Raw genomic sequence first — 57671 nt, 5'->3', positions numbered from 1 at the left:
TAAGGACACTGTATTCTCCGTGAAGGTTAACTTTCTTTGCCGGGCATTGTAGCATTCAGCATCAATCGAATTACGCCAAAATAATGCCGGGACAATTATGTTTTCATCACACCGTCATATGCTGTCATCGCGCCGTCTGTTTTTTGCTCTTCCCCTCGCGCCATCCTTGCAACAAGAGGTGATCGCATGGCGTGCGACGGCATTTACGCCGGAGGCGGGCAAACCCGTCGCCGCAGCCAACCTTCACCTGACGCTGGCCTTTCTCGGCGACGTGACAGAACAAAAGGCCGCGGTTCTGGCCGAACTGGCTGGGCGTATTCGTCAGCAACCGTTTTCACTGCAACTCGATGATTTGGGCCATTGGCCCCGTCCCGCCGTGGTCTGGCTGGGTACTCGCCGCGCACCACGAGGATTATTGCAACTGGCCGATATGCTGCGTTCCCAGGCGGCGCGTAATGGTTGCCATCAGAGCACATTGCCTTTTCACCCGCATATCACCCTGCTGCGCGCTGCGGCCCAAACTGTGGCCATTCCGCCAACAACGCCAGGATGGACACTTGATGCCGACCGTTTCTGTCTTTATGAATCGCGCACAGAAAAGGGGCAAACTCGTTACCAGATGTTACAACAATGGCCGCTCAGCCAATAATTGGAGCTATATCCGGCTTCAGCCCAAGGACTTTCATGCTTTTTGATCCCCCTTTGCAACACGCGACACTGATTAAACGTTACAAACGTTTTCTCGCGGACATTGTCACTCCCGAGGGTGAAATGCTGACGATTCACTGCGCCAATACCGGTGCCATGACTGGCTGCGCGACACCCGGAGATACGGTGTGGTATTCCACCTCGGCAAATAGTAAACGAAAATATGCCCATAGCTGGGAGTTGACTCAGACGCAGCAAAACCATTGGATTTGCGTCAATACATTGCGGGCAAACATCTTGGTTCGTGAATCAATTGACCACAATTTCATCACGGAATTATCCGGTTACAGTAAAATTTCGCAGGAAGTAAAATACGGTGATGAGAACAGCCGTATCGATTTGTTATTACAGGCAGAAAACAGGCTTAACTGCTATATTGAGGTTAAGTCAGTTACCTTATTGCAACAGGCTCAAGGTTACTTCCCGGATGCCGTCACCCTAAGGGGTCAGAAGCACTTACGGGAGTTACAAACCATGGTAGCCAGCGGCCAGAGAGCTGTGCTTTTTTTCGCTATACTGCATTCAGGTATTGAACAGGTTGCCCCAGCCCGCCATATTGATGCGCACTATGCTGATTTGTTGGCACAAGCACAAAATACTGGGGTTGAGGTGTTATGCTATGCTGCCGAAATATCCCCGCTCGGCATGAGCCTGAAGAAGGCAATACCGCTCGTTGGCGGTTAGTCGGGGAATTGTGACAGTTGGAGATAAAAACACCAATGTCTGAGCAGAGGCTGGTTAAATACGTCTTCCCTCACAGCCTTGTCAAGCAGGTGAGAGGAATAATTGCCAACCTACCTCCCATCTGTTATTTATAGCGACCTGTTTTTTTCCCCCCGTTGGGGATCGATAGTGCGTGTGTATGTAGGAGAAGCAACATGCAAGAAGGGCAAACCCGTAAGACATCCTCCTTGAGCATTCTCTCCATCGCTGGGGTGGAGCCTTACCAAGAGAAGCCAGGCGAAGAGTACATGAACGACGCCCAGCTGGCACACTTCAAAAAGATTCTGGAGGCGTGGCGTAATCAGCTCAGGGACGAAGTTGATCGTACGGTCAGTCATATGCAGGATGAAGCGGCTAACTTCCCGGATCCGGTTGACCGTGCAGCTCAGGAAGAAGAATTCAGCCTTGAACTGCGTAACCGTGACCGTGAGCGCAAGCTGATTAAAAAGATCGAGAAAACGCTGAAGAAAGTGGAAGACGAAGATTTCGGTTTCTGCGAATCTTGTGGCGTTGAGATCGGTATACGTCGCCTTGAAGCACGTCCGACTGCTGATTTATGCATCGACTGCAAAACACTGGCCGAAATCCGCGAGAAGCAGATGGCTGGCTAAGTATTATGGCGTTTATCACGCGGTGCAGTCTCTGCACCGCGCTATTGTTTTGTTGGTAACGCAAGCATTTCCTCCCCTTATGCCACATTCTGAATACATCGGACGTTTTGCCCCCTCTCCTTCCGGCGATCTCCATTTCGGCTCGCTGATTGCTGCACTTGGCAGCTATTTGCAGGCACGATCCCAACAAGGTAAATGGTTGGTCCGCATCGAAGATATTGATCCACCGCGCGAAGTCCCTGGTTCAGCCTACCGTATCCTGTCTGCGTTGGAACGTTATGGACTTTTTTGGGATGATGACGTGCTTTATCAATCGCAGCGTCACGCTGCCTACGATGATGTACTGGCCTGGTTGGAATCGCAGTCCTTGAGTTACCACTGCACCTGTACCCGAAGTCGTATCCAACAGATCGGCGGCGTGTATGACGGACACTGCCGGGAACGGCATCTCGACGCCAAGGGTGCCGCTATCCGCCTGCGCCAGACTCAGCCGGTGTTCTCTTTTCAGGATCTGCTGCAAGGGGAAATTCAGGCCGACCGACAGTTGGCGGCAGAAGATTTTATTATTCGCCGCCGCGATGGCCTCTACGCGTATAATTTAGCGGTTGTCGTTGATGACCACTTTCAGGGGGTGACCGAGATTGTACGTGGTTCGGATTTAATCGAGCCGACGGTGAGACAAATTGCCCTTTTCCAGCAGCTGAATTACCCCGTACCGGGTTATCTGCATCTGCCACTGGCGCTGAATTCGCAGGGTGATAAACTCTCCAAACAGAATCATGCACCCGCATTGCCAGAAGGGGATCCACGCCCCATCCTGGTACAGGCGCTGGAATTTCTGCAACAACCTGTACCTGAAAGCTGGCAAGATCTTGATCTACAATTATTATTACGCTGGGCGGTAACACATTGGGATACGGTCAGTCTGCCAAAAAACAGATGAATACGTAACCAGTATCGACATCGCCATTCTCAAAGGCGTAAGGGTGAGCTATGATTAGCCGCTATTTTTCTTTTGCGCCATTTTTATCAGTCACTATCGAGGTGTACCATTTTTACCCGAGTAGCCAATTTTTGCCGCAAGGTACTTATTCGTGAAGAAAAACCAAGCGAGAATGCGCTTCACGAAGAGACCGTCCGCCATGAAGAGCAACCTCGCCGTCAAGACACGGTAAGCCGCGCACAAAATGCCGGTCAGGCGGACAAGAGTACCCGGAAGAATCCGGTGAAGCCTCAGGAGAAGACAGGTTCCATGACCGTCATCCCTCGGGATCAGCATAACATTTCCCGCAAAGACATCAGCGAAAATGCGCTGAAGGTGCTCTATCGCCTGAATAAATCAGGTTTTGAAGCCTATCTGGTTGGCGGGGGCGTTCGTGATCTGCTGCTGGGTAAAAAACCTAAAGATTTTGATATCACCACCAACGCTACGCCTGAACAGGTGCGCAAACTGTTCCGCAATTGCCGTCTGGTTGGCCGCCGTTTCCGTCTGGCTCACGTGATGTTTGGGCCGGAAATCATCGAAGTTGCTACCTTCCGCGGCCACCATGAGCAGCAACAGGAAAGCACCGATAAGAACTCTTCGCAGCAGGCACAGAATGGCATGCTGCTGCGCGATAATATTTTTGGCTCCATTGAAGACGATGCGCAGCGTCGCGATTTCACCATCAACAGCCTCTATTACGGCGTGTCGGATTTTGCGTTACGCGACTACACTGGTGGTCTGCGCGATCTACAGGAAGGCATTATCCGCCTGATTGGCGATCCGGAAACACGTTACCGTGAAGATCCGGTCAGAATGCTGCGCGCCGTCCGTTTCGCAGCGAAACTGAATATGGAAATCAGCCCGGAAACCGCCGAGCCGATTCCACGTTTGGCAAATCTGTTGCACGAAATCCCCCCGGCGCGTCTGTTTGAAGAGTCACTCAAGATGTTGCAGGCGGGTTATGGTTACCAAACCTATCTGCGACTTTGCCAGTATCAATTGTTCCAACCGCTGTTCCCGTTGATTGCCCGTGGCTTCACGGAAAATGGCGACAACCCGATGGAACGCATTTTGGTACAGGTCCTGAAAAATACCGATCATCGTCTGCAAAACGATATGCGGGTCAATCCGGCATTCCTGTTTGCGGTCATGTTGTGGTATCCGCTGATTGAACATGCGCAACAACTTGCGCAAGAGAGTGGCCTGGCCTATTACGACGCATTTGCGCTGGCCATGAACGATGTTCTGGATGAAGAGTGCCGCTCGCTGGCGATCCCCAAACGTATCACCACGCTGGTTCGGGACATCTGGTTGCTGCAACTCCGTTTGTCGCGTCGTCAGGGCAAACGTGCGCATAAACTGATGGAACATCCCAAGTTTCGCGCCGCCTACGATCTCCTGGCGTTGCGTGCTGAAGTAGAAGGTCACCGTGAGCTACAGCAACTCACTCAGTGGTGGGGCGAGTTCCAGGAAGCAACGCCGCTTCAGCAGAAAACCATGCTGACCACGTTGGGCGATGACACGGCGCCGCGACGCAATCGTCGCCCGCGTAAACGTGCGCCGCGCAAGGCTCCAATGCCATGATCCGTGTTTATCTCGCGCTGGGCAGTAATCTTGCCCAGCCGGAAGCCCAGATAAATGCGGCGCTCGACGCGCTTGCCCATATCCCGCAAACACACCTGATCCTATGTTCTCCGTTTTACCGCAGTAAACCCATGGGTCCACAGAATCAGCCTGATTATCTCAACGCGGTTGCGGCTCTTGATACCCATTTACCTGCTGAACAGTTACTGGATCATACCCAAACCATTGAACGTAATCAGGGACGCGTGCGAAAGGGTGAGCGGTGGGGACCGAGAACGCTCGATCTGGATATGCTGCTTTACGGTGATGCCATTATTAACACTCAACGCCTTACTGTTCCGCATTATGGCTTGAAACAGCGTGAATTCATGCTTTATCCCCTCGCGGATATTGCACCGGATCTGGTATTGCCTGACGGTGAATCCCTGGCGTCCATTCTGCATCATACGCCCCTCAATGGATTGAGCCGTTGGTAGCCATACATCAAATTATCTGCTCACCCTCATCAGCTTAAAAGAGTAAGTCCCTTAAATTGCACTCCCCGAATTAAACGGAAATTAAATCCTTTCAGATCATTCGTCTTGATATTTAATTGATATTAATTACGAAAAATTAATTTTTTTTAATTTCAACTTATCCGTATCTGACACTAGGATGTCGCCTCATAATTACGGTTTATTAACCGTTAATGTTAACGATTAAAATTAACATCAAGGAACGACGAGAATAAAATGTTTTCAAATACATCCTATTATTTCAGTGCATCACTTCTCATAACGGTGCTAAACATAACTTCAGCGTGTGCCAGCGATACTGGACTCATCACTTTCGATGGCGCGGTAACTGATGCCACCTGCACTCTCACCACCAGTAATGGGCTTGATTCCAGCAACATCACGTTATCTATGCCTGTTGTTAAAAAAGCCGAGGTGAGTTCAGCGACAATAGCCAGCGGTGGGGTAGGGAGCAAAGAGTTTGAGTTTTTACTTAATGATTGTCCCGAGGCGCTAACTGCTGCGGTTATTACGTTCTCATCCCAGCAATTTGCCGAGTTATCCAATGGTACATTAAAAGTCGATCCGACCCTGTCGGGTGCTGCGCAAAATGTCAGTATCGCCTTATTCAATAATACTGCCGACAATAAAAGCCAAGTGAAAATCGGCGATCCCAGCGATATTCCGCAAACAGTGGCCCTTGCTGCTGGCAGCGGTAGATTTGCCTATAAGGCCGCTTATGTCCCCAGCGCTGACTGGAGCGTAACGAACAACGTTATTTCAGGGAAAGTAAGCACCAACGCAACATTCACCCTGTCCTACGAATAAATCCCTGAAGTTAACGCGTGCCAATCTACAAATTGAATGCGTTCTCTGGTTGTCACAGGGCGCATTTGGTATTTCGTCCAAAAATCAGGCGCCATAATGATTTCAATGAAAACATTTCTCACTCTCACTGCGGCAATGGTTATTTCTTTGGGGATAGTCTCATTCAATACCCATGCAGATGTCGTCATTTCAGGAACGCGAATTGTTTATCCGCAACAGGCAAAAGATGTCTCGGTTCGGCTGGAAAACCGTGGGGAGCGGCCTTTGCTGGTACAGATATGGCTCGACGATGGGCGCGACAATACCAATCCTCAGGAGCTGAAGTTACCTTTCATCCTGACGCCGCCGGTATCCAGAATGGATGCCAAAAGAGGACAAACTATTCGCATAACCTATTTGGGCGACGCTCTTCCTCAGGATCGAGAAACCCTTTACTGGTTTAATATGCTGGAAATACCGCCTAAGAGCGCCAGTAATCAAAACCAGAATCTATTGCAACTGGCATTTCGCACACGGATAAAAATGTTCTATCGCCCTGCAGGTTTGAACGGTGATCCGGGCCTCGCTGCGCAAACGCTTCGTTGGAATCTGGTAGAGGAGTCTGGTGGCGTTAAAGTGAATGTCATTAATGAGAGCCCTTATTTTGTCTCATTGAGTTCTGCTGCGCTAAAGACCAATAACCAGTCTTATCGCATTATAACCGAAACACTGCCCCCCAAAAGTACCAACTCATTAGCCGTAAAAGATCTCACACAAGCGCCTGCCAATGCAAAAGTGCTCTATAACGCCATTAATGATTACGGTGGCACAATTAAGAGTGAATTTGAAATGGGCAGCCCATAAACTTCCCCTAAAGATCTTATATTGATCCCTTTACCCTGCCCTTGGAATTAAATGAATTTGCGAAAAAAGATTCATGAAACCTATAAAAAAACCTTCGCATTATATATTCATAATGTTTTTAATTTTTTGTTATTCATCCATAAGTACAGCATCAGTTCCTGATGAGGAACCCGCCCCTATGCCCCTGGATAAAAAAGCGAAACACTCTAAAAAGCCGATTGCCGAAAGCCAGCAAACCAAAAAGGACACGACTCCCTCTCCTGCTGTTAAAAATGAAAACGGGGAAATTGAGTTCAACGATCAGTTTCTGGTGGGAACGGGCAGTCAAATTGATGTAAGCCGCTTCGCTAAAGGCAATCCGACCCTGCCTGGTATTTATAAAGTGGCCATTTACGTTAATGCCAGCAGTAAGCTGACCACCAGCGTTGAGTTCACTAATAATGGAACCGATCATGCCGCCCCCTGTTTGACATCAAAATTACTGTTACAGCTCGGTATTGATATTTCAATCACCGCGACGGATGAGTTGCCGTCAGATCGGGATGGAGCGCAATCGGAGTGCATCGATCTCAGCCACGAGGTCGCACAATCAAGCGTAAGGTATGACGATGCAGAACAGCGGTTGGATATTACGATTGCGCAAATCTACTTGAGCAAGAAACCCCAAGGTTACCTAAACCCGGTAATGTGGGATGACGGCATCAATGCGGCGATATTTTCTTATGATATTAACGCTTACCGCTCAGATAACCGTGGACAAGTGTCTGAAAACGCCTATGTCGGCATGAATTATGGTTTCAATATTGGCGCGTGGCGATTTAGGGCAAGAGGTTCTCTCAATTGGGATCAGGATCGTGGAGCGGACTATTCTGGGCAAGATATTTATCTCCAGCGCGATGTCCTGCCGTTAAAAGCACAGATGCTGATTGGCGATAGCTATACGCGGGGCGATACGTTTGATTCCATCAGCTTGCGGGGCGTGCGTCTTTACAGCGACGATCGGATGCTGCCGGGTTCTATGTCGGGCTATGCACCGGTGGTGAGAGGTATCGCCAACAGCAATGCCAAAGTCACGGTTCGTCAGAGCGATCAGATTATTTATCAGACCACAGTTCCGCCAGGCGCTTTTGCAATCGACGATCTCAATCCAACGGGCTTTGGCAGTGATTTGGATGTCACGGTTGAAGAGGCTGATGGCAGTGAGAAGCATTTTTCCGTGCCCTTTTCCTCAGTCGCGCAGATGTTAAGGCCCGGCTATTCACGATGGGATATCGGCATTGGGCAGTTGAATGACAATACTCTGACAGATACCCCTTACATCGCCGTTGCCTCGGGTTATTACGGAATCAGCAATACGTTCACAGGCTACGCTGGCCTGGAATTTATGGATAACAGCTATATTTCAGCATTATTGGGGCTGGCAGTGAATACAAAAGTGGGCGCATTTGCTTTCGATATTACCCAGTCCCGGGCGGATATTCCCCAGCAAAAAACCTATAGCGGCCAGAGCTATCGGTTTTCCTATAGTAAACGGTTATCCGCGACCAATACTTCGTTGAATGTCGCCGCTTATCGTTATTCCACGAAAAACTATTTGAGTCTGCATGATGCGGCGACGTTAATTGATAAAAATAACCACAGCAGTGATGAAAATAGCGCTCAGGGAATGAATACTTTCAGCCGCATGCGCAATCAGATTCAGATTAATATCAGTCAGCCGCTCAGGGTCGCGGATCATGATTATGGATCGCTGTACACCACAGCCAGTTGGGCTAATTACTGGGGTGATGATGCGAAAAACTCACAGTATTCGGTAGGTTACAGTGGGTCATTGCGCTGGGCGAGTTACAGTATTTCACTACAGCGCAGTTATGATGAATACAACCAGAAAGATGACAGTCTTTACCTCAATATCAGCATTCCGCTGGAGAATCTATGGGCTAATCACCAGCGCCCGGCCGGCTTCAATAATATCAATGTGGGGATGAATTCTGATCTGCATGGCATTGGTCAGTTGTCGATGAGTGCCAATGGTGCCACCTCCGATAATCGGCTTAATTACAGCCTGAACACCTCCTATTCCGCGCAGACTCAAAGCAACGATCTCAGCCAGATTGGTGGTTATGGCAGCTATAACAGCCAATATGGCCCAATAAGTGGTTCCCTTTCTGCGTCGAACGATCATAGCCGTCAAATGTCATTGGGTACCAGCGGCGGCATGGTGATTCATTCGGGAGGCATTACTTTTGCCGCAGGCAGTATTGGCGCTACTGATACGTTAGCGCTTATCAAAGCGCCAGGCGCCAAAGGCAGCAAGATGAATTCGGGAGAGGGTCGCATTGATGCCGGTGGCTATGGCATCTATCCCAATCTTTCGGCTTATCACGAGAATAATGTTGGTCTGGATATCAGTACATTGGAGAGTGATGTTGAAATTAAGAGCACCAGCGCGACTACTATTCCCCGCGATGGTGCCATCGTCCAGGTTGACTTTCAGACCGATGAAGGACGCTCCGTATTAATGAATATAGAACGTACTGATGGCGGATTTATTCCTCTCGGTGCCGATGTTTACAATGGGAATAATCAGCGGGTGGGGAGTGTCGGGCAAGCGGGACGTGCTTTCGTCCGTGGGATCGATAAGAACGGCAAACTGCATATTGTCTGGGGCAGTGGCCCGGACAAAACATGCCAGGTTGATTACCAGATTGCGGATAAACCACGGCTCATCGGCATGACCATTTTTATCGATCATCAGCAATGCCTGTTTCCCAGTATAAATTCAGCTTCTCACATTCAAGGTAGGCATTGATGATCCGCAATAACGCTAATTATATTCCTCTCCTGCTATGTCTCTCATTATATAGCTTTGCCACTATGGGCTCGGCGCAGGAGTTAAATGTCACTTTCTCTGCCAATATCCGTGAGACCACCTGCGATATGATTTTATCTGGCGGGACAAATAATACGGTAGTGATCGGCACTGAAGGAAAAGTCGGGCTGGATAAAATCCTCGCCGGAGATATCAGCGCTGCCGCTATTTTTTCGTTGAAAATAACGGAGTGTCCTGCAAGCCTGAGCTCCTTGAAAACGACCATCAAGGGCGAGAAATCAGCCGATCTCAATACTGCTATTAGCAACAGTTCAGGCGACGGGAATGCCGAAAATATAGGGCTCAGCATTGCCAGGAAATCTGCACCAGACAGCTTATTCGTTATTAACTCGATAGCAGATGCAGAACGATTGGTATGGACTGACGCGGAAATTACGGCCAAAGAAGTACAGCTGGTTGCACGTTTGACCCCAACAAAAACTGGCCTGGGAACAACGGGGTATTTCAACGCAGTAGCGACCTTCGAGTTTACTTATGAATGACAGCACACCGAGGCAAAAAGAGAAAATGATCAATAGAAATCTGATAAAAACAGTATTGTCTCACGCTATTTTTTTACCTTGTTTCATGGTCACTCATACTTATGCAGATATAGTGGGTACGCCTTCAATCAACGTGACATTCACCTCAACGATTGAGGCCGGAACCTGTGCCACGGTGTTGAAAGACGCCAGCGGTGCTACGGCGTCAGTGATTGATTTCAAAGATGTCTTCCGTTCAGATCTGGATAAAAAAAACCGCAAAGAAGATTTCAAGATCGTCTTCTCTTCTTGTGCCGGGGTGAAATCCGCCAATATCACTACCGCGCAGTCGTCTTGCTCAGGTGGTGCATCTGATGGTGATTCTTTTGCCAATAGCGGGGGAACTGCCGCTGCAACCGCCGTTGAAATCTGGAAAGAACAACCGGACAGTGGCGTACAATTTTCGTGTAAGAATAAAGGCAGCGGCCAGAACATCGCGTTAACCTCAGCCAGTGATACAGAGGTTAATTTGACCGCTCGCATGGTTATTGCAAAAGGAAGATCCGCCTCTGAGGTAACCGCAGGTTCATTCAGCGCACCCGTAACTTTTTTAATCACCTATCAATGAATTATCTCATGATGTCTTTGTTAACGATTTTCAGGGAAATACGTTTCGCCCTCGCCACAGGGTGTGTTCTGCTCTCTCACATCGCTCTGGCAAATGACAATGATCTGAATATTGAGGTGACAGCGAATATTGTCGAAAACACCTGTGAGATTTCAGTGGAAAATAACGGTCAGATTCATTTGAATACCGTCAGCAGGTTTTACTTTGACAATAATACGCTGCCTACGGACGTGCTGGGTGGTAATCAGTTCAGCATACGCGTGGATAACTGTACAGGCGGTGATGATGCGGTTGCAGAAAAACTGCATTTCAGCTTCTCACCCCAATCGGGTCAACTCTCTCCCGCATCCAATCAGGTGTTTGCTAACGAAGCCAAAAAAGAAAATGGCGGAGCTTCGGGTGTCGGCATCGTTATCTTTTCGAAACAATACAACAGTAATGTTCTCGATGAGAACGGTCATTCAGACGTGGTATATGACGTCAAAGGCAAAACCAGTGACGAATACACGCTCGCCTACCCTTTCTACGCGCGCTACCAAAAAACAGGTGAGATCGTGGCCGGTGCTGTACAAGCCAACATTTTAGTTGGTGTAATTTACGATTAGCACCTGCTTCCCAAGGGGCGAAAACAGACAGCGCCAAGCGTTTTCAGCCCCCTGCAATCGCATCTCAAATAATCATTCTGTCGCCTTACATCTGCTTACAGTAGAATAGACGGTTACGAATTCAGATCACCTCCCAGAAATTGCTGTCGGGTGATGCCGGATCACATTAAGGAGATGTTGTGATGAAAACCACTACGATCAGCCTGTTGCGTCAATGGAAACAGGAGCAGAAAAAGTTTGCGACGATTACCGCCTACGATGCCAGCTTTGCCCAGTTGTTTGAAGAACAAGGACTTAGTGTGCTGCTGGTTGGCGACTCGCTGGGTATGGTTGTCCAAGGCTGCGATTCAACGCTGCCTGTCACCGTTGAGGAAATCGCTTATCACACGCGATGTGTACGCCGTGGCGCACCGCACAGTCTGATATTGTCAGACCTGCCGTTCATGAGCTATGCCACACCGGAGCAAGCCTTTGCCAGTTCGGCCACCTTAATGCAGGCGGGTGCCAATATGGTCAAACTGGAGGGTGGCAGTTGGCTGTGCGATACGGTGAAGCAACTGACCGAGCGCGCTGTTCCCGTATGCGGACATCTCGGATTAACCCCGCAGTCGGTGAATATTTTTGGCGGCTACAAAGTTCAGGGGCGTGATGAGATTGCGGCTAACCAATTGCTGCAAGATGCACAGAATCTGGAACACGCCGGTGCACAACTGCTGGTGCTTGAATGTATTCCTGCCGAACTGGCACGGAAGGTCACAGAAGCCCTCAGCATTCCGGTAATTGGTATTGGTGCTGGTAATGCCACTGATGGTCAAATTCTGGTAATGCATGACGCCTTTGGTATTACTGGCGGTCATATCCCTAAATTTGCCAAAAACTTCCTGGCTGAAGCGGGTGATATCCGCCTTGCGATAAAAAATTATATCCAGCAGGTTGAAGAGTCCAGCTATCCGGGCGAAGAGCATTCATTCAAGTAATGGCAGCATCCAAAAGACAGGAGATTTAGCGTGCTGATAATTAATACATTGCCAATTATGCGCCGGGAGATCCGTCGCTGGCGTCAGGAAGGGAAACGCATTGCCCTGGTGCCAACCATGGGTAATCTGCATGAGGGGCACATGACGCTGGTTGACGAAGCGAAAGCGCGTGCCGATGTCGTGGTCGTCAGTATTTTTGTCAATCCCATGCAGTTTGAGCGTCCTGATGATTTGGCACGTTATCCCCGTACGTTGCAGGAAGACAGTGAAAAATTGACCCGCCGCGGTGTCGATTTGGTTTTTGCCCCCGCTCCTGCGGACATTTATCCGAAGGGGTTGGAAAGCCAGACCTTTGTTGAGGTGCCCGGCATTTCCTCCATTCTTGAAGGTGCCAGCCGCCCCGGCCACTTCCGGGGTGTTTCCACTATCGTCAGCAAGCTGTTCAATCTGGTACAGCCAGATATCGCCTTGTTTGGCGAGAAGGATTACCAGCAATTGGCACTTATTCGCAAAATGGTGGCGGATATGGGATATGACATCGATATTGTCGGCGTTCCTACCGTCCGGGCAAAAGATGGCTTGGCACTCAGTTCACGCAATGGCTACCTGACTGCTGATGAGCGTAAAGTGGCTCCGTCGCTGAGCAAAATTATGAATGCTTTGGCTGAACAATTACGCAATGGCGAACGCCATGTGGATCAGCTGTTGGATCAGGCTTCTGAACAATTACGCAACCACGGCTTCACCCCAGACGAATTATTCATTCGCGATGCTGATTCGCTGCAACCCCTGACGGTTGAAAGCAATAAAGCGGTGATTCTGATGGCCGCATGGTTAGGTAAAGCACGTTTGATTGATAACCAGCAAGTAAGTCTGACCGAGTAAACATTCATCGCCCATATCTGCGCAATGGCTCTTGCTCAGATATGAAGGAGATAGACAGCGGGGAATAAATCAGCAACACTATTTCCCCCGCTTTTAAAGCGCAGGGTGCATTTCAGGCCGGAACAGAACGTATTTTTTCAGCATGTAGGAAGGTAACAAAGCTATGGTACGCACAATGTTGCAAGGCAAGTTACACCGGGTGAGAGTCACTCAGGCAGACTTGCACTATGAAGGTTCCTGCGCCATTGACCAGGATTTTCTGGAAGCCGCAGGTATTCTGGAATATGAAGCCATTGATATTTATAACGTTGATAACGGTCAGCGTTTCTCTACATACGCCATTGCGGCCGAACGCGGTTCGCGCATTATCTCCGTTAATGGAGCTGCAGCACGCTGCGCATGCGTAGGCGACAAACTGATCATCTGTTCTTACATACAGATGCCGGAAGCCGACGCCCGCCAGCATCACCCGAAAGTTGCCTATTTTGACGGCGAAAACCAACTGCAACGCAAAGCGAAAGCAGTACCGGTGCAAGTCGCATAAATCATAAAGGGCGCGTTCATGACGTAATCCAAAAAACTGGATGCGCCCTTTCTTGTCTACGTAATTCCCTTCTAGCGCGGTAAACCGCTTCCCGTTTGATTCGCCACCCGTGCGGCCATGGCCTGCAAGGAATCGGAGCGAAGAATATACAACCTCTTCAGCGTAAAGGGATTATCACCCGGTTTCACCTTGCCCCGCACCGTTGTCACAGCCAAACGAAAGCCTGCGTTTTTCGCTGCTGCTATTGCATTCTGGTTATACCCGCCAAACGGATAGGAGAGATAAAGCACATGCGGATTGAACTGGCTTAATGCCCGCCGCGAGCGTTCAAAATCTAACAAAATGTTATGATAAGAGCGGTTGAGCAATATCGGGAAATGGCTGGCATCTTTACGATGCAGGAAATGCGTATGCGACTGAACATCAAACACATCCTGAATCTGACTCAGTTCAGTAATACTCATGAATTGCAGCGAGTCGGGATTCCATGTCTGCGGATGACGTTTTATACGTGATGAAATAATAAACGCCGTGGCACGAAAACCGTAATTCTTCAGCACCGGATAAGCGTAACGATAGACTGACTTAAGGCCATCATCAAAAGTAAGAACCACCGCTTTTGCAGGAAGATTGATTTTATTATTTAAATACCCCTCCAATTGCGCCAGCGAAAGGGTTTCATAGCCCGTCTGTTTCAGGAATGCCATCTGATTGCTGAACGCGATATCCGAAGTCGTCGTAGACGTATGTTGAAAAAGTTTATTCTCTTCATTCTTAAGTAAATGATGATAAGTCAGGATTGGAATACCGTTATCAATCTCACAATCCGCTGCGCTGATATACCCCAGACGTTGCCCTACATTGACTTCATACCAGGTATTATTCAGCCGATCTTTCAATTTACCGATGATCGGATAACGTAAATTGGCTGCAAGCGTGGCAAAGACCGTACTCTTCAGATCGGCAGCCATATAAATTCTCACGGGCTTTTGCGTAAGAAGGTTCTGGTTGGTCAGTGGTTTGTTCAAATCACTGAGATCGCCTTTTATTTTGCGACTTTTCTTCAATGGCAGTACATTATCACGTTCAATAAAACCGATACCATGACCAAAACGAAATTCATAGTACTTGGTCGTTGCCGGGATCATCTGCAACCACTCTCCAGCCTTGATCTTCCCCACAGGAATCACTTTTTCGCCAATCTGTGAATAGATTTCACTGTCGCGCGACAAAGCCCAATATTGCAAGTCGGGGATATTTTCAGGCAGGTTATTTGCCCGTGTTGATGTCAATATCAAGGCCAATAGAAACAGGCCGGGTAATAATAACCAATAATAGCGAATTATGGTGGACCGCATGGTGTATTCCGTGACGTAAAAGGGGCTCATCCCCTCCCACTCTGGGGATATGTGCCTAGCCGCAGGCTTACCCTACGCGGATTATAAAAAGGGTGTCTGACGAATATCAATTTTTTGCGTAAACAACGATGTATTTACGCGAGCAGATTCTTTTTATGTGAACAGGCTGGAGGAATTAAAAAAGACCCCGGACAAGATCCGGGGTTGGAGGCGGGATTAACTTCTCAGGCCACGGCCACGTTCAATCAGATACCAGGCCAGCAGATAGAACACGACGATGAAAGCCACCAGCACCGCCATGGTCAAAGCCAGCGGTACATCGCTGATACCGAGGAAACCGTAACGGAAACCGCTGATCATGTAGACGATAGGATTCAGCTTTGAGACGGCTTGCCAAAACGGAGGCAATAGCGTCAGGGAATAGAACACGCCACCCAGATAGGTCAAGGGGGTCAGTACAAAGGTTGGTACCAGACTGATGTCGTCAAAACTGTTGGCAAATACCGCATTCAGCAATCCACCCAATGAGAACAGAATCGCCGTCAGCAAAAGCGTTACGGCGATCACCCACCAGGCATGGATCTGTAGCGGAACGAAGAACAGCGAAATCACCGTGACCAGCACGCCCACGCAGATGCCGCGCGCCACCCCACCGCCCACATAGCCGGCAATGACCACATGGGTTGGCACCGGTGCGACCAGCAACTCTTCGATATTGCGTTGAAATTTAGCACTGAAAAATGACGATGCCACGTTTGCATAGGAATTTGTAATCACCGCCATCATGATCAATCCAGGGACGATAAATTGCATATAATCAAAACCATGCATTTCGCCGATGCGTGATCCAATCAGATTGCCAAAGATGATGAAATACAGCGTCATGGTGATTACCGGTGGTACCAGCGTCTGAATCCAGATGCGGCCAAACCGATTAATCTCTTTGTACCAGATGCTTTGCAATGCCACCCAATAGAGACGAGTCATACTTTTCCTCCTGCATTGCCATTGACCAGGGTGACGAACAGTTCTTCAAGGCGGTTGGCCTTATTGCGCATACTGAGCACTTGTACACCTTGCTTGCTGAGTTGGCTGAACAAGCCATTCAACCCCTGTTCACGCATCACTTCCACTTCCAGCGTCGACGTATCCACTAGCCGATGGTGGTAGCCGTCCAGTTTTGGCAGCGGACTTTTCGCCGCCAGATCCAGAATGAAGGTCTCTGATTTAAGCTTGGACAACAACGCTTTCATCGAGGTGTTCTCCACCAACTCGCCACCCTGGATAATGCCGATATTGCGGCACAACATCTCCGCCTCTTCCAGATAATGGGTGGTCAGGATGATGGTGGTGCCCTGCGCATTCAGTTCTTTCAGGAAACCCCACATGGATCGACGCAACTCGATATCCACCCCGGCGGTAGGTTCGTCGAGGATCAGCAATTTGGGTTCATGCATCAGCGCACGGGCGATCATCAACCGGCGTTTCATCCCGCCAGAAAGCATCCGCGCACGCTCGTCACGCTTGCCCCATAAATCGAGCTGATTGAGGTATTTTTCTGCACGTTCGAGTGCATCTTTGCGCTTGACGCCGTAATACCCCGCCTGATTCACGACGATCTGCATAACGGTTTCAAACGGGTTGAAGTTGAATTCTTGCGGTACCAGTCCCAGTTGACGCTTGGCATTTACGATATCGCGATCGATATCGTAACCAAATACCTGAACTTTACCGGAGGTTTTGTTCACCAGAGAACTGATGATACCGATGGTGGTCGACTTACCGGCACCGTTCGGCCCCAGCAGCGCGTAGAAGTCACCGGCATCAACACGCAAATCAATTCCCCGCAGCGCTTTTACGCCACCGGCGTATGTTTTAGTCAGCTGCGTTAGTTCCAGTGCATATGTCATAAATGAAGGATTACCTTATTTTTTATGAGATATCTGAATATGTGACACAGTTCAGATTTCAAATTCTTGAAGCTTGCCCTATATTAACCCATCGCAATCTGTTCGTTACAGGCTATTAACTTCCTATGAAAGAAATCGAAAGACTTATCGCGAACAACAGGGTCTGGTCAGAATCCATTGAAGATGAGGATCCAGGCTTTTTTGAACGGCTGGCTGAAGCCCAGAAACCGCGTTTTCTGTGGATCGGTTGTTCTGACAGTCGCGTGCCCGCTGAACGTTTGACCGGGCTTGAGCCAGGTGAATTGTTCGTACACCGCAATGTGGCCAATCTGGTCATCCATACCGACCTCAACTGTCTGTCCGTGGTGCAATACGCCGTTGAAGTGCTGGAAGTCGAACACATCATCATCTGTGGCCACTACGGCTGCGGCGGCGTTGAAGCTGCCATTGAAAACCCGGAACTTGGGCTGATCAATAACTGGCTGCTGCACATCCGTGATTTGTGGTACAAACACAGCTCACTGCTGGGCGTAATGACGCATGAAAAACGTCTGGACGCGCTGTGCGAACTGAACGTTGTTGAGCAGGTTTATAACCTGGGTCACTCCACCATCATGCAATCTGCATGGAAGCGTGGCCAGAAGGTGATGATACACGGATGGGTATACGGTATTCAGAATGGCCGACTGCGCGATCTCAAAGTGACCGCCACCAGTCGCGAGACACTCGAAATGGGTTATCGCAACGCGATCTCAACGCTGTTGCAAGACCAGAGTATCTGACCTCTCCAGCATCCATTCTGGACATCAGACCCACATCACTGCAACCCTTGCACCCTGAGCATCAGGGCGCAAGGGTTATTCCTTCAGGCACTATACCCGCACTCCGCAGCACCCTGCCAAGGATTCTGTGCGCTCTGCCATTCGTCGTCACTGACTCGCAGGAATAACGTCTTATTCAGTGAAGGCAATCACTTTGCCGATGTAAGGCAAGTGGCGATAGCGTTGCGCATAGTCAATGCCATAGCCGACCACGAACTCATCGGGAATGGAGAAACCCACATATTCGACGGGAACGTCCACTTCACGGCGCTCAGGCTTGTCGAGTAGCGTGCAGATGGCGAGCGATTTTGGCCCACGCAGTTGCAGGATCTCGCGGACTTTGTTCAGGGTATTCCCTGAGTCGATAATGTCTTCCACAATCAAGACGTCTTTACCGCGAATATCTTCATCCAAATCTTTCAGGATTTTGACGTCACGGGTGGTCGACATCCCATTACCGTAGCTGGAGGCCGTCATAAAGTCGACTTCATGCGAGACATCGATGGTCCGGCAGAGATCCGCCATGAACATGAAGGAACCACGCAACAAACCGACCAGAACCATTTCACTGCCGCTGTCGCGATAGTGTTCGGTGATTTGCTGACCCAGTTCAGCGATACGGGCTTTTACTTCCTGCTCGGAAATCATTACTTCTACAGTGTGTTTCATAAAAAACATAACCAACTGTTTTTAATATAAAAAAGATAAACCAACCGGAACACGGAGAGAGATTATTGCTACACCGGTTGATACACATTACTTTGTACAGCCTCGCACCCACCCACCAGCACGAGAACAGCAATAACATTATACCAGCGAGCCACCCCTACAGCACCCCTATAAAAATTGATGACGCAGCCCGTAACATAGAGCAAAGCTGCCCAGAGTGATTTTCTTCCTCTTGCTGGCTGCGATGATGATGAACAAAGAACAGACAAATCATTGTGCGCAAAAATTAGCATCCATAAAATCAGGCAGTTATCGAGTTTAATTGCAAACATCGACAATATGATTGGCTGGTGGGTCGTCTTTGGCTTTTGAACCACCATCAATCACGGTTCACAACATCGGTGTGTTCAGAGTCATGCATGGCGTGGGAGATATACGGCAGGTCAATATCACCGTTGCTGTAGGCAATCGCCACCTCGGTGCCGTCAATAAGCGGCGTGTGCCAGCCATAGGTATCACCGGTATACGGTTTTGCCATGCGCAGCCACAGATATGCATAACCCAGCTCACTATTATTGCGGTCAAAATCCAGCCTCACCCGGTAACGTCCCTGTTCATCCAGGTGTGCGTAAATATCATGTATCTCGCGGCTTTCAACGCGGGCCGGGAGCGTGCCGTGAATTTCAGGGCGCGGGATGTCCACCGGACGGAAGCAGTAGCGTTCAGTGTACGGCATGCCCCAGATGGAGACGTGCAGGCGGGAATCACGGGATGCCTGGAAGGTGGCGAGTGTAATGATGACGCCTTCTTTCAGCGCGGCAATCACGCTGCCCTGCGGCTCCAGCACCTGGCCCGGAGTCAGGTGTGAGGCATTACTGAACAGGTGAATACGGGAAGATTTATTCAGTTCGCGTTCGTGGTGGAGTCGGGCGTAAACGCACCGCTTTCAGTTTCAGGCGTCGGGTTGGTGTCGTCACCCGCCTCCCGGTAAGGGGCTGCATAGCGGTAGTGTTCACCCGTGGTCACGGCATCGTTACGGACGCGAACCGTCGCATCCAGCGGCGTGGTGGCAGTGCGGTAGTTATAGTCACGCGTGGCGACACTACCGGTCACCACGTTGTGCCAGGTGCGTACACCCCACACTGATTCTTCTGCACCATCGTACAGGCCGGATGGTTCGCTGTACGGCAGACGCACATCAAACTGATAGTTAAGCTGGCTATCAGCAAAAATGAAAACGTCCAGGTCACGGGTATTGTCCATCTCCGTGCGCCAGTAAATGCCCACCTCTGAGAGGATTCGCTGAATAAATTCGAGGTCCGTTTCCCGCCACTGGGTTATTACCTCGCGTGGCGGATAAGTGCGCTCCAGACGAAACTCAAAATCAGTCCCTTCCAGCCCGTGCTGACGCAGTACCTGCTCCACCACCTCCGTCACTGACTGATTCTGGAATACAGCACATTTGCGGGTATACGACAGCAGCGCCAGGCGGGAACTCAGCGTGATGGTGTAGTGCGACTGGTCAGCAGAGGTTGATAGCCACTCCAGACGGGTAATAATGCCATGGACATTTTTGCCGCTGCGCATCCGAAAGGACGCATACTTCATCAGCACCTGCTCAGGGGCAATATTACCCGGTGGCGTGGTGAACTCAATGTCCCATTTAAACGGCTCGCTTAATGCCTTGCGTCCCCGAAAGCGCAAGACATCAGGTTTTACCGGACTGTTGTTGATATGAAGGCTATAGCGGGACTGTCCTGTGTCTGCAATGGCAGCAGCAAAATCCATTTAGATTCCCCCTATGGATTGATATGACAGGTCTTATATCTTGAAGCTATGGATAAAAAAGTGAGATAAATCGGTCTGTTATGGCGCTCAATGAAACCTCATTGTCGACATGTGACCAAAGATTAGGCAACAACAACAGTGTTTAAAGGGGTATATAACCGTGTGATTTTGTTTCAGTGATAGCCGGGCTGCATTTCGGGGATAAAAATGCAGTAAGGCAGTCTACGCACTCACAGTAAAGCCCATCATCATGCCCGTATCTTCATGTTCCAGCAGATGGCAATGGGCCATGTAGGCATGTTCCCTGCTAGCCAGATGATTGAAACGCACCAGAACTTCGCTGCGATCGCCTTCGACCTTGACCGTATCTTTCCAGCCGCGACGGTGTGCAGCGGGTGGCTGGCCGTTCTCGGTCAGAATGCGGAATTGTGCACCGTGGATATGGAATGGATGCAACATCATGTCGCCCACGCCGGAGATCGTCCATTTCTCATATTGGCCGCGTTTAACATCAAATGAAGGTTGGAACATATCAAACGCCTTACCGTTAATCCGGTTGCCATTCATGAAATCAAAACCGTCTGCGGGCTTATCCCTTCCCTGCATCTGGCTGTGATCCATACCGGCCATATTGCCATGATCCATGCCCGGCATCTGACCGTGATCCATGGCAGGCATGTCGCTCTTGCCTTGCGGCATACTATGTCCTGACATCGACATGCCAGCCATCGCCTGATGGCCATAACGCTCCATCAACGCCTGCATACCAAGCATATCGAGTTGCGGATCCATCATCAGTTGCAGCATACGTTGGGGCAGTGCCTCAATGGTCGGTAGCGATGGAAGCGCAATCAGGGAATCCGGGAGCGTTATACTGCCAGTGGCAAGTGAGGGCTGGATTCGCACGACAGGCAGTGGGCGATCAAAGGGTGCCAGCGTCATACCCATTTGCGTCACGGGCAGTGTCACCAAATCAAACGCTTTGCCATCAGAGGTATCAACCAGAACTTCGAAACGCTCGCCCATCAATATCGGCAACTCCGTCACCTTCACGGGTTCAGCGAGGAAACCGCCATCACTGGCAATGACATACAGCGGCCTGTCATCACTGGTCGCCAGATTCAAAGAGCGCGCATTGCAACCATTCAGCAGGCGCAGCCTCAGCCAGCCGCGGGGCGCAATGTGTTGTGGATAGGACGCACCGTTGGTAAACAGATGATCGCCAAACCAGCCAACCGCAGCGCTCATGATGTCGAGTTGATAGTCAATTTGCCCGTTCGGGGTAAACCGCTTGTCTTGCATGATCAGCGGAATATCATCCACGCCCCACTGTTTAGGCAGCGTCAGCGCACCGCCAGCCTTATCCTCCACTAACACCAGCCCACCCAACCCTTGCGCCACCTGATACCCGGTTTTTCCGTGGGTATGGGGGTGAAACCAACAGGTCGCGGCAGGTTGATCGACGGTGAATGTGACGGTTCTTTGGCCGCCTGGCGCGATTTCTGCTTGTGGGCCGCCATCCACATCACCCGGCACTTCCAATCCATGCCAATGAACGGTATTGACGTCCGGTAATGTATTATGAATATTAATGGTCACTGAATTACCGCGTTGCAAGCGCAGCGCAGGTCCCAACAGACCACCATTCACTCCCCAGGTATCGGTTATTTTCCTCGGCACGAGTTGGCTTTTGCCGCGTTGCAACTGGAGATTTATCACTCCTGTGGCATCAGGTTCCAGCAAAGGGGGAATGGGAAGCGCAGGGCGATCGGCTGCAAAGACATTTCCACTCCAGAAAGGTAAGGTCGTGGATGCTCCCAAAGCTGCTGTGAGCTTAATAAAATCACGGCGTTGCATGGCTCGGTTCCTTTTGGCAAAAAATCAGGAAGGGCTGGAGTCTAAACCCTGCCCTTACGGCAAGGTCAAGATTGATATCTTGCAGGAATAATATTTAGTGCCACTTTTGGATATTTAATGCCACTATTGATATGTGTGTGTAACGTTTTAAAACCTTAATGAGTCTATAACCGCAATGAAAAAAACAACACTAGCGATGCTGTTGCTAACCCTACTGGGGTTTTCTTCTGCCAGTCAGGCGTTAAGCGAATCCGAAGCTGAAGATCTGGCCGATCTCACTGCGGTGTTCGTTTATTTGAAAAATAACTGCGGTTACAATGAGTTGCCCAATGCGCAAATCAAGCAGGCCATTGTTTACTTTGCTCAGCAGAATCGGTGGGATCTGGCGAATTACAACAGTTTCAACATGCGCCAGTTAGGTGAAGAGAGCTACCGCGACCTCAGCGGGATTGCCATTCCTACACCCATCAAATGCAAATCTCTGGCGCGCGACTCATTGAGTCTGCTGGCATATGCCCAGTAATCTATCAGCCCCGCCTTTCCAGTAGACGCTACGGCTTTGCTGTAAGAACAGTCGACCCGGCCCGCGGTCCTGCGGATTTTGCTCCCTTTTTCACCCCACACTATCCTTTACAGATGGCTCTTATGAGGAGAGAACCCCAAACATGTCCCAGAAAGAGATGTGGTATGAAACGCTGCATGCTGGTTTTGGCCAGTATTTTACCGTCGACAAAGAGGTGTACCGTGAAAAAACGGCGCATCAGGATCTGATTATTTTCGAGAATCAGGTGTTGGGACGGGTGATGGCGCTGGATGGCGTTGTGCAGACGACAGAACGTGATGAGTTCATTTATCATGAAATGATGACGCATGTGCCGCTACTGGCCCACGGTCAGGCCAAACGCGTACTGATCATTGGCGGTGGCGACGGTGCCATGCTGCGTGAAGTGTGCCGCCATCGCAACGTCGAACATATCACGATGGTTGAGATCGATGCTGGCGTTGTGACGTTCTGCCGTCAATATCTGCCGAACCATAGCGCTGGGGCCTACGAGGATCCACGCTTTCATCTGGTGATCGAAGACGGTGTGAATTTCGTTAATCAGACCAGCGAAAAATTTGATGTGATCATCTCTGATTGCACCGATCCGATTGGGCCTGGCGAGAGCCTGTTTACCTCAGATTTTTATCAGGGCTGCCAGCGTTGCCTGAATGAAGGCGGTATTTTCGTCGCGCAGAATGGCGTCTGTTTCTTGCAGCAGGATGAAGCGGTAAACAGTCATAAAAAACTGAGCCACTACTTTTCTGACGTCAGTTTCTATCAGGCGGCGATCCCGACGTATTACGGCGGCATTATGACTTTCGCCTGGGCGACAAACAGTCCGGTGCTGCGCCAACACGACGTTGCGACATTGCAACAACGCTTTCATGCAGCGGGTCTACAATGTCATTACTACAACCCGGCAATTCATGTTGCCAGTTTTGCATTGCCACAATATTTGTTGAATGCACTTTCTGCATAACCTTGCGAACTGCGTCCATAAGGGGGTGAACCAAATTGCATAAGCTAAAACTGCACGGCTTCAATAATCTGACCAAAAGCCTGAGTTTTTGTATCTACGATATCTGTTATGCCAAGACAGCAGACGACCGCGACGGCTATATCGCCTACATTGACGAACAATACAATGCCAATCGCCTGACCGAGATCCTGACAGAAACCTGTTCGATCATTGGTGCGAACATTCTCAACGTTGCGCGACAGGATTACGATCCCCAGGGTGCCAGCGTAACCATCCTGGTGAGTGAAGAGCCGATGGACCCGAATGATGTCGACACCTCAGAACATCCGGGACCCCTGCCCCACTCCGTGGTCGCCCATCTGGATAAAAGTCACATCTGCGTTCATACCTATCCGGAAAGCCATCCGCAGGGTGGATTGTGTACTTTCCGTGCCGATATCGAGGTATCAACCTGTGGGGTGATCTCGCCACTGAAAGCGCTGAATTACCTCATCCACCAGTTGGAATCAGACATTGTTACCATGGACTATCGCGTCCGTGGTTTTACCCGTGATGTACAGGGTGTGAAGCATTACATCGACCACGAGATTAATTCGATACAGAATTTTATGTCTGATGACATGAGATCGCTGTACCACATGATGGATGTTAACGTTTATCAGGAAAATATCTTTCATACCAAAATGCTGTTGAAAGATTTTGATTTGAACCACTATCTATTCAACGCGCAACCGGAAGAGTTGAGCGTTGGCGAACGCAAAGAGATAACCACTCTGCTGTATAAAGAGATGCAAGAGATTTACTACGGCAGGAACATCCCGACGGTGTAATTCGGCCCCTATCTGCCCATATAGTTGACCATATAGCTGCCTGACGCCCTTCGCCAACCAGAAGGGCGTTATGGTTTATCTGGTCAGGATCAGGCTCAAATCTACCGCACGGAATAGATGTCTCTGCGAAGTCTGACACCTCAATTCATGATCGCAAATGCAGTGATAGGCAGATCGAGGGAAATCAGTCCTCCTGTCAGCAACCAGCGGCAAACTCGCGATATTTTTGAATTACCTGCAAGAAGTCCTCCACACCGCACAATGACAGGCTCTCTTCGTCGTAGTAAGCCATGCCCTCTTCAATCTCATCGCCCTCAAACTCCAGCAGGTTGGCGCGGATCATCACCTCTTCCCCGTCCAGCCATAGCGTGTATTCATGGCCTTCCAGTTGCCAGTGGCGCTCGCTGCCTTTGACGTCTGCTGCCGCGGCTTCAACTTTAGCCAGCAAGTGCATATCGCCTTTGACTTCCTCATTGAACCAATGACCGACAACTTCATGTCCCATCGAAAATCTGACCTGAACTTGCCCGGTTACGTCCCGTAAAAATTCATAGTCCATAATGTCGTCTCCGCTGTTTTCTCTTAGTGTAAACATTCCCGACACGCGGACTACGCGATCGCTCGCAGTTATGGTTAAAAAAAGCCAATAAAAAAGGGAGGCCGGAGCCTCCCACACACTGTCACGAACAATAACGTTTTACACCGCGGTTTGGAAGATCACGCCGTCAGCTTTTTCCGTGTATTCATTCAGCTTGTCGAAGTTCAGATAGCGATAAGTGTCTGACGCCGTCTTATCAACCTGCTCCATATAGCCCAGATACTCTTCCGGCGTCGGCAAACGGCCCAGCAGGGACGCAATGGCCGCCAGTTCAGCAGAAGCCAGATAGACATTTGCACCGGTACCCAAGCGGTTCGGGAAGTTACGCGTGGACGTTGAGACCACGGTTGCCCCGTCTGCCACCCGTGCCTGGTTGCCCATGCACAGCGAACAGCCCGGTATCTCGATACGTGCCCCACTTTTACCAAAGACGCTGTAATAACCCTCTTCAGTCAGTTGTGCGGCATCCATCTTGGTTGGCGGTGCAACCCACAGGCGGGTTGGCAACTGGCCTTTGTGCTGATCCAGCAGTTTACCGGCGGCACGGAAGTGACCGATGTTGGTCATGCAAGAACCGATAAAGACTTCATCGATTTTGCTATTGGCTACATCAGACAGCAGGCGTGCGTCATCAGGATCGTTTGGCGCGCAGAGAATCGGTTGATTGATCTCGGCCAGATCGATTTCGATCACCGCAGCGTATTCCGCATCGGCATCGGCTTCGAGCAACTTAGGATCTGCCAGCCAGCTCTCCATACCTTTAATGCGGCGTTCCAGCGTGCGACGATTGCCATAACCTTCAGCGATCATCCACTTCAGCAGTACGATATTGGAGCTGAGGTACTCGATAATCGGTGCCTGATCCAACTTGATCGTACAGCCTGCTGCGGAACGTTCTGCGGAGGCGTCGGCCAATTCAAAGGCCTGTTCAACTTTAAGCTCTGGCAAACCTTCGATTTCCAGAATGCGGCCAGAAAAGATATTCGTCTTGCCTTTCTTCTCTACGGTCAGCAGACCCTGTTGAATCGCATAGTAAGGAATGGCGTGCACCAGATCGCGCAAAGTAATGCCAGGCTGCATTTTGCCTTTGAAGCGCACCAGCACAGATTCAGGCATGTCCAGCGGCATCACGCCAGTGGCGGCAGCAAAGGCCACCAGTCCGGACCCCGCCGGGAAGGAAATGCCGATCGGGAAACGGGTATGGGAATCGCCACCGGTGCCCACGGTATCAGGCAACAGCATACGGTTCAGCCAGGAGTGGATGATGCCATCGCCTGGACGCAGGGAAACACCGCCACGGTTCATAATAAAGTCTGGCAGCGTATGGTGAGTCGTCACATCCACCGGTTTCGGGTAAGCGGCGGTATGACAGAAGGATTGCATCACCAGATCGGCGGAGAAGCCCAGACACGCCAAATCTTTCAGTTCGTCACGGGTCATTGGCCCGGTGGTGTCCTGGGACCCCACAGAGGTCATCTTGGGTTCGCAATATTCATTCGGGCGCACACCGGCAACGCCACAGGCGCGACCGACCATCTTCTGCGCCAGCGAGAAACCTTTATTGCTGGCAGCAACCGGCTTGGCAATGCGGAAGACTTCGCTTTGCGGCAGATTCAGTGCCTCGCGCGCCTTGGTGGTTAAACCGCGGCCAATGATTAACGGGATACGGCCGCCTGCGCGAACCTCATCCAGCAGGACGTCTGTTTTCAGTTCAAACGACGCCAGCAGAGCGCCGGTATAATGGTTGCGCACCTCACCTTTGTACGGATAGATGTCAATGACGTCACCCATATTCAGTTCGGACACATCCACTTCGATCGGCAGCGCGCCAGCATCTTCCATGGTGTTAAAGAAGATTGGAGCAATTTTGCTGCCCAGCACCACGCCACCGCCACGCTTGTTCGGCACATAAGGGATATCATCCCCCATGAACCACAGCACGGAGTTGGTGGCAGATTTACGTGAAGAACCGGTTCCGACCACGTCGCCGACATAGGCCAGTGGGAAACCTTTTTTATTCAGTTCATCGATCTGTTTGATCGGACCCACGCTACCCGGCTGATCCGGATTGATCCCTTCACGGGCATTCTTGAGCATCGCCAGGGCATGCAGAGGAATATCCGGGCGTGACCAGGCATCAGGGGCTGGGGAGAGATCGTCAGTGTTGGTTTCGCCGGTGACCTTGAACACCGTTACAGTGATTTTCTCAGCCAGTTTCGGGCGGGACAAATACCAATCGGCATCTGCCCAGGACTGTAAAATCTGTTTCGCGTGAGGGTTACCCGCTTTTGCTTTCTCTTCCACGTCGTAGAAGTTGTCAAACATCAACAGGGTATGGGAAAGCGCTTTGGCGGCGATCGGTGCCAGCTTTTCGCTGTCCAATGCATCAATCAAAGGATGAATGTTATAGCCACCTTGCATGGTGCCTAACAGTTCAATGGCTTTCTCTGGGGTAATCAATGGGGAATGGGCTTCGTCCTTGGCAATGGCTGCCAGGAAACCTGCTTTAACGTATGCCGCTTCGTCAACACCAGGGGGTACGCGATTAATCAGCAGGTCTAACAGGAATTCTTCTTCGCCCGCAGGCGGATTCTTTAATGATTCAACCAGCGCCGCCATCTGAATTGCATCTAATGGCTTGGGGACGATGCCCTCTGCAGCACGCTCGGCCACGTGCTTACGGTATTCTTCTAGCACGACTTTCTCCTCGCTCTCATTGTCATTTATTGTGCCTGGTTATCCATGCATCAAACGGGTTGAAAAATCTGCAATGCACAGAGGTTTCGACGTATTTGATCTTACCGGGTCACTGCTGTCGATGTCCTGGACTGTAAGGTACAGTGCCCGGTTCCGCTCAGCCAGCATATCAGGATTTGAATTGGTTGTTAATTCGTTCACATAAAAGCAACATTAAATCTTTGCTGAATCGTTGAACCCAGCCGGATCGCCTGCCTGAAAGCAAACTCCCCGTAGCACATCACAATATCCATGCGGTTACAATGGGTTAAGAGGAGAATAGGAACCAATAAAAAACGGCCCCTGAATAGGAGCCGCTTGTCTTGAACCCGGAGCAAAGAATTACTTTTTCTTGGCTTTCGCGTTCGGCAGGTCGGTGATGCTACCTTCATAAATCTCGGCAGCCAGACCCACGGATTCATGCAGCGTTGGGTGAGCGTGGATAGTCAGCGCGATATCTTCTGCGTCACAACCCATCTCGATAGCCAGACCGATCTCGCCCAACAGCTCGCCGCCGTTAGTCCCGACAATCGCACCACCGATGACACGGTGAGACTCTTTGTCGAAAATCAGTTTGGTCATGCCGTCTGCACAATCGGAAGCGATAGCACGGCCAGACGCTGCCCACGGGAAGGTGGCAGTTTCATAGCTGATACCTTTTTCTTTCGCTTCTTTTTCAGTCAGACCAACCCAGGCAACTTCTGGTTCGGTGTACGCGATAGATGGGATCACTTTCGGGTCAAAGTAGTGTTTCTTGCCAGAGATAACTTCTGCCGCGACGTGACCTTCATGAACACCTTTGTGCGCCAGCATTGGCTGACCGACGATATCGCCGATCGCGTAGATGTGCGGTACGTTGGAGCGCATTTGTTTGTCGACGTGGATGAAACCACGGTCATCAACTTCAACGCCAGCCTGACCGGCATCCAGCAGTTTGCCATTTGGCACACGGCCAATTGCCACCAGCACGGCATCGTAACGTTGCGGTTCAGCCGGGGCCTTTTTACCTTCCATGGTCACATAGATGCCATCTTCTTTGGCTTCTACTGCGGTCACTTTGGTTTCCAGCATCAGGTTGAATTGCTTGCTGATACGCTTGGTGAACACTTTTACCACGTCTTTGTCGGCAGCCGGGATAACCTGGTCAAACATTTCGACCACGTCAATCTTGGAGCCCAGCGCGTGATAAACGGTACCCATTTCCAGACCGATAATACCGCCACCCATAACCAGCATACGTTCCGGAACGGTTTTCAGCTCCAGTGCATCGGTAGAGTCCCATACACGCGGGTCATCATGAGGAATAAATGGCAATTGGATCGGACGGGAGCCCGCTGCGATGATGGCATTGTCGAAGTTAACAATAGTCGTCCCGTTTTCACCGGTCACTTCCAGAGTATTGGCACCGGTAAATTTACCCTGGCCAGTCACCACTTTCACTTTGCGGCCTTTTGCCATGCCAGCCAGACCACCGGTCAACTGGTTGATGACTTTTTCTTTCCAGAGACGGACTTTGTCAATGTCTGTTTTTGGCTCACCAAAGATGATGCCATGTTCTTCCAGTGCTTTGGCTTCAGAGATAACTTTCGCCACGTGCAGCAGAGCTTTGGAAGGGATACAACCCACATTCAGGCAAACCCCGCCCAACGTGGAGAAACGCTCAACCAGAACGGTTTCAAGACCTAAATCAGCGCAACGAAAGGCGGCAGAGTAACCTGCCGGGCCTGCCCCAAGTACCACGACCTGAGTTTTAATTTCAGTACTCATCATGACCTCATATTTGTTTGTCCGGCGGGTCAGACGTCATTTTTGTAGCTCTAAAATTGACAACGCCCTTTTTCCACCGGGACGCTTACACCGCGAGCAGTTTACAGAATTGTTAATATTCTGAAAAGCATGTTCGGGTGACGAGTGTCTCAACAACCTTGTCGACTCATGTAACAAGTACAACAAGGTCGGTGTAAATATCAGTAATACCGCATCCGGCTCATCGCCTGTTCTGTTGCAACGCTGTTACGGTTACAACAAAGCCGGCCACATGGGCCGGCCTTGGCGATTACATCACCAGACGACGGATATCAGACATCACTGTGCCAATATAGGCCGCGAAACGTGCACCCGCCGCACCATCAATAACACGATGGTCGAAGGAGAGTGACAGAGGCAGCATCAGACGTGGGGCAAACTCTTTACCGTTCCAGACTGGCTTCATGGACGATTTGGACACGCCCAGAATGGCCACTTCCGGCGCATTGACGATTGGCGTAAACGCCGTACCGCCGATACCACCGAGGCTGGAAATGGTGAAACAGCCGCCCTGCATGTCAGACGCCGTCAGTTTGCCGTCGCGCGCTTTCTTGGAGATCACAGCCAGCTCACGGGAAAGCTCAACGATACCTTTCTTGTTTACATCGCGGAACACCGGAACAACCAAGCCGTTCGGCGTATCAACTGCCACACCGATATTGATGTATTTCTTCAGGGTCAGTTTCTGACCATCTTCAGAGATTGAGCTGTTGAAGCGTGGGAACTCTTCGAGCGCCTTGGCAGCAGCTTTCATCAGGAAGACCAGCGGCGTGATTTTCACATCCGATTTTCTCTTCTCTGCTTCAGCATTCTGCTGCTTACGGAAAGCTTCGACATCCGTGATATCTGTTTCATCAAACTGCGTAACGTGCGGGATCATCACCCAGTTACGACTCAGGTTGGCGCCAGAGATTTTCTGGATGCGGCCCAGTTCGACTTCTTCGATCTCACCAAACTTGCTGAAATCAACTTTCGGCCAGGGCAGCATGCCCGGCAAACCACCACCGGTGGCAGCAGCAGCAGGCGCTTCAGCACGCTTAACCGCGTCTTTCACGTAAGCCTGAACGTCTTCGCGCAGGATACGGCCTTTACGACCGGTGCCCTTCACTTTCGCCAGGTTTACACCGAACTCACGCGCCAGACGGCGGATGACCGGAGTCGCATGCACATAGGCATCGTTCTCAGCGAACTCGCCTTTGCTTTCTGCCTTGGCAGTAGCAGGAGCAGCCGCTTTTTGCTCAGCTTTGGCTGGCGCCGCGGACTCTTCTTTCTTCGCCGGGGCAGGCGCAGCGCCTTCCACTTCGAACACCATGATCAGGGAACCGGTGCTGACTTTGTCGCCAGTACTGATTTTGATCTCTTTCACGGTACCCGCAAACGGAGCCGGAACTTCCATCGAGGCTTTGTCGCCTTCAACGGTGATCAGTGATTGCTCAGCAGCGACTTTGTCACCGACTTTCACCATCACGTCGGTCACTTCGACTTCATCACCGCCGATATCCGGCACGTTGACTTCTTTGCTGGCAGAACCACCCTGGGCAGCCGGAGCGGCGGCTTCAGATTTGCTCTCTTCTTTTGCTGGTGCAGAAGAACCTGAACCGGCAACTTCAAACACCATGATCAGGGAGCCGGTGCTGACTTTGTCGCCAGAACTGATTTTGATCTCTTTCACGGTGCCTGCAAACGGTGCCGGAACTTCCATTGAGGCTTTGTCGCCTTCAACGGTGATCAGGGGCTGTTCCGCTTCAACTTTGTCGCCGACTTTCACCATCACTTCGGTCACTTCGACTTCGTCACCGCCGATATCCGGCACGTTGACTTCTTTGCTTTCGCTTGAGGCTGCGGCAGTTTTCTCTTCCGCTTTCTTCTCAGCCGGTTTCTCTTCAGCCTTGGCGGGTGCAGCGTCGGCGGATTCGAATACCATGATCAGTTTGCCGGTCTCAACTTTGTCGCCGACAGACACTTTGATCTCTTTCACCACACCCGCTTGTGGGGAGGGAACTTCCATGGAAGCCTTGTCACCTTCAACGGTGATCAGCGACTGTTCAACATCAACTTTGTCGCCCACTTTCACCAAAATTTCGGTGACTTCCACTTCATCTGCACCGATGTCCGGTACGTTGATTTCGTTAGCCATTTTATTTTGTCCCTCTTAAGCCAGACGCGGGTTAACTTTGTCAGCATCGATGCCGAACTTGGTAATTGCTTCTGCAACTACTTTAGTCTCGATCTCACCGCGTTTAGCCAGTTCACCCAGTGCCGCAACCACTACATAAGAAGAATCAACTTCGAAGTGATGACGCAGGTTCTCACGGCTGTCTGAACGACCAAAACCGTCAGTACCCAGAACACGGAAATCGCTCGCCGGGATGAAGTTACGGATTTGCTCAGCGAACAACTTCATGTAGTCGGTAGACGCGACTGCCGGTGCGTCGTTCATCACTTGCGCGACGTACGGTACGCGTGGCTCTTCGCTTGGGTGCAACATGTTCCAGCGCTCGCAGTCCTGGCCATCACGCGCCAGTTCGGTGAACGAGGTCACACTGTAAACGTCAGAACCGACACCGTAATCCTTCGCCAGGATTTCAGCCGCTTCACGGACGTGGCGCAGGATAGAACCCGAGCCCAGCAGTTGAACCTTACCTTTGCTGCCTTCGATGGTTTCCAGCTTGTAAATACCTTTGCGGATACCTTCTTCAGCGCCTTCCGGCATGGCTGGCATATGGTAGTTTTCGTTCAGTGTGGTCAGGTAGTAGTAGATATTTTCCTGCGCCTTGCCGTACATACGCTCCAGACCATCATGCATAATGACAGCAACTTCATAGGCATAGGCTGGATCGTAAGAAATACAGTTTGGAATGGTCAGTGACTGGATATGGCTGTGACCATCTTCATGCTGCAGACCTTCACCGTTCAGGGTGGTACGACCGGACGTGCCGCCGATCAGGAAGCCACGCGCCTGTTGGTCGCCCGCTGCCCAGCACAAATCGCCAATACGTTGGAAACCGAACATCGAGTAGTAGATGTAGAACGGAATCATTGGCAAATCGTTGGTGCTATAAGAGGTCGCTGCGGCCAGCCAGGAAGAGGCGGCACCCAGTTCGTTGATCCCTTCTTGCAGAATCTGACCTTTTTCGTCTTCTTTGTAGTAAGCAACCTGCTCACGGTCCTGCGGCGTATATTGCTGGCCGTTCGGGCTGTAGATACCAATTTGACGGAAAAGACCTTCCATACCGAAAGTACGCGCTTCGTCAGCAATGATTGGAACCAGGCGATCCTTGATCGACTCATTCTTCAGCATGACGTTCAGCACACGCACGAAAGCGATAGTGGTGGAAATTTCTTTCTTCTGTTCTTCCAGCAACTGGGAGAAATCTTCCAGTTTTGGCAGTTCCAGTTCCTGAGTGAAAGACTTCAGGCGGGTCGGCAGATAACCTTTGAGCGCTTTGCGGCGTTCATGCAGGTATTTGTGCTCTTCGGAACCTTCTTCGAAGGTGATGTACGGCAGTTTTTCAACCGCGTCATCAGCGACTGGAACATTGAAACGATCGCGGAAGTAACGCACGCCGTCCATGTTCATTTTCTTCACCTGGTGGGCAATGTTCATGCCTTCCGCGGTGACACCCATGCCGTAACCCTTGATGGTGTGCGCCAGGATAACGGTTGGCTGGCCTTTGGTGTCCTGCGCTTTTTTCAGTGCAGCAAAGACTTTCTTCGGATCGTGACCGCCACGGTTCAATGCCCAGATGTCATCGTCGCTGAGGTCTTTGACCAGTGCAGCGGTTTCTGGGAATTTACCGAAGAAGTGCTCACGAACATACGCGCCATTTTTCGATTTGAACGTCTGATAGTCACCGTCGACGGTTTCATTCATCAGTTGGATCAGTTTACCGCTGGTGTCTTTACGCAGCAGTTCATCCCAACGACTGCCCCAGATCACCTTAATCACATTCCAACCGGCGCCGCTGAAGATGCCTTCCAGTTCGTTGATGATCTTGCCGTTACCGGTGACCGGGCCATCCAGACGTTGCAGGTTACAGTTGATGACGAAGACCAGGTTGTCCAGCTTCTCACGGGTAGCGATGGTGATCGCCCCTTTGGATTCTGGCTCATCCATTTCACCATCACCCAGGAACGCGTAAACGGTCTGTGCTGAGGTATCTTTCAGACCACGGTGTTCCAGGTATTTCAGGAACTTAGCCTGATAGATGGCGCTGATCGGGCCCAGACCCATGGAAACGGTCGGGAACTGCCAGAATTCAGGCATCAATTTCGGGTGCGGATAAGACGACAGACCTTTACCGTGAACTTCCTGACGGAAGTTATTCATCTGGTCTTCGGTCAAACGACCTTCAAGGAAAGCACGGGCATACACGCCCGGAGAGATATGACCCTGGAAGTAAACCAGATCGCCACCGTCTTTATCATTGCGCGCACGGAAGAAGTGGTTGAAACACACTTCATAGAACGTCGCGGAAGATTGGAAAGATGCCATGTGGCCACCCAGATCCAGATCTTTTTTAGACGCGCGCAGCACGGTCATCACGGCATTCCAGCGGATAACCGAACGAATGCGACGCTCCAGATCCAGGTTGCCCGGGTACTCCGGCTCGTCTTCCACTGCGATGGTGTTAACGTAGTTACGTGCTGCTGCACCTGCTGCAACACTGACGCCACCTTTGCGGGCTTCGCCAAGAACCTGATCAATCAGGAACTGAGCGCGCTCAACACCCTCTTCACGGATGACCGATTCGATCGCCTGCAGCCAGTCGCGGGTTTCGATCGGATCCACGTCATTATTTAAACGATCTGACATGGTGGTATTCCTTATCTTCTCTAATAAGTTAATTTATTGGAGCCTGTCTTCCTGTGTTCTGCCCGGTAACGCCCCAGGAACAAAGCACACGAAGACAGGCCCGTCAGTTTAGTTGCCGCTATTCAGCTCGTAAAAGTAGAGCTTAAAACGAAAGCCCAGAGCCCTGGCTCCGTGATCCGTTTTTAATCCTTGCGTTGCTGGAGACGCCGCAGCGAACGTTCGCGACGGCTGTGTTCCCTACTGAGGTCCAGCAAAATTTCCTCAATAAACGCCAAGTGACGGTGTGAGGCTTCGCGGGCTTTTTCCGGCTCGCGTGCCACAATCGCCTCAAAAATCCCGGCGCGATGGTCGCTCACTTTTGCCAACATTTCACGGCGCGAGTAGAGCAATTCAAAATTCTGTTTCACGTTTTGTTCAAGCATAGGTCCCATGCAGCGTAAGAGGTGTAACAACACCACATTGTGCGCTGCTTCTGTGACCGCTATCTGATACTGCATGACCGCATCGGCTTCGGCATCCAAATCACCGCTGTCCTGGGCTGTTTGAATCACCAGGTGACAATCGCGTATGCGTGCCAAATCTTCGTCTGTGCCCCGTAACGCGGCATAATAGGCAGCGATGCCTTCAAGGGCATGGCGGGTTTCTAACAAGTCGAATTGTGATTCGGGATGATCGGCCAGGAGCTCTGCCAAGGGATCGCTGAAACTCTGCCACAGGTTGTTCTGAACAAAAGTGCCTCCCCCCTGACGGCGCAGGAGCAGCCCTTTAGCCTCCAGACGCTGGATAGCCTCTCTCAGAGAAGGTCGCGAAACATCGAACTGTTTCGCCAACTCACGCTCCGGGGGTAATTTTTCACCTGGACGCAAGGTGCCTTCAAGGATCAGATACTCCAGTTGCTGCTCAATCACATCTGATAATTTTGGCTGACGGATTTTGCTGTAGGCCATGAAAGTCTTCTCTGCGATTAGCCCGGAGTCAATTGGTAATACCAATTTCAAAAACGTGACGGTAAAGTAACAAAGTATTCACCTTCTGTCCATATCAGCCATGACGTAAATCATTAAACCCCGCACATTTTAACAAATGCACAGTGCCTTTATTGCAAGGTGATAACCGTACGTTGGTATTACCATTTCATGACAGGTTCAGGTTTTAACTTTATTGAAACGTATAAAAAGACAGGCTGAAGCGATCAACTTAATGAATAAATGAATAACAATTCATATTAATAAGTTTTGTATTCACACAGATTGAATAATCGTCAAAAGACTTATTTACAGATCGCTTGCCAACAGGTCAGACCTTTGGGGAATTGCACAGATTTTATGGGAAGGATCAAAATGTTTGCCGCTTGTCTTTTCCTGCGGCTTTCCAGTCTGATCACATTTTTCCCGATAACCGCATTAATTGCTTACTTGTTAAGCAATTCCTTTCATAAACAAGGTGCAAACTTCCCCGCTTAACACTATTCTGGCCGCAGCGGTAGCAGGCACGCTTATTTCGCCAAACTAAAACCGTAAAGAAACTAATACAAATCCTGTAATTATCACCTTACATCTGGCTATTTTGTCAGCAATCAAGGTGTTTTGCTCCACGACAGAGGATCAGTAAATGGATGGTCAAACAAAAAGTGCGGAGCTAAAGCGCGGGCTAAAGAACCGCCATATTCAGCTTATCGCCCTCGGTGGCGCGATAGGAACCGGGCTTTTTCTCGGGATTGCGCAGACGATAAAAATGGCAGGACCGTCCGTTCTGTTAGGTTACGCAATCGGTGGTTTTATCGCATTTCTCATTATGCGCCAGTTGGGTGAAATGGTCGTTGAGGAACCGGTAGCCGGGTCGTTCAGCCATTTTGCCTATAAATACTGGGGTGACTTTGCCGGCTTTGCTTCTGGTTGGAACTATTGGGTGCTGTATGTGCTGGTTGCCATGGCGGAATTGACGGCCGTGGGAATTTACGTTCAATACTGGTGGCCAGATATCCCAACCTGGGTCTCGGCAGCCATTTTCTTCGTCGCCATTAATGCCATAAACATGGCAAACGTCAGAGTTTATGGTGAGATGGAATTCTGGTTTGCCATCATTAAAGTCGTCGCCATCATCGGCATGATCGTATTCGGTGCGTGGTTACTGGCCAGTGGACAAGGTGGCCCTGAAGCGTCAGTCACCAACCTTTGGGCGCAGGGTGGCTTCTTCCCGAACGGAATCACCGGCCTGGTCATGGCGATGGCGGTTATCATGTTCTCCTTCGGCGGCCTCGAACTGGTCGGCATCACGGCGGCAGAAGCCGATAATCCAGAGTACAGCATCCCTAAAGCCACCAATCAGGTCATCTACCGTATCCTGATTTTCTACATTGGTTCACTGGCAATTCTGCTGTCACTCTACCCGTGGGGCAAAGTTGTTGAGGGCGGAAGCCCATTCGTGCTGATTTTCCATGCGCTGGACAGTAATCTCGTCGCCACCATCCTCAATATCGTGGTATTGACGGCAGCGCTGTCTGTCTATAACAGTTGCGTTTACTGCAACAGCCGCATGTTGTTTGGACTGGCAAAACAAGGCAACGGCCCAAAAGCGTTGCTGAAAGTAGATCGTCGCGGTGTCCCTATGGTTGCCATCGCGTTTTCCGCTCTGGCAACAGCACTTTGTGTGGTGATCAACTATGTGATGCCAGGCAAGGCCTTTGAACTGCTGATGGCTTTGGTGGTATCTGCGCTGGTGATTAACTGGGCGATGATCAGTTTGGCCCATCTGCGTTTCCGTGCAGCAAAACGCCGTGAGGGTATCGAACCCAAATTCAAAGCGTTCTGGTATCCTTTCAGCAACTATTTGTGCCTGTCATTCATGGCGGGTATTCTGGTCATCATGTATCTGACACCCGGTATCCAGATTTCTGTGCTACTGATCCCCGTCTGGATCGTGATATTGGGTATTGGTTATATGTTTACCCATAAAAAAACCGCATAAACGGACAGTTTTGCGCGAAAAATCATTTACCTATCGATGATAACTTATCTAAACCCGGACTAAAATCCGGGTTTATTCTTTTAAAATCAAACAAATAATTCTTACTCCCTTTCAATGCAGCAATGCTTTCTTCTCAAAGCAATTCTTATCAATCATGGAGAGTAGTCGATGGAGAGTCGTGCTGTATTGAGTGAAGCACCTATTGATGCACTGTAAAACATTCTGAAATCAGCAAACCGTAAACAAAAAAAGAGCCGTCATTCCCATGGGAACCCGGCTCTTTTCAGTTGCATCCACCAAGACTGATTCGGTAGTTAAATCAGCGTACCATAGATGGTGAGGATCGCCACCACCACCAGAATAATCATGGTCACTTTTTTGGCCAGCGCGACCGCAGCACGCGGCGTTTGTACTGCGTCGAGATGCGGCTCCCGCGATAATGAGAACTGTGCCAGACGTGTCAGCACCTGATATTGCGGCGTATGGCGATCGGCCAAGGAGGCAAACCAGGCAGGAAGTGCGCGCTCGCCGTGACCAATTAGCGCATAGGCCACACCCACCAGCCGAACCGGAATCCAATCCAGCAGATGCAAAATGGCGTCGATTCCAGACTGCGAGCGAATCAGGGGCGTTGCATGCCTCGCCAGCCAGGTTTGGTAAGCGCGCAGAAACGCGTAACCCGCCAACGCGATCGGACCGTAAAATCCACAGACGACGAACCAGAACAGCGGGGCCAGATAGTAACGAAAGTTAATCCACAGCAATGCGTTCTGCAACTCACGCAGCCGTTGCTCTTCGGTGCATTCCACCGGCAAACCATGGATGAGTGCCAGCTCTTCCGATAATTGATCGCTGGCCTGGCGATCGCCCTGCCGCGCCGCCTTGAGATAGGCGCGGTAATGTCGACGTATGCTGCCCGCACCAACGCAGAGCAAGCAGATAACGACCCACATCAATAACTGCAAAACGCCGAAAAACAGGCCGTGTACGACCCACAACACCCCCCAGACAATGGCCATCCAAACCACTGTCATCAGCAGCGTGCGGGAGAACGAGGCGCTATGCCCCCGACTGAATACCACTTCAAAACGGTGATCCAGTTGCCAGTGATCTCCTAGCTTGAACAGGCGTTCCCAGGCTAAAACCAGCAATAACGTAAACAGCGTCATTGTCTTTTACACTCCCTTTTCTTAGTCGCCATCTGAGCGGTTAAACAGGATCCATCGGTAAGCAGCCAAAATATTCCTACGGTCTGCGTTCAATCAATGAAAGGCGGTAGCGCGGCCAATCAAATGCCGGACCAGGGTCAGTTTTACGTCCCGGCGCAATATCGCTATGGCCAGTAATGTTCTCTAAAGTAATAGGATAGTAGCCAATTAACAACTCACTGATATCGATCAAGCTCCGATACTGAACATCGGTAAAGGGTAATATGTCAGTTCCTTCCAACTCGATGCCAATAGAGAAGTCATTACAGCGTTCACGTCCCTTCCATTGGGATACGCCAGCATGCCACGCCCGCTTATCAAAAGGTACGTATTGCACAATTTCACCGTCCCGACGAATCAGGCAATGGGCGGCAACGCGCAAATGGCAGATCTCGGCAAAGAAAGGGTGATCTTCGGGATCCAACGTACCGGTAAATAATTGATCAATATAGGGGCCACCAAATTCGCCCGGTGGCAGGCTGATATTATGCACCACCAGCAATGAGGGGGACTCATCCTCTGGGCGAAGATCGCAATGGGGTGACTCCACCCTTCTTACACCCATAATCCAGCCATTCTCTAACTGCATGACTTACCTCTTTTTCGTGCTCCGGTGGTACTTATGACGCCAACAGGGTAGCATGTTTGGACTCACATATTATCCGTCCTTTCGGAGTTTGCCATGCCGACACGCAGCTACAGTGCGGACACCCGTCGCATTGAGTTACTTGAACGTATCCAGAATGATATCCCCTTTATTGTTGCCCAGGCATTACGGGAAGATCTCGGCGGTGAAGTTGACGCCGAACGTGACCTGACCGCGCAACTGCTGCCTGCTGATAAACAGGCCAGCGCAACCGTGATTACCCGCGAAGACGGTATTTTTTGTGGCGAACGCTGGATGAATGAAGTCTTCATTCAGTTGGGCAATAAGGTTACGGTCAAGTGGCATGTTAAAGACGGCGATCCTGTGGTTGCCAACCAGACGCTGTGCGAACTTGCCGGTTCCGCTCGCGTTTTGCTGACCGGGGAGCGCACCGCCCTGAATTTCGTGCAGACCCTTTCTGGCGTAGCCACTGAAGTCAGTCACTATGTCGCGTTGCTTGAAGGGACTAAAACGCGCCTGCTGGATACACGTAAAACCCTGCCTGGCCTGCGTACCGCACTCAAGTATGCCGTACTTTGCGGCGGAGGCAGCAACCATCGCCTTGGCTTGGCAGACGCTTTCCTGATTAAAGAAAATCACATTATCGCGTCGGGATCGATCAAACAGGCGGTAGAGAAAGCGTTCTGGTTGCGTGCTGATGTGCCTGTTGAAGTCGAAGTTGAGACATTGGATGAATTGCAACAGGCGCTCGATGCCTCGGCTGACATCATTATGCTCGATAATTTCAGCGTCGAGATGATGCGCGCTGCTGTAGCGCTCACCCAAGGCCGTGCCAAACTCGAAGTGTCTGGCAACGTCACAGAAAAAACATTGCGTGAATTTGCTGAAACAGGCGTTGACTACATTTCTGTCGGCGCTTTGACCAAACATATTCGCGCAATGGATTTATCGATGCGCTTTAAGTAGTCCGTTCCCGCCCCTTGAACAATGTTTAGGGGGCAGTTTCCTGATCTTGCATTTTCCTGGTTTCTTCTCTTCCCCCCGTTAAAGTTGCGTAGCTGCGCACAACGCCTGTGCAATACGCAGTCACCCATTATTTTATTCCCGAGCCTTGCCGACACGACGGTATTTGCTGCTGGCGACGCCCGGCCATCTTCCTTATTTTTCTGCCACATCCATTTTGCCAGAGAGAAAGGAATGCACAGACAATCAGGATTTACCTTAATTGAGCTAATGGTGGTGATTGCCATCATTGCCATCCTCAGCGCCATTGGCATTCCCGCTTATCAGAGTTATATCCAGAAAGCGGCAATGACTGACATGCTTCAGGCCATGATGCCCTACAAAACGGCTGTAGAACTTTGTGCAATCGATCAGGGTGATCTGGGCGGTTGTAATGGCGGCAGCCAAAATATTCCCGAGACGAAATCCACCCGCTACGTCAGCGATATTCAGGTTACCAACGGTGTCATTATTCTGCTTGGACAGCAGGCATTGAACGGCCTGACTGTCACCATGACGCCCATTGCAGACAGTAACGCAGGCGGTCTGATCTGGAGCCGCGTATGCAGCGCCAGTTCAGGCTCGGCAGAGATGGTGAGCGCCTGCGAGGATGTATTCCGCTTTGGCGAAGAGGAGTGATGTCAATGGGCGCCATAAACGGTGAAGTTCAACAAATTTCCCCATCGCTGCAACTGCTTTGCCAGCGTTATCAGGCGCTGGCAGTGTCCGCTGACCAAAACACGCTGACCGTTGCGTCGGCAGTGGAACTCCCAGAAGAGCTATTCTCGACCCTGCGTTTTGCCAGTGGCTTGAAAATTGTGACTGTACGCTGGCCAACTGCGCAACTGGAACAGGCTCTCGAAGCGAGTCGTTCCACAAGGTCATCCTTACCCACTCAGGGCGCAGATAACGCTTCGCATGAACCCATGGATTCGCTAAGTGAGGAGAGTGAAACGCCTGTCGTGCAGTTTATCAATCAGACACTGAAGTTGGCGATACAGCGCCGGGCATCAGATATCCATTTCGAACCCTACCAGCACAGTTATCGGGTTCGTCTGCGTATTGATGGTGTATTGCAGGAAGTGACCCCACCCCCTCCCGGTCTGGCAAACCGGGTTAGTGCACGCTTGAAGATTATGGGGAAACTGAATGTGGCAGAGCGGCGTCTGCCACAGGATGGTCAACTCTCGCTATTACTGGAAAAACAGAGTTACTCCATGAGGATATCGTCACTTCCCACTACCTATGGTGAGAAAATCGTCCTGCGGATCCTGCAATCAACTCAGCAGAGTCTCGATATCGGGCAATTGGGTTTTTCAGCAATCGCAGTAAATCGTTATTTGCAGGCGCTGGACAGTCCTCAGGGATTGATTCTGGTCACTGGTCCTACGGGTAGCGGAAAAACCATCACGCTCTATAGCGGCCTGAAATATCTGAACTGTATTCAGCGCAATATCTGTAGCGTGGAGGATCCAGTTGAAATTCCTGTGCCAGGGATTAATCAGACGCAAATAAACACCAAAGCCGAACTCAGTTTTGCACGGGTTCTGCGAGCGTTACTGCGCCAGGATCCTGACGTGATCATGGTGGGAGAAATCCGGGATGCAGAAACAGCCGAGATCGCCGTTAAAGCCGCGCAGACCGGACATCTGGTGCTTTCAACCCTGCATACCAATTCAACAGCCGAGACGCTGATCCGCTTGAACCAGATGGGAATCGCCGGTTACCTGATTGCCTCATGTCTACGGTTGGTGATTGCACAACGACTCGTTCGTCGGCTTTGCCAACACTGTCGTGAACAGACCGAAGAGTTCATTCTGATTGATCCCCAACTCTGGCCCGCCCCCTTTCGCCCATGGAAGGCCATCGGCTGTAGCCACTGCTTTTCAGGCTATTATGGTCGTACCGGGTTATATGAAATGCTCATTGTAGATGCTGAGATTCAGCAAGCCTTGGTCGCCGGAGCCAGCAGCACAGAGCTTAATACGATTGCACGCCAACAAGGTCAGCAATCACTGCTGACAGCGGGACTAGCGCTGGCCGAGCAAGGTATTACCTCTCTGGAAGAGGTCTATCGCGTGGTCGGGAGCCAGCTTGAATAAGGTGCGGCTTTATCGGTGGCAGGCACTGGACACGCAGGGGCAAATCCGTGACGGCGAGATGATCGCCACCGCAAAAGATGCGGTTTTTCAGCACCTGTTTCAGGAGGGCCTGCAACCGCTGTCAGTGAGATTCAACCAGCGCCTAACCGCGAGTTATTGGCGAACCGACGATTTGATTGTGTTATTCCGCCAACTTGCCACATTGCTACAGGCCGGGCTGCCTCTGGTGAACGCGCTGACCTTGCTGGCAAGCGAACACCATCGCCCAGGTTGGCGCTGCCTTCTGCGAGAGGTTACCCAGCAGATCGCGCAAGGACGCCCCTTCTCTACGGTGATTGCTGAGCATCCAACGGTATTTCCCAATATCTATCGTCAGGTCATTGAGATTGGGGAACTTACCGGGAAACTGGATGACTGCTGCCAACAGTTGGCCTTGTTGCAAGAGCGGCAACAGCAGTTGCATAAAACGGTAAAGAAAGCCGTACGCTATCCCATGATTGTTTGCGTGATTGCCCTGCTGGTTAGCCTCTTGATGCTGACGCTGGTATTACCCGAGTTTGCCCGTATTTACGACTCTTTTGATGCCCCGTTGCCCTGGTTCACCCTGGCACTCATGGCTTTTTCAGACTGGCTTATTGCAAAGGGTCCCTGGTGTGTGGCGGCAATAATTATTGCGGTGGTGATATACATGAAACGCTGCCATCCACAGCCCCACTGGCAGTTTCGCGAACAGACATTATTATTGGCCGTGCCGCTGATATCCCGACTGATCTGCGGTGGCTGTCTGACGCAAATATTTCAGACATTGGCGATGACCCAGCAGGCGGGACTTAACCTGATTACCGGACTGCAAGCTGCCGCCCTGTCTATCAACAACCGCTGCTTCCGGCAGGCAATTAATGAAATACAGCATCAGGTCACGCAAGGTATTCCGCTGCACCAGGCTTTGGCTAAACAACACCTCTTTCCGCCCCTATGTCAGCAACTGATACGGATAGGCGAAGAATCAGGTGCGCTGGACACGTTGCTGGCTCGCCTTGCCCATTGGAATGAACAGCAAACCTATCAACTGGCAGAAGGGCTGGCTCAAACGCTGGAACCGATAATGATGCTGATCGTCGGAGGATTGGTCGGTGGGCTGGTGATTGCCATGTATTTGCCTATTTTTCAGTTAGGCAGTGTGATGGGGTAATGCAGACTTTTTTTACGAAGAGGTAAAAAAGCAGGATGAACGCGTGCCACCCTGCTGTTGCTCATACCGAAATCCGGTTGTTGCAAAAAATCAATTGCTACCGAAAGTACGGTTTTCTTGTTCAGCGACACGGATAAAAGTGGTGCGCTTGGTCAGTTCCTTCAGGCGTTCAGCACCTACATAGGTACAAGCCGAACGCAGGCCACCATGGATATCACGCACGGTATTTTCTACCGGGCCACGCAACGGTAACTTGACCGTTTTACCTTCGGCAGCACGGTATTCTGCCACACCGCCGACGTGACGTTTCATCGCCGACTCAGAACTCATGCCATAGAACAGCATGAATCGTGCGCCATTCTCTTCAACGATAGTACCTTCACACTCTTCATGACCGGCCAGCATTCCTCCCAACATAACGAAGTCTGCTCCACCGCCAAATGCTTTTGCCACGTCTCCAGGCACAGCACAACCGCCATCACTGACGATCTGACCGCCCAACCCGTGCGCGGCATCCGCGCATTCGATAACCGCAGACAGTTGTGGGTAGCCCACGCCGGTTTTGACTCGGGTAGTACAAACAGAACCAGGACCAATGCCTACTTTTACAATGTCAGCGCCGGAAAGGATCAGTTCTTCCACCATTTCGCCCGTCACAACGTTACCCGCGCAGATCACTTTGTCCGGGCAGGCTTCACGCGCTTTTTGCAGGAAGGCAACGAAATGTTCCGAGTAACCGTTGGCGACATCAATACAGATGAATTTCAGCGACGGGGAGAGCGCCAGAATTTTCTTCATTTTGTCGAAATCCGCCGGGGAGGTGCCCGTGGAAACCATGACGTGACGCATTACATCTTCAGATGCATCACGGACAAACGCGGCCCACTGCTCAACGGTGTAATGCTTGTGCACTGCCGTCAACATATCGAAGGAGGCCAGAACTTCAGCCATGCGGAAGGTGCCCACTGTATCCATATTAGCAGCGATAATCGGTACGCCCGACCATTTCCATCCTGAATGCTTGAAGCTAAAACTACGCTCAAGCTCCACTTCCGAACGGCTTTTCAACGTCGAACGCTTAGGACGAATCAACACATCTTTAAAGCCTAATTTCAAATCTTCTTCAATACGCATGACAATATGTCCTGGTTTGTGGCGACGGATCGCAAGGGTTGTGATCGGGTATTTTTAAGCCATTCCCAGTGACGCTATCATACGCATGAATATTCCCACTACAAGACTGCGATTTCGTCTTTTTTTAGGCTACAATCACACAAGTTTACCTGTAATAATCATGCTGTGATCCGCCTCACCTCTGCCATACTCTGTTTACTTTTACGCCTCGGCAATAGCAAAAACTCCCGGGTTGGTGGCTTGCACTTCCAGGCGATCTCTTTATGATTCACCTATTCTTTTTATCGAGAGCTACGACATGAGTTTCATCGTTGCACTGACAGGCGGTATTGGCAGTGGAAAAAGTACGGTGGCCGATGCCTTCGAGAAAAAGGGGATCAGGGTCGTTGATGCGGATATCATTGCCCGTCAGGTTGTGGCAGCAGGCAGTCCGGCACTGTTCTCTATCGCGCAACGATTTGGTCAAGAGATGATTCAGGCTGATGGAACATTGAATCGCGGCCTGCTGAGGCAAAAAATATTCAGTGATACCAATGAAAAACAATGGATTAATCAGCTTCTGCACCCATTGATTCATGCTGAAACCCAGCGGCAAATAAAGGCAGCAACTACGCCTTATGTTTTATGGGTGGTGCCATTACTGGTCGAAAATGGATTACAAGATCGCGCGGATCGCGTACTTGTGGTGGATGTGGATAAGGATACCCAACTCTCCCGGACAATAGCCCGTGACGGCGTCAGCCGCCAGCAGGCGGAAAGTATTCTTGCAGCACAGGTTACTCGCGAACAGCGCCTGGCTTGTGCTGATGACATTATTGATAATAGCGGTGATGCGAGTGAAATCGAGCCGCGTGTTGCTGCCCTGCATGACCGTTATTTACAGCTTGCCGCGTCAGCAACCAGACAGGATTAACAAAAATGAGTGATGTTTCCACCACTGTTCTCTTTGAACATCCCTTAAATGAGAAAATGCGTACCTGGTTGCGTATTGAATTTTTACTGCAACAGTTACATCGCCATCCAATCCTGGAAGATATCGCCACTGCCCTGACTTTTTTTCGTACTGTTTCCGATCTGTTGGATGTCCTCGAACGGGGTGAAGTCCGTACGGACTTGCTGAAAGAGTTAGAGCGTCAACAACAGAAACTTCGGCTTTGGGCGGATGTTCCGGGTGTCGATATGGAGCGGGTGGAAGGTCTGCGCCGCACGCTCAAAGAGCGGGCCGCAGTGCTGATGTCTGCACCGCGTATGGGGCAAGGACTTAAGGAGGATCGGTTGATTGCACTGGTTAAGCAGCGTCTGAGCATTCCTGGCGGTTGCTGTAGTTTCGATCTTCCAACGTTGCATATGTGGATGCATGTACCTCAATCCGAGCGGGATAAGCAGGTTCAAATCTGGCTTGAGAGCCTCGCGCCACTGAATCAGTCACTCACCATGGTTCTCGATCTGGTTCGCCAGTCCGGTCAATTCCATAATCAGACCAGTCTGAATGGATTCTTTCAGGACAATGCCGAGGGAGCCGATCTGCTGCGTTTGCGCATTTCGCTGGAGCACCAGCTTTATCCGCAAGTGTCTGGACACAAGACCCGTTACGCAATTCGCTTTTTGCATTTAGACAGTGAACGCGGCCAGGTTCCTGCTCGTCTGACCTTTGAACTGGCCTGTTGTTAAGGAGATAAGAAATGGATATTGAAGATACCGTCGTTAATTGCCCGACCTGTGGTACTTCCGTCGTGTGGGGGAAACAGAGTCCGTATCGCCCTTTCTGCTCCAAACGTTGCCAGTTGATCGATTTGGGTGAATGGGCTGATGAGGAAAAACGTATCCCAAGCAGTGGGGAAATCAACGAACTTGATGAATGGAGCGACGAGGAATAATCCCACTCATCATCTTCCCATTTTTAATCAATAGGATGCGATAGCAGGTTAGTTCCCGCTATCGCCATAGCACTAACTCACCATACTGCCTACCTGCCGCACTACGCCTGTAATAATTCGATGATGCTTGCGTTGGCTGGTGGGAATTCGTCGGCATTCAGCTCAGCTTGATTAATCCATCGCATCGGTTGTCCTTCGCGGCCAAAAGGTTCACCTTCCCACTCTTCCACCATAAAGAAATAGAGAGTGACAACCCGGTCATCAAACTGATGTTCTACCGTACTCAGCGGCAAAGGACTGAGTGCATTGATACCCGTCTCTTCATACAATTCGCGGATTAATGCCTGCTCTGGCGTTTCACCCACTTCAACTTTACCACCAGGAAATTCCCAAAATCCTGCCATATGCGACGATGCCATGCGCTGGGTAATGAAAATCTCTTTCTGCGGGTTGCGAATGATCCCGACTGCAATCTGCAAGTGTTTCAAAGCCATGATTTTTTCCCGTAAAAAAGGGCGGTGATAAACCGCCCTTGATATGTCATTGTCTGAAATTACTGCTAGATCAATACCACGTTATTTCTGCAAACGACCGTGACATTGCTTGTACTTTTTACCGGAACCGCATGGGCAAGGATCGTTACGACCCACCTTGCGATCGGCTCGCGCTGGCGCATTCGGATCGCGATCATCCAACAGTGACGGCTCTTCCTGATGACTCAGTTGCTGCTGACGGGCCAAACGCTCCGCCTCTTCACGACGTTGCTGTTCGAGCGCTTCAACCTCTTCCGGCATCCGCACCTGAACTTTGCTCAATACGCTGATCACTTCGTACTTCAGTGACTCCAGCATGGCAGCAAACATGGAGAATGACTCGCGCTTGTATTCCTGCTTAGGATCTTTCTGCGCATAACCACGCAGGTGGATGCCCTGACGCAAGTAATCCATCGCGGCAAGATGCTCTTTCCACAATGAATCCAGCGTTTGCAGCATTACGCCTTTTTCGAAGTTACGCATCATTTCGACGCCGACGACTTCTTCTTTACGCTGATAAACTTCGATGGATTGCTGCAGAATACGTTCACGCAGCGTTTCTTCATGCAATTGCGGTTCTTTATCCAGCCATTCAGCAACTGGCATGTCGAGATCGAAATCTGCCTTCAGGCGCTGTTCGAGACCAGGAACATCCCACATTTCTTCCAGGGATTGCGGCGGAATATAGGTATCCAGCACGACTTTAAAGACATCCTCGCGAATACTGTTAATCGTTTCACTAACATCAGAAACATCAAGCAGTTCATTACGTTGCGAGTAGATAGCACGACGTTGATCGTTAGCCACATCATCGTATTCCAGCAATTGCTTACGAATATCAAAGTTGCGGCTTTCCACTTTACGCTGCGCATTGGCAATGGCTTTGGTTACCCATGGATGCTCAATCGCTTCACCCGGTTTCATACCCAGTTTACGCATCATGCCAGAAACGCGATCCGAGGCGAAAATACGCATCAGGGCATCTTCCATTGACAGGTAGAAGCGTGAAGAACCGGCGTCACCCTGACGACCTGAACGACCACGTAATTGGTTATCGATACGGCGTGATTCATGACGCTCAGTACCAATGATATGCAGACCACCGGATTTGAGGACTGCATCATGACGCACCTGCCATGCCGCTTTGATTGCCGCGATCTGCTCTTCTGTCGGCTCTTCGAGTTCAGCGATTTCTACCTGCCAGCTACCACCCAACACGATATCGGTACCACGACCGGCCATGTTGGTGGCGATAGTGACAGCGCATGGTTGACCAGCTTGCGAAACGATCTCCGCTTCTTTGGCGTGGAATTTGGCGTTCAGGACGCTATGCTTGATACCGGCTTTATCCAGCTCGCGAGATACCACTTCGGATTTTTCAATCGAAATCGTCCCCACCAGAACAGGCTGGCCGTTTGCAGTACATGCCTTGATATCTTCAATGATTGCGCCAATCTTTTCCATTTCGGTCATATAGACCAGATCAGGCAGATCTTTACGCACCATCGGACGGTTGGTTGGCACAACGATAGTGTCGAGCTTATAAATAGAACTGAATTCAAACGCTTCGGTATCTGCTGTACCGGTCATACCGGCCAGTTTTTCATACAGGCGGAAGTAGTTCTGGAAGGTAATCGAGGCCAGCGTCTGGTTCTCGTTTTGGATCTCCACACCTTCTTTCGCTTCAACAGCCTGATGCAAACCATCAGACCAGCGACGCCCCTGCATGGTACGGCCAGTGTGCTCATCAACGATGATGACTTCGCCATCTTTAACAATGTAGTCAACATCACGGGTAAACAACACGTGCGCGCGCAATGCCGCAGTAACGTGATGCATCAGCATTATGTTGGTTGGTGAATAGAGAGACTCACCCTCTTCCATAATCCCGGCTTCCATCAGTAACTCTTCGATCAGAATCAGGCCGCGTTCGGTCAGGTTAACCTGGCGTGATTTTTCATCTACCGAGAAGTGACCTTCGCCGTGGAACGTTTCAGAGTCTTCTTTTTCCTGGCGAATAAGCTTGGGAATCAACTTATTAACCTTGATATACATATCTGAGCTGTCTTCAGCTGGGCCAGAGATGATCAATGGGGTACGCGCTTCATCGATCAGAATGGAGTCGACCTCATCCACCAACGCATAGTGCAGTTTACGCTGAACACGCTCTTCAGGGCTGAACGCCATGTTGTCACGCAGGTAGTCAAAACCATACTCGTTGTTCGTACCGTAGGTTATGTCGGCTGCGTAGGCTGCGCGTTTTGCCGGGGCGGGCATACCTGGCAGGTTGATGCCAATGCTCAAGCCGAGGAATTCAAACAGTGGACGGTTATTTTCAGCATCGCGCTGAGCCAGATAATCGTTGACGGTAACGACGTGTACGCCCCTGCCGCTCAACGCATTCAGATACGCGGGCAGAGTTGCCGTCAGGGTTTTACCTTCACCGGTACGCATTTCCGCGATGCAGCGATCGTTCAGAACCATACCGCCGAGCAACTGCACGTCAAAGTGACGCATGCCAAATACACGTTTACTGGCTTCACGCACGACAGCAAAAGCCTCAGGAATAAGACTCTCTACCGATGCGCCTTTTTCCAGACGAGCGCGGAATTCATCGGTCTTGGCCTGAAGCTGCTCATCAGAAAGCGCCTCATATTCTGGCTCCAGACGATTGATTAATTCTACCGCTTTGCTCATACGGCGCAGAGTACGGTCATTACGGCTACCAAATACTTTGGTTAATAGTTTGATTAACATAATTCTTAATATCTCTTACGAGACCGCGTCTTCGCAGTCACTATTCTGTTGATTTTGGAGGAATCCAAAGGAATTAATGTCAGCTTAAAGACAACGGTCCGGCGCGGATGCCCTGAACCTGGGCCAGCCAGAGGCCGGGCTGGTGATGGGCGAATGAGACTCGGACACGCTGTAGGGTGTGGCGAATGATGGTCGGCGGTTTAGGCTCATGCGTGAGTAACGCATTCAGCGTAGCAAGTAAAGCAAGCTGCTGAACATGAAGAGGTTCTTCATTCTCAACCTTGGCTTCCTGCACGACGGTGTACGCCGTTTGCGGTGCGAGAGCAAAAGAAAGGTGGCGAATTACTGTGCGAATGGCATGCTGGTGCCAATAGTCCACACTGAAAGAGGGGCGGCGATGAGCTTCCTGCAACAATGCCAGACTATTAAAGACTGTACTGCCATTGTTCTGGCGGTTTAGACTCGCGGACGTACTCGGCAGTGCTGACTGATCCGGTGCACCGGACATGTTTGACGGCACGCCAAGACTCGCCGCGACCATCCCCAAAAGGAGATGCGGCCAGAAATAACGTCTGCCAAATTGTCGCCAACGATTTAGAATACCAATCACGAGTTTAGAATCCGCCGGAGCTCAGTCAATGCGTGATAGCCGCCCACAATTATTAGATGTCCTGTTCGACGATGCAGCTTCGGCTGACCAGAGCCCGTTACGTATCGTTCAACAGCGAGCCGAAGCGTTGTTAAAGCTTAACCGGGCTGTAAGAGGGCTTTTGCCTTCTCAATTACATCCCTGGTGTCGGGTCGCCAATTATCGACAGGGTGTTTTAGTGCTGGAAACGGCTAATGCCAGTTGGATGATGCGCTTACGCTACGAGCAACCCGCCCTGTTATCCGCACTTAGATCGCAAATATTACCATCATTGTCATCAATCGACATCAGGATTAATCCATCGTTGATGGCAAAAGCGGATGCACTTGTGCAGAATGCCGCAAAAACCGCCACTGACAGCGCAGATACCACGAAAATGCGCCACCTTAGTCAGCAGAGTGCGGATGAATTACGGGGTTTGGCAAGCAGAAGTCCGGAGAGATTGCGCAAGGCATTAGAACGACTGGCTGCATTGGCCGGAGAGAGTGCCAACCCAACCAGTCGTGATAAATAACTGCTGTATTAATAACTACTGTATCGTTATGCCAATACTGTTGACGGGGCTTTGAACGCCAGAGGCAGTTCTGCTTCGTCCTGGAATGTTGCAAATTCCCAGGCTTCTTGCTTAGCCAATACCGCTTGCAGCAACTTGTTATTCAACGCATGGCCAGATTTGAACGCAGTAAATGCGCCAATAATGTTATGCCCACACATGAACAGGTCGCCAATGGCATCCAGCATTTTGTGACGTACGAACTCGTCTTCAAAACGCAGGCCATCTTCATTCAGAACGCGGTAATCGTCTACAACAATGGCGCAATCGAAACTACCGCCCAGGCACAAACCGCGGGACTGCAGGTATTCGATATCACGCATGAATCCGAAAGTACGCGCGCGACTAATCTGGCTGACGAACGAAGCGGCAGAAAAGTTCAGGAAATAGCGCTGTGTACTTGCATCAATCGCCGGGTGGTTAAAGTCGATAGTAAAGTCCAGGCTAAAACCGTTGAACGGTGCCAGCTCAGCCCATTTATCGCCATCTTCCACGCGTACAGCCTGCTTAAGCCGTAAGAATTTTTTTGCTGAACTCAGCTCTTCGATGCCCGCGTCCAGTAACAGATAGACAAAGGGGGCCGCGCTGCCGTCCATGATTGGCACTTCTGGGGCATCAACTTCAATAACAATGTTATCGATGCCTAACCCTGCCAACGCAGCGTTAAGGTGCTCAACCGTTGAAATACGCACGTCATGCTCATTGACGAGGCAGGTACAGAGCATGGTATCACGCACGGATTTTGCATCTGCCGGGAAATCAACCGGTGGATTCAAGTCAGTGCGACGATAGATGACCCCGGTATTGGCCGGTGCTGGGCGCAAAGTCAGGGAGACCTTTTTGCCGGTATGCAAACCGACACCCGTCGCCTGAACAATACGTTTTAATGTACGTTGTTTGATCATCGTTTCATCTCGCAATGTTATCCATCCTACCGACCCAAGCTTACACTAAGGTCGGCGGGACAGTTTAGCACAAAGAGCGGAGATTCCAAAATTCTGGCGATTAATCTGCCTGCTTGCGCAGGAATGCCGGAATGTCGAGATAGTCAGGCTCTTTATTCGATTGCGCGCTTTGATCGTTCACCACCTTGGCTGCAGGTTTGTTTTCCTGTGGCAGAGGTGAAAGACCGTGTTGCTGATAGCGATGATCCATTACCGGTTGGCTGGATTGCTGCTTATTGGTAACCAGCGTAATTTCCGGACGTTTGTCCATGCCGATACCCGTTGCAACCACAGTTACGCGCAGCTCATCGTTCATTTCCGGATCCAGTGAGGTACCGATAACGACGGTCGCGTTGTCAGAGGCGAAGGCGCGGATAGTGTTACCCACGGTTTCGAACTCATCCAGACGCAGGTCAAAGCCCGCAGTGATGTTGACCAATACGCCCCGAGCACCGGACAGATCAATATCTTCCAACAGCGGGCTGGAGATGGCCATTTCTGCCGCTTCTTCAGCACGATCTTCACCGCATGCCACGCCAGAGCCCATCATGGCATAACCCATTTCGGACATCACGGTGCGCACATCTGCAAAGTCGACGTTCATCAGGCCCGGGCGGGTAATCAGTTCAGCGATACCCTGAACCGCGCCCTTCAGCACGTCGTTGGCTGCGCCGAACGCATCCAGCAGAGAAATACCACGTCCCAATACTTTCAATAGCTTGTCGTTAGGGATAGTGATCAAGGAGTCCACATGCTTGGACAATTCAGCAATACCCTGCTCAGCAAACGCCATGCGCTTTTTGCCTTCGAAATTGAAAGGCTTGGTCACCACGGCAACTGTCAGAATACCCAGATCTTTAGCAACTTCAGCAACTACAGGCGCTGCACCAGTACCGGTACCACCACCCATACCTGCGGCGATGAAGACCATATCCGCGCCTTCGAGCGCAGCTCTCAGGGCTTCACGGTCTTCTTCTGCCGAATTGCGACCCACTTCAGGGTTCGCGCCTGCACCCAGACCTTTGGTAATACCGCTACCGATCTGAATGGTTTGGCCCACTGCCGTTTTACGTAGCGCCTGAGCGTCTGTATTAACGGCGAAGAATTCAACACCTTCGATGCGCTCGCGCACCATGTGTTCAACGGCGTTGCCACCGCCACCGCCGACGCCGATGACTTTAATCACCGCGTCGTTGGTCAGTTCCATAGGTTCAAACATAGTTTCTCTCCGTTTTGTGCCTGTCGCTTCGAGACCATAAATAGACGTCAGCATGATCTCTTTGGTGAAACATTAAAACTCTTTTCTCAGCCAGCTATTGATACGTTTAAACCAATTGCCCACTGAGGCGCGTTTTTCTACTTCTGACTCACCGCTGAGGTGAGACTCTTTACCATAGTGCAGCAGCCCTACTGCGGTTGAGTAGTAAGATTCCTGCGCATAGTCCGTCAACCCGGTGATGTTTAAAGGCTGTCCAATGCGAACCTGGGTGTGGAACACCCGTTGCGCGCATTCAGCCAGCCCATCTATTTGTGCTGCGCCGCCGGTGAGTACAATCCCGGCAGCCAGATGATGTTTCACACCTTGCTGACGCAGTTGCTCCTGCAATTGCAAAATTTCGTCATTAACCAGATTCAGCAACTCGGTGTAGCGAGGTTCGATAACCTCCGCCAGCGTCTGACGTTGCAGACTGCGTGGCGGACGTCCCCCCACGCTTGGCACTTCCACACTTTCATCTTTGCTGACTATCGATCCCAATGCACAACCGTGCCGTACCTTGATAGCCTCTGCATCCGTCGGTGGGGTACCAAAGGCATAAGCGATATCGCTGGTCACTACATTCCCTGCATAGGGAATAACCTTCGTATGCCGCAAAGCACCACCGGTATAAACTGCGATATCCATGGTGCCGCCACCGATGTCTACCACGCAGACACCCAGTTCACGTTCGTCTTCAGTCAGTACCGCATAGCTGGCGGCCAGACCGGCAAAGATAAGTTGGTCAACTTTCAAGCCGCAACGTTCAACGGCTTTTACAATATTCTTCGCCATATCGTTATGGCAGGTAATCAGATGAACCTTGGCCTGCATACGCACGCCGGATAACCCCACCGGATTCTTGATGCCTTCCTGATAGTCGATGGCATATTCCTGTGGAATCACATGCAGGATCCGGTGTTCATCACGCACGCGCACCGATTTTGCGGTATGCACAACGTTCTCTACATCTTCCTGGGTTACTTCCTCTTCGGAAATAGGAACCATCCCGATTTCATTCTGACAACTGATGTGTTTACCCGATAATGCGAGGTAAACCGAGGAAATCTGGCAATCAGCCATCAACTCCGCCTGATCGATAGCGCGCTGAACGCATTTCACTACCGACTCAAGATCGTTAACGCCACCCTTATCCATACCGCGGGACGGACAACTCCCCACCCCGATAATGTTGACCATGCCATCGGGCAGAACTTCCCCTACCAATGCGGCGACCTTTGCCGTACCGATCTCCAGTCCAACTACCAGTTTTCTGTCCGTCGACTTGATCATTGTTGTTTAGCCTGTGCCTGATTTTGTTGCTGATTACTGTTTTGTTGCTCGATGAATGCTGGAGCCCAACCTACTGCAGCCCCGGTGTCGTAACGCAAATCGACGTAGCTGACACGTTTATTGTCGGCCAGGGCCTGCTGCTGAAGAATCGGGTAAAGCTCCATAAAACGTTGCAAACGCCCCGTCCGGTCATCACGCCCCAAATCGATACGCACATCGTTGTCCAGTGCCAGTTGCCAGGAATGACGCGCGCTCATTGCTGCCATCTTCACGTTGAACTTGTTGTTTCCCAGCACCTGACTCATCGTTCTGTAACCTTGCAAAACGTCCTGTTCACTGCCCTCAGGCCCATAAAGCATCGGCATTTTCTGGCTGCCAATACGTTCCGTTGGCGCAGTGAAAGCCTTACCTTCTGCATCCATCATGTGCAGATCGTTCCAGCGTGCGACCGGGACGTACTCAACCAGATGAATCTTCAATTCGTCCGGCCACTGCTTACGCACACTGGCTTGTTTAATCCAGGGCAAACGCTCAATCTGTTGCTGGATGACATTCACATCCTGCGTCATAAAGGTGCCTGGCGAGCCCAGCGCCAGAATTGCCTGGCGAACATCATCATTGGTGGTGAAGTGCCTTTCTCCCGTCATCACCAATTTGGAGAGTGGAAGGCGATTGGCATCCTGCATCCAGCCAATCACGGCCCAAACACTCCAGCCCACGGTTCCCAGCACCATCAGCAGGAAAATAACGCCTGCCAACTGGCTTCCGTTACTGCGGCGCGGACCCTGGGCATCGGTCTCATTCTCGCGCTCGCGTGCGTTCAAGGCGGCTTGCGACATATCAGTCAGCGAGCTCTAATATTCTCGCCACCAGTTGCGAGAAACTCAGGCCAGACTGCCGCGCAGCCATCGGCACCAAACTGTGGCTGGTCATCCCCGGCGAGGTATTGACCTCCAGCAGATAGAAACCACCGTCGCTGTCCTGCATTACATCCACCCGGCCCCACCCGCTGCAATCCAGCGCACGATAGGCCTGCAAAGCAAGGTCAGACAATTGCTGCTCCTGCTGCGGATTCAAACCACTCGGGCAAAAGTATTGCGTCTCATCAGAGAGATACTTTGCCTCATAATCATAAAAAATCCCGACGGGCTGGATGCGGATTGAGGGCAGCACTTCTTTTCCAACAATCGCCACAGTGAATTCCGGGCCACTCAGCCACTTTTCAATCAGGACATCGTCATCGTGGCGGAACGCCTCTTCCAGAGCTGCATCCAACTGTGAAGACTGGTCGACTTTGCTCATCCCGACGCTGGAACCTTCGCGGCTTGGTTTAACGATCAGCGGCAAACCCAGTGACGCAATAATCTCTGCACCATCATGCGCATGCGCCAGAAACTGCTGACGATTGACTGCCACAAACGGTGCAACCGGTAATCCCAATGCCTGCCAGACCAATTTGGTGCGGAATTTGTCCATCGTCAGGGCTGACGCCATCACTCCGCTGCCGGTATAGGGCAGATCGAGCTGCTCCAGCACGCCCTGCAATGTGCCATCCTCACCACCACGTCCATGCAGTGCGATGAAAACCCTATTGAAACCTTCAGTTTTCAACTGAGTGACAGGAAATTCTTTGGTATCAACGGCATATGCATCAATGCCCGCCTCTCTCAAACCTGCCAGTACGGCATGTCCGGATTGCAGCGATACTTCGCGCTCGGCAGAAGTACCTCCCAACAGTACTGCAACTTTATCCGCCATGATGATCCTCCCCCTTTCTCATCGGCTGAAATTTTTGCTCAGCCAATTTACGCGCAACTTTACCGATGTTACCGGCCCCCTGAACCAGAACCAGATCGTTACCTTCCAGAATCTGCGCCAGATCCTCCGGTACCCGTTCCACGTCAGAGACCAAAATAGGATCTATCTTGCCGCGACCGCGAATCGTCCGGCAAAGGGAACGGCTGTCCGCCCCGGGAATCGGTGCCTCACCCGCCGGATAAACATCCAGCATCAGCAGCACATCGACTTGCGACAATACGTTCGCGAAATCATCGTAAAGATCGCGGGTGCGCGTATAACGGTGTGGCTGGAATATCATGACCAGACGCTTTGTCGGCCAGCCAGCACGTGCCGCCTTAATCGTGGCATCCACTTCCGTTGGGTGATGGCCGTAATCATCAACCAGCATGGCGTTACCGCGTTTGCCGTTGACTTTCTCCAGCGGAAACTCGCCGAGAAAATCGAACCGGCGACCGGTACCCTGGAATCCTGCCAAAGCACGCAGGATAGCCACATCCTCAATACCTTCTTCCGTTGCCACTGCAACAGCCGCAGCCGCGTTGAGGGCGTTATGGCGACCCGGCGCGTTCAACGTCACACTCAGCAAGGTTTTGTCCTGGCGGCGCAGGGTAAAATGCCCTTGCGGCCCCTCTTGCTGATAACTTTCAATACGCACATCAGCATCTTCGCTGAAACCATAGGTGGTGATATGCCGACCTACGCGTGGCAACAGCTCCCGGATTACCGGGTCATCTATACACATCACCGCACGGCCATAAAACGGCAGGTTGTGCAGGAAGTTGATAAACGTCTGCTTCAGATTCTCGAAGTCGCCCTGGTAGGTATCCATATGGTCGGCTTCGATATTGGTAACAATCGCCACCATCGGCTGCAGATGCAGGAACGACGCATCGCTTTCATCCGCTTCGGCAATCAGGTAACGGCTGGAGCCCAATCGCGCATGGGTACCCGCTGCCTTGACCAGACCGCCGTTGACAAAGGTCGGATCCAGACCGGCCTCTGCATAAATACTTGACACCATCGCCGTCGTGGTGGTTTTACCGTGCGTTCCCGCGACCGCAATACCGTGACGAAAACGCATCAATTCAGCCAGCATTTCAGCGCGGCGAATAACCGGAATACGCGCTTCACGCGCAGCCACTATCTCCGGGTTGTCGGGAGAAATCGCCGACGAAACCACCACCACACTGGCATCCAGCACATTTTCTGGGCGATGGTTAAAATAAATCTGCACACCCAATTCCGTCAGTTGCTGCGTCACAGGGTTTGGTGCCAGATCCGAACCACTGATTTGATAGCCTTCGTTAGCCAACACTT

At 50.9% G+C, this 57671-nt stretch carries 53 protein-coding genes and 1 pseudogene (2 of these 54 cut by a window edge); 28 read left to right on the top strand and 26 right to left on the bottom strand.

All coding sequences use genetic code 11. From position 1 onward, the window contains the following. Positions 1–9, bottom strand: partial view of an ATP-dependent helicase HrpB gene (hrpB, locus tag DRI82_RS06970; RefSeq protein ID WP_211317634.1) — the beginning only. Its footprint begins 2436 nt before the window's first position; the window shows 9 of its 2445 coding nt (coding positions 1–9); its start codon is at positions 7–9; its stop codon lies off the left edge, out of view. A 109-nt stretch (positions 10–118) separates the two neighbouring features. On the opposite strand from hrpB, the gene thpR reads away from it, so the two are divergent. The 10 genes from thpR (at position 119) to DRI82_RS06915 (ending at position 10151) form a co-directional block, all read left to right on the top strand. Further along, positions 119–649 (top strand): RNA 2',3'-cyclic phosphodiesterase, encoded by a 531-nt coding sequence (gene thpR, locus DRI82_RS06965; protein ID WP_114192799.1) that lies wholly within the window; start codon positions 119–121, stop codon positions 647–649. Positions 650–684: 35 nt separating this feature from the next. After that, positions 685–1392 (top strand): DNA/RNA nuclease SfsA, encoded by a 708-nt coding sequence (sfsA, locus tag DRI82_RS06960; protein WP_114192765.1) that lies wholly within the window; start codon positions 685–687, stop codon positions 1390–1392. 194 nt (positions 1393–1586) lie between these two features. Beyond that, a complete protein-coding gene (gene dksA, locus DRI82_RS06950; RefSeq protein WP_114192764.1) occupies positions 1587–2042 on the top strand; it encodes an RNA polymerase-binding protein DksA in 456 nt (151 codons plus the stop codon). 79 nt (positions 2043–2121) lie between these two features. Further along, positions 2122–2985, top strand: coding sequence for a tRNA glutamyl-Q(34) synthetase GluQRS (gene gluQRS / locus DRI82_RS06945; RefSeq protein ID WP_114192798.1), 864 nt, complete (start codon positions 2122–2124; stop codon positions 2983–2985). 309 nt (positions 2986–3294) lie between these two features. Next, positions 3295–4611 (top strand): polynucleotide adenylyltransferase PcnB, encoded by a 1317-nt coding sequence (pcnB, locus tag DRI82_RS06940; RefSeq protein WP_425452626.1) that lies wholly within the window; start codon positions 3295–3297, stop codon positions 4609–4611. Next, a complete protein-coding gene (gene folK / locus DRI82_RS06935) occupies positions 4608–5087 on the top strand; it encodes a 2-amino-4-hydroxy-6-hydroxymethyldihydropteridine diphosphokinase (protein WP_114192762.1) in 480 nt (159 codons plus the stop codon). The genes pcnB and folK overlap by 4 nt, the downstream gene beginning before the upstream one ends. 255 nt (positions 5088–5342) lie before the next feature. Further along, positions 5343–5933: a fimbrial protein gene (locus DRI82_RS06930; RefSeq protein WP_245956788.1), complete on the top strand. Its 591-nt coding sequence runs from the start codon at positions 5343–5345 to the stop codon at positions 5931–5933. 96 nt (positions 5934–6029) lie between these two features. After that, a complete protein-coding gene (locus tag DRI82_RS06925; RefSeq protein WP_114192761.1) occupies positions 6030–6776 on the top strand; it encodes a fimbrial chaperone in 747 nt (248 codons plus the stop codon). A gap of 178 nt (positions 6777–6954) precedes the next feature. Continuing rightward, positions 6955–9588, top strand: a complete 2634-nt coding sequence (locus DRI82_RS06920; protein ID WP_114192760.1) for an outer membrane usher protein — start codon at positions 6955–6957, stop codon at positions 9586–9588. Next, the gene (locus tag DRI82_RS06915; RefSeq protein ID WP_114192759.1) at positions 9588–10151 is read left to right on the top strand and encodes a fimbrial protein; all 564 of its coding nucleotides are present in this window, start codon (positions 9588–9590) and stop codon (positions 10149–10151) included. The genes DRI82_RS06920 and DRI82_RS06915 overlap by 1 nt, the downstream gene beginning before the upstream one ends. A 99-nt stretch (positions 10152–10250) precedes the next feature. On the opposite strand, the gene DRI82_RS24500 is transcribed toward DRI82_RS06915, so the two are convergent. Further along, a complete protein-coding gene (locus tag DRI82_RS24500) occupies positions 10251–10373 on the bottom strand; it encodes a hypothetical protein (RefSeq protein WP_281269763.1) in 123 nt (40 codons plus the stop codon). Here DRI82_RS24500 and DRI82_RS06910 point away from each other — a divergent pair. The 5 genes from DRI82_RS06910 (at position 10327) to panD (ending at position 13769) form a co-directional block, all read left to right on the top strand. Next, positions 10327–10758 carry a fimbrial protein gene (locus DRI82_RS06910; protein ID WP_245956794.1) on the top strand — a complete coding sequence of 144 codons (432 nt, stop codon included), beginning with the start codon at positions 10327–10329 and terminating at the stop codon, positions 10756–10758. The genes DRI82_RS24500 and DRI82_RS06910 overlap by 47 nt on opposite strands. Before the next feature lie 8 nt (positions 10759–10766). Continuing rightward, positions 10767–11363 (top strand): fimbrial-like protein, encoded by a 597-nt coding sequence (locus DRI82_RS06905; RefSeq protein ID WP_245956787.1) that lies wholly within the window; start codon positions 10767–10769, stop codon positions 11361–11363. A 182-nt stretch (positions 11364–11545) separates the two neighbouring features. Further along, complete coding sequence (gene panB / locus DRI82_RS06900) at positions 11546–12340, top strand: 3-methyl-2-oxobutanoate hydroxymethyltransferase (protein WP_114192758.1); 795 nt, start codon at positions 11546–11548, stop codon at positions 12338–12340. 30 nt (positions 12341–12370) lie between these two features. Further along, positions 12371–13225: a pantoate--beta-alanine ligase gene (gene panC / locus DRI82_RS06895; RefSeq protein ID WP_114192757.1), complete on the top strand. Its 855-nt coding sequence runs from the start codon at positions 12371–12373 to the stop codon at positions 13223–13225. A 163-nt stretch (positions 13226–13388) separates the two neighbouring features. Further along, positions 13389–13769 carry an aspartate 1-decarboxylase gene (gene panD / locus DRI82_RS06890; RefSeq protein ID WP_114192756.1) on the top strand — a complete coding sequence of 127 codons (381 nt, stop codon included), beginning with the start codon at positions 13389–13391 and terminating at the stop codon, positions 13767–13769. Between the two features lie 71 nt (positions 13770–13840). Here the strand turns inward: panD and DRI82_RS06885 are convergent, their stop codons facing one another. The 3 genes from DRI82_RS06885 to DRI82_RS06875 form a co-directional block, all read right to left on the bottom strand. Next, a complete protein-coding gene (locus tag DRI82_RS06885) occupies positions 13841–15127 on the bottom strand; it encodes a polysaccharide deacetylase family protein (RefSeq protein ID WP_114192755.1) in 1287 nt (428 codons plus the stop codon). A gap of 216 nt (positions 15128–15343) precedes the next feature. Continuing rightward, positions 15344–16114 carry an ABC transporter permease gene (locus DRI82_RS06880; protein WP_114192754.1) on the bottom strand — a complete coding sequence of 257 codons (771 nt, stop codon included), beginning with the start codon at positions 16112–16114 and terminating at the stop codon, positions 15344–15346. Then, entirely contained in the window at positions 16111–17037 is a 927-nt protein-coding gene (locus tag DRI82_RS06875; RefSeq protein WP_114192753.1) for an ABC transporter ATP-binding protein, read from the bottom strand. The genes DRI82_RS06880 and DRI82_RS06875 overlap by 4 nt, the downstream gene beginning before the upstream one ends. A gap of 125 nt (positions 17038–17162) precedes the next feature. Here DRI82_RS06875 and can point away from each other — a divergent pair, with 125 nt between their 5' ends. Further along, positions 17163–17819, top strand: coding sequence for a carbonate dehydratase (can, locus tag DRI82_RS06870; RefSeq protein ID WP_114192752.1), 657 nt, complete (start codon positions 17163–17165; stop codon positions 17817–17819). A gap of 171 nt (positions 17820–17990) precedes the next feature. Here the strand turns inward: can and hpt are convergent, their stop codons facing one another. The 3 genes and pseudogenes from hpt to cueO all read right to left on the bottom strand — a co-directional run bounded on the left by hpt (position 17991) and on the right by cueO (position 22172). Further along, the gene (hpt, locus tag DRI82_RS06865; RefSeq protein ID WP_114192794.1) at positions 17991–18527 is read right to left on the bottom strand and encodes a hypoxanthine phosphoribosyltransferase; all 537 of its coding nucleotides are present in this window, start codon (positions 18525–18527) and stop codon (positions 17991–17993) included. 382 nt (positions 18528–18909) lie between these two features. Continuing rightward, positions 18910–20315: pseudogene (locus DRI82_RS06860) on the bottom strand (type VI secretion system Vgr family protein); the annotation flags it as partial. 222 nt (positions 20316–20537) lie between these two features. After that, a complete protein-coding gene (gene cueO / locus DRI82_RS06855; RefSeq protein WP_114192751.1) occupies positions 20538–22172 on the bottom strand; it encodes a multicopper oxidase CueO in 1635 nt (544 codons plus the stop codon). Positions 22173–22347: 175 nt separating this feature from the next. Here cueO and DRI82_RS06850 point away from each other — a divergent pair, with 175 nt between their 5' ends. The 3 genes from DRI82_RS06850 (at position 22348) to speD (ending at position 24525) form a co-directional block, all read left to right on the top strand. Continuing rightward, positions 22348–22695, top strand: coding sequence for a YacC family pilotin-like protein (locus tag DRI82_RS06850; RefSeq protein ID WP_114192750.1), 348 nt, complete (start codon positions 22348–22350; stop codon positions 22693–22695). Between the two features lie 142 nt (positions 22696–22837). Continuing rightward, positions 22838–23695, top strand: coding sequence for a polyamine aminopropyltransferase (gene speE / locus DRI82_RS06845; protein WP_114192749.1), 858 nt, complete (start codon positions 22838–22840; stop codon positions 23693–23695). A 35-nt stretch (positions 23696–23730) separates the two neighbouring features. Beyond that, positions 23731–24525, top strand: coding sequence for an adenosylmethionine decarboxylase (speD, locus tag DRI82_RS06840; RefSeq protein ID WP_114192748.1), 795 nt, complete (start codon positions 23731–23733; stop codon positions 24523–24525). Between the two features lie 196 nt (positions 24526–24721). On the opposite strand, the gene yacL is transcribed toward speD, so the two are convergent. From yacL to pdhR, 6 genes are all read right to left on the bottom strand, one after another. Beyond that, positions 24722–25084 (bottom strand): protein YacL, encoded by a 363-nt coding sequence (yacL, locus tag DRI82_RS06835; protein WP_114192747.1) that lies wholly within the window; start codon positions 25082–25084, stop codon positions 24722–24724. A 138-nt stretch (positions 25085–25222) separates the two neighbouring features. After that, on the bottom strand, positions 25223–27820 hold the full coding sequence (acnB, locus tag DRI82_RS06830) for a bifunctional aconitate hydratase 2/2-methylisocitrate dehydratase (RefSeq protein ID WP_114192746.1): 2598 nt from the start codon (positions 27818–27820) through the stop codon (positions 25223–25225). 381 nt (positions 27821–28201) lie between these two features. Beyond that, positions 28202–29626: a dihydrolipoyl dehydrogenase gene (lpdA, locus tag DRI82_RS06825; RefSeq protein WP_170138683.1), complete on the bottom strand. Its 1425-nt coding sequence runs from the start codon at positions 29624–29626 to the stop codon at positions 28202–28204. 289 nt (positions 29627–29915) lie between these two features. Then, a complete protein-coding gene (aceF, locus tag DRI82_RS06820) occupies positions 29916–31802 on the bottom strand; it encodes a pyruvate dehydrogenase complex dihydrolipoyllysine-residue acetyltransferase (RefSeq protein ID WP_114192744.1) in 1887 nt (628 codons plus the stop codon). A 15-nt stretch (positions 31803–31817) separates the two neighbouring features. Next, positions 31818–34481, bottom strand: coding sequence for a pyruvate dehydrogenase (acetyl-transferring), homodimeric type (gene aceE, locus DRI82_RS06815; RefSeq protein ID WP_114192743.1), 2664 nt, complete (start codon positions 34479–34481; stop codon positions 31818–31820). 182 nt (positions 34482–34663) lie between these two features. Further along, a complete protein-coding gene (gene pdhR / locus DRI82_RS06810) occupies positions 34664–35428 on the bottom strand; it encodes a pyruvate dehydrogenase complex transcriptional repressor PdhR (protein ID WP_114192742.1) in 765 nt (254 codons plus the stop codon). Between the two features lie 664 nt (positions 35429–36092). Between pdhR and DRI82_RS06805 the strand changes: the two genes are divergently transcribed. Next, positions 36093–37448: an amino acid permease gene (locus DRI82_RS06805; protein WP_114192741.1), complete on the top strand. Its 1356-nt coding sequence runs from the start codon at positions 36093–36095 to the stop codon at positions 37446–37448. A 314-nt stretch (positions 37449–37762) separates the two neighbouring features. Here the strand turns inward: DRI82_RS06805 and ampE are convergent, their stop codons facing one another. Together ampE and ampD are read right to left on the bottom strand one after the other, a co-directional pair. Beyond that, positions 37763–38617: a beta-lactamase regulator AmpE gene (gene ampE, locus DRI82_RS06800; protein WP_114192740.1), complete on the bottom strand. Its 855-nt coding sequence runs from the start codon at positions 38615–38617 to the stop codon at positions 37763–37765. A gap of 76 nt (positions 38618–38693) precedes the next feature. Further along, a complete protein-coding gene (gene ampD, locus DRI82_RS06795; protein WP_114192739.1) occupies positions 38694–39245 on the bottom strand; it encodes a 1,6-anhydro-N-acetylmuramyl-L-alanine amidase AmpD in 552 nt (183 codons plus the stop codon). A 93-nt stretch (positions 39246–39338) separates the two neighbouring features. Between ampD and nadC the strand changes: the two genes are divergently transcribed. From nadC to hofC, 4 genes are all read left to right on the top strand, one after another. Further along, positions 39339–40229, top strand: coding sequence for a carboxylating nicotinate-nucleotide diphosphorylase (gene nadC / locus DRI82_RS06790; protein WP_114192738.1), 891 nt, complete (start codon positions 39339–39341; stop codon positions 40227–40229). Between the two features lie 231 nt (positions 40230–40460). Then, complete coding sequence (ppdD, locus tag DRI82_RS06785) at positions 40461–40904, top strand: prepilin peptidase-dependent pilin (protein ID WP_114192737.1); 444 nt, start codon at positions 40461–40463, stop codon at positions 40902–40904. A gap of 5 nt (positions 40905–40909) precedes the next feature. After that, the gene (gene gspE, locus DRI82_RS06780) at positions 40910–42367 is read left to right on the top strand and encodes a type II secretion system protein GspE (RefSeq protein WP_114192736.1); all 1458 of its coding nucleotides are present in this window, start codon (positions 40910–40912) and stop codon (positions 42365–42367) included. Continuing rightward, entirely contained in the window at positions 42360–43559 is a 1200-nt protein-coding gene (hofC, locus tag DRI82_RS06775; RefSeq protein ID WP_114192735.1) for a protein transport protein HofC, read from the top strand. Before gspE ends, hofC begins: the two co-directional genes overlap by 8 nt. A gap of 90 nt (positions 43560–43649) precedes the next feature. Here hofC and DRI82_RS06770 read toward each other — a convergent pair whose 3' ends face one another. Beyond that, entirely contained in the window at positions 43650–44693 is a 1044-nt protein-coding gene (locus DRI82_RS06770) for a GMP reductase (protein WP_114192734.1), read from the bottom strand. A 298-nt stretch (positions 44694–44991) separates the two neighbouring features. Here DRI82_RS06770 and coaE point away from each other — a divergent pair, with 298 nt between their 5' ends. The 3 genes from coaE to yacG are packed head-to-tail and all read left to right on the top strand — an operon-like array spanning position 44992 to position 46570. Next, a complete protein-coding gene (gene coaE, locus DRI82_RS06765; RefSeq protein WP_114192733.1) occupies positions 44992–45606 on the top strand; it encodes a dephospho-CoA kinase in 615 nt (204 codons plus the stop codon). A gap of 5 nt (positions 45607–45611) precedes the next feature. Beyond that, positions 45612–46364, top strand: coding sequence for a cell division protein ZapD (gene zapD / locus DRI82_RS06760; RefSeq protein WP_114192732.1), 753 nt, complete (start codon positions 45612–45614; stop codon positions 46362–46364). Positions 46365–46375: 11 nt separating this feature from the next. Further along, complete coding sequence (yacG, locus tag DRI82_RS06755) at positions 46376–46570, top strand: DNA gyrase inhibitor YacG (RefSeq protein ID WP_114192731.1); 195 nt, start codon at positions 46376–46378, stop codon at positions 46568–46570. Between the two features lie 101 nt (positions 46571–46671). On the opposite strand, the gene mutT is transcribed toward yacG, so the two are convergent. From mutT to secM, 3 genes are all read right to left on the bottom strand, one after another. Beyond that, positions 46672–47058, bottom strand: a complete 387-nt coding sequence (mutT, locus tag DRI82_RS06750; RefSeq protein WP_114192793.1) for an 8-oxo-dGTP diphosphatase MutT — start codon at positions 47056–47058, stop codon at positions 46672–46674. An 87-nt stretch (positions 47059–47145) separates the two neighbouring features. Then, the gene (secA, locus tag DRI82_RS06745) at positions 47146–49860 is read right to left on the bottom strand and encodes a preprotein translocase subunit SecA (protein ID WP_114192730.1); all 2715 of its coding nucleotides are present in this window, start codon (positions 49858–49860) and stop codon (positions 47146–47148) included. A gap of 79 nt (positions 49861–49939) precedes the next feature. Then, complete coding sequence (gene secM / locus DRI82_RS06740; protein ID WP_114192729.1) at positions 49940–50470, bottom strand: secA translation cis-regulator SecM; 531 nt, start codon at positions 50468–50470, stop codon at positions 49940–49942. A 28-nt stretch (positions 50471–50498) separates the two neighbouring features. Between secM and DRI82_RS06735 the strand changes: the two genes are divergently transcribed. Beyond that, the gene (locus DRI82_RS06735; RefSeq protein WP_114192728.1) at positions 50499–51023 is read left to right on the top strand and encodes a DUF721 domain-containing protein; all 525 of its coding nucleotides are present in this window, start codon (positions 50499–50501) and stop codon (positions 51021–51023) included. 26 nt (positions 51024–51049) lie between these two features. On the opposite strand, the gene lpxC is transcribed toward DRI82_RS06735, so the two are convergent. From lpxC to murC, 6 genes are all read right to left on the bottom strand, one after another. Continuing rightward, positions 51050–51967: a UDP-3-O-acyl-N-acetylglucosamine deacetylase gene (gene lpxC / locus DRI82_RS06730; RefSeq protein WP_114192727.1), complete on the bottom strand. Its 918-nt coding sequence runs from the start codon at positions 51965–51967 to the stop codon at positions 51050–51052. A gap of 100 nt (positions 51968–52067) precedes the next feature. After that, complete coding sequence (gene ftsZ, locus DRI82_RS06725; protein ID WP_114192726.1) at positions 52068–53225, bottom strand: cell division protein FtsZ; 1158 nt, start codon at positions 53223–53225, stop codon at positions 52068–52070. 72 nt (positions 53226–53297) lie between these two features. Beyond that, positions 53298–54554 (bottom strand): cell division protein FtsA, encoded by a 1257-nt coding sequence (gene ftsA, locus DRI82_RS06720; RefSeq protein ID WP_114192725.1) that lies wholly within the window; start codon positions 54552–54554, stop codon positions 53298–53300. Beyond that, a complete protein-coding gene (gene ftsQ, locus DRI82_RS06715) occupies positions 54551–55393 on the bottom strand; it encodes a cell division protein FtsQ (protein WP_114192724.1) in 843 nt (280 codons plus the stop codon). Before ftsQ ends, ftsA begins: the two co-directional genes overlap by 4 nt. 1 nt (position 55394) lies before the next feature. After that, the gene (locus tag DRI82_RS06710; RefSeq protein WP_114192723.1) at positions 55395–56312 is read right to left on the bottom strand and encodes a D-alanine--D-alanine ligase; all 918 of its coding nucleotides are present in this window, start codon (positions 56310–56312) and stop codon (positions 55395–55397) included. Then, positions 56302–57671: the 3' portion of a UDP-N-acetylmuramate--L-alanine ligase gene (gene murC, locus DRI82_RS06705; protein ID WP_114192792.1), read on the bottom strand. It continues 109 nt past the right edge of the window; the window shows 1370 of its 1479 coding nt (coding positions 110–1479); the start codon falls outside the window, past its right edge — the gene reads right to left on this strand; it ends in the stop codon at positions 56302–56304. The genes DRI82_RS06710 and murC overlap by 11 nt, the downstream gene beginning before the upstream one ends.

It is taken from the genome of Edaphovirga cremea (assembly GCF_003332275.1).
Taxonomy (GTDB): Bacteria; Pseudomonadota; Gammaproteobacteria; order Enterobacterales; family Enterobacteriaceae; genus Edaphovirga; species Edaphovirga cremea.
The sequence above is the reverse complement of the archived record's forward strand: the minus strand, read 5'-3'. Positions and strand labels throughout refer to the sequence as shown.

What these genes read in the sequence shown, in the direction of transcription:
- thpR (WP_114192799.1), top strand. Translation starts at nt 119, where the DNA reads ATGCTGTCATCGCGCCGTCTGTTTTTTGCTCTTCCCCTCGCGCCATCC.
- sfsA (WP_114192765.1), top strand. Translation starts at nt 685, where the DNA reads ATGCTTTTTGATCCCCCTTTGCAACACGCGACACTGATTAAACGTTAC.
- dksA (WP_114192764.1), top strand. Translation starts at nt 1,587, where the DNA reads ATGCAAGAAGGGCAAACCCGTAAGACATCCTCCTTGAGCATTCTCTCC.
- gluQRS (WP_114192798.1), top strand. Translation starts at nt 2,122, where the DNA reads ATGCCACATTCTGAATACATCGGACGTTTTGCCCCCTCTCCTTCCGGC.
- pcnB (WP_425452626.1), top strand. Translation starts at nt 3,295, where the DNA reads ATGACCGTCATCCCTCGGGATCAGCATAACATTTCCCGCAAAGACATC.
- folK (WP_114192762.1), top strand. Translation starts at nt 4,608, where the DNA reads ATGATCCGTGTTTATCTCGCGCTGGGCAGTAATCTTGCCCAGCCGGAA.
- DRI82_RS06930 (WP_245956788.1), top strand. Translation starts at nt 5,343, where the DNA reads ATGTTTTCAAATACATCCTATTATTTCAGTGCATCACTTCTCATAACG.
- DRI82_RS06925 (WP_114192761.1), top strand. Translation starts at nt 6,030, where the DNA reads ATGATTTCAATGAAAACATTTCTCACTCTCACTGCGGCAATGGTTATT.
- DRI82_RS06920 (WP_114192760.1), top strand. Translation starts at nt 6,955, where the DNA reads ATGCCCCTGGATAAAAAAGCGAAACACTCTAAAAAGCCGATTGCCGAA.
- DRI82_RS06915 (WP_114192759.1), top strand. Translation starts at nt 9,588, where the DNA reads ATGATCCGCAATAACGCTAATTATATTCCTCTCCTGCTATGTCTCTCA.
- DRI82_RS06905 (WP_245956787.1), top strand. Translation starts at nt 10,767, where the DNA reads ATGATGTCTTTGTTAACGATTTTCAGGGAAATACGTTTCGCCCTCGCC.
- panB (WP_114192758.1), top strand. Translation starts at nt 11,546, where the DNA reads ATGAAAACCACTACGATCAGCCTGTTGCGTCAATGGAAACAGGAGCAG.
- panD (WP_114192756.1), top strand. Translation starts at nt 13,389, where the DNA reads ATGGTACGCACAATGTTGCAAGGCAAGTTACACCGGGTGAGAGTCACT.
- DRI82_RS06885 (WP_114192755.1), bottom strand. Translation starts at nt 15,127, where the DNA reads ATGCGGTCCACCATAATTCGCTATTATTGGTTATTATTACCCGGCCTG.
- DRI82_RS06880 (WP_114192754.1), bottom strand. Translation starts at nt 16,114, where the DNA reads ATGACTCGTCTCTATTGGGTGGCATTGCAAAGCATCTGGTACAAAGAG.
- DRI82_RS06875 (WP_114192753.1), bottom strand. Translation starts at nt 17,037, where the DNA reads ATGACATATGCACTGGAACTAACGCAGCTGACTAAAACATACGCCGGT.
- can (WP_114192752.1), top strand. Translation starts at nt 17,163, where the DNA reads ATGAAAGAAATCGAAAGACTTATCGCGAACAACAGGGTCTGGTCAGAA.
- hpt (WP_114192794.1), bottom strand. Translation starts at nt 18,527, where the DNA reads ATGAAACACACTGTAGAAGTAATGATTTCCGAGCAGGAAGTAAAAGCC.
- cueO (WP_114192751.1), bottom strand. Translation starts at nt 22,172, where the DNA reads ATGCAACGCCGTGATTTTATTAAGCTCACAGCAGCTTTGGGAGCATCC.
- DRI82_RS06850 (WP_114192750.1), top strand. Translation starts at nt 22,348, where the DNA reads ATGAAAAAAACAACACTAGCGATGCTGTTGCTAACCCTACTGGGGTTT.
- speE (WP_114192749.1), top strand. Translation starts at nt 22,838, where the DNA reads ATGTCCCAGAAAGAGATGTGGTATGAAACGCTGCATGCTGGTTTTGGC.
- yacL (WP_114192747.1), bottom strand. Translation starts at nt 25,084, where the DNA reads ATGGACTATGAATTTTTACGGGACGTAACCGGGCAAGTTCAGGTCAGA.
- lpdA (WP_170138683.1), bottom strand. Translation starts at nt 29,626, where the DNA reads ATGAGTACTGAAATTAAAACTCAGGTCGTGGTACTTGGGGCAGGCCCG.
- aceF (WP_114192744.1), bottom strand. Translation starts at nt 31,802, where the DNA reads ATGGCTAACGAAATCAACGTACCGGACATCGGTGCAGATGAAGTGGAA.
- aceE (WP_114192743.1), bottom strand. Translation starts at nt 34,481, where the DNA reads ATGTCAGATCGTTTAAATAATGACGTGGATCCGATCGAAACCCGCGAC.
- pdhR (WP_114192742.1), bottom strand. Translation starts at nt 35,428, where the DNA reads ATGGCCTACAGCAAAATCCGTCAGCCAAAATTATCAGATGTGATTGAG.
- DRI82_RS06805 (WP_114192741.1), top strand. Translation starts at nt 36,093, where the DNA reads ATGGATGGTCAAACAAAAAGTGCGGAGCTAAAGCGCGGGCTAAAGAAC.
- ampE (WP_114192740.1), bottom strand. Translation starts at nt 38,617, where the DNA reads ATGACGCTGTTTACGTTATTGCTGGTTTTAGCCTGGGAACGCCTGTTC.
- ampD (WP_114192739.1), bottom strand. Translation starts at nt 39,245, where the DNA reads ATGCAGTTAGAGAATGGCTGGATTATGGGTGTAAGAAGGGTGGAGTCA.
- nadC (WP_114192738.1), top strand. Translation starts at nt 39,339, where the DNA reads ATGCCGACACGCAGCTACAGTGCGGACACCCGTCGCATTGAGTTACTT.
- ppdD (WP_114192737.1), top strand. Translation starts at nt 40,461, where the DNA reads ATGCACAGACAATCAGGATTTACCTTAATTGAGCTAATGGTGGTGATT.
- gspE (WP_114192736.1), top strand. Translation starts at nt 40,910, where the DNA reads ATGGGCGCCATAAACGGTGAAGTTCAACAAATTTCCCCATCGCTGCAA.
- DRI82_RS06770 (WP_114192734.1), bottom strand. Translation starts at nt 44,693, where the DNA reads ATGCGTATTGAAGAAGATTTGAAATTAGGCTTTAAAGATGTGTTGATT.
- coaE (WP_114192733.1), top strand. Translation starts at nt 44,992, where the DNA reads ATGAGTTTCATCGTTGCACTGACAGGCGGTATTGGCAGTGGAAAAAGT.
- zapD (WP_114192732.1), top strand. Translation starts at nt 45,612, where the DNA reads ATGAGTGATGTTTCCACCACTGTTCTCTTTGAACATCCCTTAAATGAG.
- yacG (WP_114192731.1), top strand. Translation starts at nt 46,376, where the DNA reads ATGGATATTGAAGATACCGTCGTTAATTGCCCGACCTGTGGTACTTCC.
- secA (WP_114192730.1), bottom strand. Translation starts at nt 49,860, where the DNA reads ATGTTAATCAAACTATTAACCAAAGTATTTGGTAGCCGTAATGACCGT.
- DRI82_RS06735 (WP_114192728.1), top strand. Translation starts at nt 50,499, where the DNA reads ATGCGTGATAGCCGCCCACAATTATTAGATGTCCTGTTCGACGATGCA.
- lpxC (WP_114192727.1), bottom strand. Translation starts at nt 51,967, where the DNA reads ATGATCAAACAACGTACATTAAAACGTATTGTTCAGGCGACGGGTGTC.
- ftsZ (WP_114192726.1), bottom strand. Translation starts at nt 53,225, where the DNA reads ATGTTTGAACCTATGGAACTGACCAACGACGCGGTGATTAAAGTCATC.
- ftsA (WP_114192725.1), bottom strand. Translation starts at nt 54,554, where the DNA reads ATGATCAAGTCGACGGACAGAAAACTGGTAGTTGGACTGGAGATCGGT.
- ftsQ (WP_114192724.1), bottom strand. Translation starts at nt 55,393, where the DNA reads ATGTCGCAAGCCGCCTTGAACGCACGCGAGCGCGAGAATGAGACCGAT.
- DRI82_RS06710 (WP_114192723.1), bottom strand. Translation starts at nt 56,312, where the DNA reads ATGGCGGATAAAGTTGCAGTACTGTTGGGAGGTACTTCTGCCGAGCGC.